This window comes from Nucisporomicrobium flavum (assembly GCF_016464385.1).
Classification (GTDB): domain Bacteria; phylum Actinomycetota; class Actinomycetes; order Mycobacteriales; family Micromonosporaceae; genus Actinoplanes; species Actinoplanes flavus_A.
On record NZ_JADMLH010000006.1, the window covers coordinates 400513 to 457748 of the forward strand.

At 72.6% G+C, this 57236-nt stretch carries 40 protein-coding genes (1 of these 40 running past the window's edge); 29 read left to right on the forward strand and 11 right to left on the reverse strand.

What is annotated here, in order from left to right:
- On the reverse strand, window positions 1–663 hold the 5' portion of the coding sequence (locus IT780_RS17835; RefSeq protein ID WP_199512688.1) for a sugar ABC transporter substrate-binding protein. It extends 399 nt beyond the left edge of the window; only the first 663 of its 1062 coding nucleotides appear in the window; it begins with the start codon at window positions 661–663; the stop codon falls past the left edge of the window.
- Entirely contained in the window at window positions 663–1997 is a 1335-nt protein-coding gene (locus tag IT780_RS17840; RefSeq protein WP_199512689.1) for an enolase C-terminal domain-like protein, read from the reverse strand. Before IT780_RS17840 ends, IT780_RS17835 begins: the two co-directional genes overlap by 1 nt.
- A gap of 160 nt (window positions 1998–2157) precedes the next feature.
- Here IT780_RS17840 and IT780_RS17845 point away from each other — a divergent pair, with 160 nt between their 5' ends.
- The gene (locus IT780_RS17845; protein ID WP_199512690.1) at window positions 2158–2862 is read left to right on the forward strand and encodes a FadR/GntR family transcriptional regulator; all 705 of its coding nucleotides are present in this window, start codon (window positions 2158–2160) and stop codon (window positions 2860–2862) included.
- A gap of 9 nt (window positions 2863–2871) precedes the next feature.
- Here IT780_RS17845 and IT780_RS17850 read toward each other — a convergent pair whose 3' ends face one another.
- On the reverse strand, window positions 2872–5238 hold the full coding sequence (locus IT780_RS17850; RefSeq protein WP_372443714.1) for an RICIN domain-containing protein: 2367 nt from the start codon (window positions 5236–5238) through the stop codon (window positions 2872–2874).
- A 221-nt stretch (window positions 5239–5459) separates the two neighbouring features.
- On the opposite strand from IT780_RS17850, the gene IT780_RS17855 reads away from it, so the two are divergent.
- A complete protein-coding gene (locus tag IT780_RS17855; protein WP_199512692.1) occupies window positions 5460–6944 on the forward strand; it encodes an arabinofuranosidase catalytic domain-containing protein in 1485 nt (494 codons plus the stop codon).
- Between the two features lie 29 nt (window positions 6945–6973).
- On the forward strand, window positions 6974–8263 hold the full coding sequence (locus tag IT780_RS17860; RefSeq protein WP_199512693.1) for a ricin-type beta-trefoil lectin domain protein: 1290 nt from the start codon (window positions 6974–6976) through the stop codon (window positions 8261–8263).
- Window positions 8264–8303: 40 nt separating this feature from the next.
- Here IT780_RS17860 and IT780_RS17865 read toward each other — a convergent pair whose 3' ends face one another.
- Window positions 8304–8693, reverse strand: a complete 390-nt coding sequence (locus IT780_RS17865; RefSeq protein ID WP_199512694.1) for a winged helix-turn-helix transcriptional regulator — start codon at window positions 8691–8693, stop codon at window positions 8304–8306.
- A gap of 63 nt (window positions 8694–8756) precedes the next feature.
- On the opposite strand from IT780_RS17865, the gene IT780_RS17870 reads away from it, so the two are divergent.
- Window positions 8757–9506 (forward strand): SDR family NAD(P)-dependent oxidoreductase, encoded by a 750-nt coding sequence (locus tag IT780_RS17870; protein WP_199512695.1) that lies wholly within the window; start codon window positions 8757–8759, stop codon window positions 9504–9506.
- Window positions 9507–9529: 23 nt separating this feature from the next.
- Here the strand turns inward: IT780_RS17870 and IT780_RS17875 are convergent, their stop codons facing one another.
- Both IT780_RS17875 and IT780_RS17880 read right to left on the reverse strand, forming a co-directional pair.
- The gene (locus tag IT780_RS17875) at window positions 9530–12385 is read right to left on the reverse strand and encodes a glycosyl hydrolase family 95 catalytic domain-containing protein (RefSeq protein ID WP_199512696.1); all 2856 of its coding nucleotides are present in this window, start codon (window positions 12383–12385) and stop codon (window positions 9530–9532) included.
- Between the two features lie 256 nt (window positions 12386–12641).
- Complete coding sequence (locus tag IT780_RS17880; protein WP_199512697.1) at window positions 12642–13610, reverse strand: glycoside hydrolase family 6 protein; 969 nt, start codon at window positions 13608–13610, stop codon at window positions 12642–12644.
- Between the two features lie 257 nt (window positions 13611–13867).
- On the opposite strand from IT780_RS17880, the gene IT780_RS17885 reads away from it, so the two are divergent.
- The 3 genes from IT780_RS17885 to IT780_RS17895 all read left to right on the forward strand — a co-directional run bounded on the left by IT780_RS17885 (window position 13868) and on the right by IT780_RS17895 (window position 19689).
- Entirely contained in the window at window positions 13868–14881 is a 1014-nt protein-coding gene (locus IT780_RS17885; protein WP_199512698.1) for a LacI family DNA-binding transcriptional regulator, read from the forward strand.
- A 124-nt stretch (window positions 14882–15005) separates the two neighbouring features.
- Window positions 15006–17345 (forward strand): beta-L-arabinofuranosidase domain-containing protein, encoded by a 2340-nt coding sequence (locus tag IT780_RS17890; protein WP_199512699.1) that lies wholly within the window; start codon window positions 15006–15008, stop codon window positions 17343–17345.
- 214 nt (window positions 17346–17559) lie between these two features.
- The gene (locus tag IT780_RS17895) at window positions 17560–19689 is read left to right on the forward strand and encodes an MMPL family transporter (protein WP_233412986.1); all 2130 of its coding nucleotides are present in this window, start codon (window positions 17560–17562) and stop codon (window positions 19687–19689) included.
- A 19-nt stretch (window positions 19690–19708) separates the two neighbouring features.
- Here the strand turns inward: IT780_RS17895 and IT780_RS17900 are convergent, their stop codons facing one another.
- Together IT780_RS17900 and IT780_RS17905 are read right to left on the reverse strand one after the other, a co-directional pair.
- Window positions 19709–22930, reverse strand: a complete 3222-nt coding sequence (locus IT780_RS17900; RefSeq protein ID WP_199512700.1) for an AfsR/SARP family transcriptional regulator — start codon at window positions 22928–22930, stop codon at window positions 19709–19711.
- A 41-nt stretch (window positions 22931–22971) separates the two neighbouring features.
- On the reverse strand, window positions 22972–24252 hold the full coding sequence (locus IT780_RS17905) for a serpin family protein (RefSeq protein ID WP_199512701.1): 1281 nt from the start codon (window positions 24250–24252) through the stop codon (window positions 22972–22974).
- Between the two features lie 86 nt (window positions 24253–24338).
- Between IT780_RS17905 and IT780_RS17910 the strand changes: the two genes are divergently transcribed.
- The 4 genes from IT780_RS17910 (at window position 24339) to IT780_RS17925 (ending at window position 29427) form a co-directional block, all read left to right on the forward strand.
- Entirely contained in the window at window positions 24339–25850 is a 1512-nt protein-coding gene (locus tag IT780_RS17910) for a class I SAM-dependent methyltransferase (protein WP_307831240.1), read from the forward strand.
- A gap of 30 nt (window positions 25851–25880) precedes the next feature.
- The gene (locus IT780_RS17915) at window positions 25881–26315 is read left to right on the forward strand and encodes a MaoC family dehydratase (protein ID WP_199512758.1); all 435 of its coding nucleotides are present in this window, start codon (window positions 25881–25883) and stop codon (window positions 26313–26315) included.
- A gap of 99 nt (window positions 26316–26414) precedes the next feature.
- On the forward strand, window positions 26415–28835 hold the full coding sequence (locus IT780_RS17920) for a PEP/pyruvate-binding domain-containing protein (protein WP_199512702.1): 2421 nt from the start codon (window positions 26415–26417) through the stop codon (window positions 28833–28835).
- A 16-nt stretch (window positions 28836–28851) separates the two neighbouring features.
- Window positions 28852–29427 (forward strand): TetR/AcrR family transcriptional regulator, encoded by a 576-nt coding sequence (locus tag IT780_RS17925; RefSeq protein WP_199512703.1) that lies wholly within the window; start codon window positions 28852–28854, stop codon window positions 29425–29427.
- A gap of 62 nt (window positions 29428–29489) precedes the next feature.
- On the opposite strand, the gene IT780_RS17930 is transcribed toward IT780_RS17925, so the two are convergent.
- Window positions 29490–30164 carry a hypothetical protein gene (locus IT780_RS17930; protein ID WP_199512704.1) on the reverse strand — a complete coding sequence of 225 codons (675 nt, stop codon included), beginning with the start codon at window positions 30162–30164 and terminating at the stop codon, window positions 29490–29492.
- Between the two features lie 100 nt (window positions 30165–30264).
- Here IT780_RS17930 and IT780_RS17935 point away from each other — a divergent pair, with 100 nt between their 5' ends.
- The gene (locus IT780_RS17935; protein ID WP_199512705.1) at window positions 30265–30672 is read left to right on the forward strand and encodes a VOC family protein; all 408 of its coding nucleotides are present in this window, start codon (window positions 30265–30267) and stop codon (window positions 30670–30672) included.
- 22 nt (window positions 30673–30694) lie between these two features.
- Here IT780_RS17935 and IT780_RS17940 read toward each other — a convergent pair whose 3' ends face one another.
- Window positions 30695–32182 (reverse strand): gluconokinase, encoded by a 1488-nt coding sequence (locus IT780_RS17940; protein ID WP_199512706.1) that lies wholly within the window; start codon window positions 32180–32182, stop codon window positions 30695–30697.
- A gap of 57 nt (window positions 32183–32239) precedes the next feature.
- Window positions 32240–34549 (reverse strand): endopeptidase La, encoded by a 2310-nt coding sequence (lon, locus tag IT780_RS17945; RefSeq protein WP_307831241.1) that lies wholly within the window; start codon window positions 34547–34549, stop codon window positions 32240–32242.
- A 182-nt stretch (window positions 34550–34731) separates the two neighbouring features.
- On the opposite strand from lon, the gene IT780_RS17950 reads away from it, so the two are divergent.
- From IT780_RS17950 to IT780_RS18030, 17 genes are all read left to right on the forward strand, one after another.
- Window positions 34732–42357, forward strand: coding sequence for a type I polyketide synthase (locus tag IT780_RS17950; protein WP_199512707.1), 7626 nt, complete (start codon window positions 34732–34734; stop codon window positions 42355–42357).
- Entirely contained in the window at window positions 42354–43805 is a 1452-nt protein-coding gene (locus IT780_RS17955; RefSeq protein ID WP_199512708.1) for an FAD-dependent oxidoreductase, read from the forward strand. The genes IT780_RS17950 and IT780_RS17955 overlap by 4 nt, the downstream gene beginning before the upstream one ends.
- Entirely contained in the window at window positions 43793–44761 is a 969-nt protein-coding gene (locus IT780_RS17960) for a chorismate transformation FkbO/Hyg5 family protein (protein WP_199512709.1), read from the forward strand. Before IT780_RS17955 ends, IT780_RS17960 begins: the two co-directional genes overlap by 13 nt.
- Window positions 44762–44933: 172 nt before the next feature.
- Complete coding sequence (locus tag IT780_RS17965) at window positions 44934–45758, forward strand: hypothetical protein (protein ID WP_199512710.1); 825 nt, start codon at window positions 44934–44936, stop codon at window positions 45756–45758.
- A 14-nt stretch (window positions 45759–45772) separates the two neighbouring features.
- Window positions 45773–45991, forward strand: a complete 219-nt coding sequence (locus tag IT780_RS17970) for a hypothetical protein (RefSeq protein WP_199512711.1) — start codon at window positions 45773–45775, stop codon at window positions 45989–45991.
- 24 nt (window positions 45992–46015) lie between these two features.
- Window positions 46016–47143 carry a hypothetical protein gene (locus IT780_RS17975; protein ID WP_199512712.1) on the forward strand — a complete coding sequence of 376 codons (1128 nt, stop codon included), beginning with the start codon at window positions 46016–46018 and terminating at the stop codon, window positions 47141–47143.
- Window positions 47144–47156: 13 nt separating this feature from the next.
- Window positions 47157–47549: a hypothetical protein gene (locus IT780_RS17980; RefSeq protein WP_199512713.1), complete on the forward strand. Its 393-nt coding sequence runs from the start codon at window positions 47157–47159 to the stop codon at window positions 47547–47549.
- A gap of 3 nt (window positions 47550–47552) precedes the next feature.
- Window positions 47553–47732: a hypothetical protein gene (locus IT780_RS17985; protein ID WP_199512714.1), complete on the forward strand. Its 180-nt coding sequence runs from the start codon at window positions 47553–47555 to the stop codon at window positions 47730–47732.
- Window positions 47729–48229 carry a hypothetical protein gene (locus IT780_RS17990; RefSeq protein ID WP_199512715.1) on the forward strand — a complete coding sequence of 167 codons (501 nt, stop codon included), beginning with the start codon at window positions 47729–47731 and terminating at the stop codon, window positions 48227–48229. Before IT780_RS17985 ends, IT780_RS17990 begins: the two co-directional genes overlap by 4 nt.
- Before the next feature lie 18 nt (window positions 48230–48247).
- Window positions 48248–48625 (forward strand): hypothetical protein, encoded by a 378-nt coding sequence (locus IT780_RS17995; RefSeq protein ID WP_199512716.1) that lies wholly within the window; start codon window positions 48248–48250, stop codon window positions 48623–48625.
- Window positions 48622–50307, forward strand: a complete 1686-nt coding sequence (locus IT780_RS18000) for a hypothetical protein (protein ID WP_199512717.1) — start codon at window positions 48622–48624, stop codon at window positions 50305–50307. Before IT780_RS17995 ends, IT780_RS18000 begins: the two co-directional genes overlap by 4 nt.
- Window positions 50307–50651 carry a hypothetical protein gene (locus IT780_RS18005; RefSeq protein WP_199512718.1) on the forward strand — a complete coding sequence of 115 codons (345 nt, stop codon included), beginning with the start codon at window positions 50307–50309 and terminating at the stop codon, window positions 50649–50651. The genes IT780_RS18000 and IT780_RS18005 overlap by 1 nt, the downstream gene beginning before the upstream one ends.
- The gene (locus IT780_RS18010; RefSeq protein WP_199512719.1) at window positions 50648–51091 is read left to right on the forward strand and encodes a hypothetical protein; all 444 of its coding nucleotides are present in this window, start codon (window positions 50648–50650) and stop codon (window positions 51089–51091) included. Before IT780_RS18005 ends, IT780_RS18010 begins: the two co-directional genes overlap by 4 nt.
- 5 nt (window positions 51092–51096) lie before the next feature.
- Window positions 51097–52413 carry a baseplate J/gp47 family protein gene (locus IT780_RS18015; RefSeq protein WP_199512720.1) on the forward strand — a complete coding sequence of 439 codons (1317 nt, stop codon included), beginning with the start codon at window positions 51097–51099 and terminating at the stop codon, window positions 52411–52413.
- On the forward strand, window positions 52410–55490 hold the full coding sequence (locus tag IT780_RS18020; protein ID WP_199512721.1) for a LamG-like jellyroll fold domain-containing protein: 3081 nt from the start codon (window positions 52410–52412) through the stop codon (window positions 55488–55490). The genes IT780_RS18015 and IT780_RS18020 overlap by 4 nt, the downstream gene beginning before the upstream one ends.
- Entirely contained in the window at window positions 55483–56100 is a 618-nt protein-coding gene (locus IT780_RS18025; RefSeq protein WP_199512722.1) for a hypothetical protein, read from the forward strand. The genes IT780_RS18020 and IT780_RS18025 overlap by 8 nt, the downstream gene beginning before the upstream one ends.
- Window positions 56101–56127: 27 nt before the next feature.
- Complete coding sequence (locus tag IT780_RS18030; RefSeq protein ID WP_199512723.1) at window positions 56128–57216, forward strand: hypothetical protein; 1089 nt, start codon at window positions 56128–56130, stop codon at window positions 57214–57216.
- The last annotated feature ends 20 nt before the right edge of the window (window positions 57217–57236 follow it).

Consider the following 57236-nt stretch of genomic DNA (forward strand, 5'->3'; position numbering starts at 1 on the left):
GACACCCCTGATGTCCGGGTGCTCGGTCAGCCGGATCTGCAGCTTCTGCGATGCGGTGGCACCGTCCCAGTTCGTGGCCTCACCGAAGACCGTGATTCCCGGATAGTTCTTCTTCATGCAGTCGTTGAACGCCTCGGTACGGTCCCGGCCGTTGATGGACGCCAGGTCCCCCTCCAGCATGACGACCTTGCCGGCGCCCTTGAGGCTGCTGCCCAGGAACTGACAGGCCTTCTCGCCGTACGCGCGGTTGTCGGCGCGCACGACCATGAAGACCTTGCCCTGATCCGGGCGGGTGTCGATGCTGACCACCGGGATCTTCTTGGCCTCCAACGACTGCAGCGCCGGCGCGATGGCGGCGGTGTCCTGCGGTGCCATGGCGATGCCCTTGACCCCCTGGCTGATGAACGACTGCACGTTGGAGGTCAGCTTTGCGACGTCGTTCTGCGAGTTCGTGGTCTTCAGGTTCAACCCGAGCTCGGTCGCGAACTGGGGCGTGTACTTGATGTAGGAGTTCCAGAAGTCGGTGTCCGACCGGGGATAGTCGACGCCGACGACGGCGGCGGCGCCGTCCCCGGTCGTCGCATCGTCGCCGCCGCAGGCGGTCGACAGCGAGGCGGCGGACAGCAGGACTGCCGCTGTAGCGGCGATGCTTCTCAGGTTCATCACGACTCCCTGTTCCGAACCGGCCGGTCCCTCGTCGCTTGCGCGTTCCACTGAGGTCCCGTGGGGAAGGTGTGTGCCGCCACGGACGCCGGGTGCATCCGCGCCCCGATGCCGGGGGCCTCCGGCGCGACGTAGCGTCCGTTCCGGATGACCACCGGATCCACGAAGTGCTGGTGCAGGTGGTCGACGTACTCGATGACCCGGCCGGCTGTGCTGCCGCTGACCGCCACGTAGTCGAACATCGCGAGGTGCTGGACCATCTCGCACAGGCCGACGCCGCCGGCGTGCGGGCAGACCGGCACTCCGAACTTCGCGGCCAGGAGCAGGATCGCGAGGTTCTCGTTCACGCCGGCCACCCGGGCGGCGTCCAGCTGCAGAACGTCGATCGCCCCGGCCTGCAACAGCTGCTTGAACATGACCTGGTTGGCACAGTGCTCGCCGGTGGCGACCTTGATCGGTGCCACCGCAGCGCGGATCGCGGCATGGCCGAGCACGTCGTCCGGGAACGTCGGTTCCTCGATCCAGTACGGGTCGTACGGTGCCAGCGCCGCCAGGCTGGCGATCGCCTGCTCGACGCCCCAGGCCTGATTGGCGTCGATCGCGATCGGGATGCCGGCGCCCACCGCCTCCCGGGCCAGGGCCATCCGCCGCAGGTCCGCGTCGCTGTCGGCGCCGACCTTCAGCTTGATCAGGCGGAATCCGTCGGCCACCGCCTCCCGGGACAGGCGGACCAGCTTCTCGTCGCTGTAGCCGAGCCAGCCGGGAGTCGTGGTGTACGCGGGGTAGCCATGGGCGAGCAGGTCCTGCTGCCGCTGGTTCCGCCCCGGCTGAGCTCTCTGCAGGATGTCGAGCGCCTCCTCCGGGGTGAGCGCGTCGCGCAGGTACCGGAAGTCCACGAGCTCCACCAGGTGCGCCGGGGACATGTCGGCCAGCAGGCGCCACAGGGGTTTTCCCTCGCGGCGGGCGTACAGGTCCCATGTCGCGTTGACGATGGCACCGGCGGCCATGTGGATCGCGCCCTTGTGCGGGCCGAGCCATCGCAACTGGCTGTCGCCGGTCAGCCGCTCGGAGAACGCGCGCAGGTCGCCCAAGACCTCGGCGACGGGCAGTCCCACCACCAGCGGCGTCAGCGCCCGGATCGCGGCGACCTGGACGTCGTTGCCGCGCCCGACGGTGAAGGCGAGCGCGAACCCCTGCTCGCCGTCGCTGGTGCGGATGGTCACGTACGCCGCCGAGTAGTCCGGCTCCGGATTCATCGCGTCGGATCCGTCGAGCTCACGGGAGGTCGGGAACCGGACGTCGACGGCGTCCACCGCGGTGATCACCTCGGCCATGGCCACATCCCTTCGCATCGGGAGCCATGGGATGTCTTTATAATCGCCGGCCGTCGCCACGTCTAGACACGTCGATGAAATACGCCGATAACATCCTGTTGTTCCGAGCAGTGGGCCTACAAAGATCTCGAGACATGGGATGGCTGGTACCGTGGCGCCCATGTCGCAGACCGACAAGGCGCTGACCCGCCTCCGCGAGATGATCCAGTCCGGGGAGCTGCCGCCGGGGTCCCAGCTGCCGCCCGAGCAGGAGCTCGCCTCGGAGCTCGGCGTGGGCCGGAACATCATGCGTGAGGCCGTCCGCGCACTGGTGGCCGCCCGCGTGCTCGAGGTGCGGCGCGGCAACGGCACCTTCGTCACCAGCCTCGAGCCACGCCTCCTGCTGCAGGGCATCAGCAGCGCGGTGGAGTTGCTGCGCGGCGCGACCATGCTGGAGCTGACCGAGGTGCGCCGGCTGTTCGAGAGCGCGGCCACCGGCCTGGCCGCCAGCCGCATGTCGCCCCGGCAGCTCGCCGAGGTCCGGGGTCATCTCGAGGCCATGCGCGCGGCCGCCAACGACGTGGAGCTGCTCAACCAGCACGACGCCGCGTTCCACCGCGCGGTGGTCGCCGCGACGGGCAACGAGACCCTGTCCACGGTTCTCGACGGCATCTCCAGCCGTACGCTGCGTGCGCGGGTGTGGCGCGGGCTCGTCGACGCCGACGCGGCCGACCGGACGTTGCGCGAACACGAGGCGATCTACGACGCGCTGGCCGCGGGCGACCCCATCCGGGCGCAGGCCGCCGCGTTGATGCACATCACCACCACCGAGAACTGGCTACGCGCCCACCTGCGCGACGACACCGACCTGCCGAGCGGCCCCTGACCCGTCCGCTCACCCGACGGTCCATCGCTGGTTGGCGCCGCCGTGGCACGCCCAGAGGTTGATCTTCGTGCCGTTGGCGGTACCCGCTCCGACGGCGTCGAGGCACAGCCCGGACTGGACGCCCGTGATCGTTCCGTCGGCATTGAGGTTCCACTGCTGGTTCGTCTGGCTGTTGCAGTCCCAGACGATGGCGGCGGTGCCGTTTGCGGTGCCCTGCCCGCTGGCGTCCAGGCACTTGGTGCCGCCGTACACGGCCAGCTGTCTGCCGGACGTGTAGGTCCACGTCTGGTTCGTCGCACCGGTGCAGTCCCACAGCTGGGTCTGGGTGCCGTTGGTGGTGGTCGCGCCCGGCACCTCCAGGCATCGACCGGACTGGGCACCCACGACTCGCGTGCCCTGCGGAGTGCTGCCGCCCTGCGGTCCGGCCGAAGCCATCACGGCCTGGGCGCCCGCCGGCCAGTTCCCGTTGGTGACCGTGACGTTGTTGTTCACGACGTTGCCGCGGTCGCCGTTGGTCACGTTGGTGCTGCTGCTGCTCGCCCAGTTTCCGGCGACGGTGAAATTGCCCATGTTCTCGCCACCCCAGTAGTTAGCGGTGGCCCACGTGCCGACGGCTGAGAAGACATTGCCCGTTGCGGCGTAGTACTTCGAGCCCTCGTCGAAATACAACCCGAACCATCCATTCGTACGCAGGCAGTAGTTCCCGTCGATTCGCGCGCCCGGGTTCCACGACAGCGTGTAGATGCAGCCGCCGTCGGTCATCTGTTGCATCACGTCGTGGATGGAGTTCCCGACGAGCCGGTTGTTGGAGGCCGTGGTAGCCGTGGTGTACCGGGGCTGATAGTTGTACAGGCCACGGTTCGCGTACTGGTTGCTGCCGCCGGGCTCGTTGGAGCCCCAGCCGTACCCGATGGACATGCCGGAGTACGGCAGGTTGTAGACCTCGTTGTGCGACAGGGTCGCGGTGGTGACATAGGTCGTCAGGGTCGCCACGCTGCCCCGGTATTCCAGGCCCAGGTCGTGGATGCGGTTGTTGCTGATCGTGATGTCCCGGTTGACCATCCGGGAGTCGGCGGGATGGTGGGCGTCGGCGCGCACGCCGCCCACCACGATCCCGCCGGCCGAGTTGCGGGCGATCTCCGATCCGGTGACGGTGACGGTTCTCGCGCCGAGGCCGACACCGCTGGCATGGGCGTTCGCGTCGTTGCCGATGCCGATGGCCGTCTGGCCCAGGTTGACGAACCGGGAGTTGCTGAAGGTGATGGCCTCGGCGGCGGAGACCTGGACCGCGGCGGGCATCTGACTCCAGTGCGGCCGGGTGGCCTCGAACTGGGTGCAGCCCTCCTGACAGGCGGACAGCGCCGGCCAGTCCCAGTTCCCGGCGAGGTACGCGCCGGTCTGCTGGTCCGCGAAGCCCTGGTTGCTGCCGGCCCCCAGCCAGCTCGTGCCCGTGAACGTGATCCCGCTGAACGAGATGTGGTGCGCGGGTGCGTCGTACGTGCCACCGACATCCACCAGGGACTGCAGCGTCGGCATCTCCACGCTGACGGTGCTCAGGTTCTGTCCGGGCAGCGGGGCGTAGTACAGCACCCCGGTCCCGGAGTTGAGATACCACTCCCCCGGCGAGTCCAGGAACTCGTAGGCGTTGGTGAGGTACAGCGGACCGGCCCGATGGGGGCTGGTGAAGGTGTCGTACCCGAACGTGTTGTTGCTCCAGCCGGGCTGCTGCATCGTGATGGCGTTCCCGCTGATGTTCTGCACCGACACGTACCGGTCCGTGAACGAGTTGACGCTCTCCATCTGGATCCGGCTCTGATTCGCCAGGTTGTTGAGGTACGTCAACGCACCGTTGCTGAACCTGAGGCCGGCGGTGGTGGCAGTGAAGTCCGACCGGTTCACCTGCGTACGCGCCCGGGTGGCGATGGCCCCGTCGACGTAGAGCTGCCGGGTGTCGATCCCGGCGCCGACGTCGGCCCGCCAGATGTTGCGCCCGGCGTCGGCCAGGGTCCACCCTGTGACCGCCCGGGCGCCACTGATCGCCGGATGCGCCGACGGGGCCGCCTGCCACACCACGGTGTGGCCGTTGGTGCCGGAGTCCTCGGCGGTCAGCCGGAACGGCGCCGACAGGCGGTACGTCCCGTCGGCCAGCTGGACCACGATGTCGTCGGACATCGCGTCGTTCAGCGACCGTACGGCGGCCTGCGCGCCCGCCAGCGAGCACGGCTGGGCGGCGGAACACACCGACCCGGTGCCGGACGGGGAAGCGTAGATGGTCGTGGACGCCGCCAGGGCAGGGGTGGACCAGGCGGTGAGTCCCACCGCGGCGGCCAGCACCGCCGCGGCGACTCCGGCCGGCGTTCGCAGCGCGGACAACATGGGCATCTCCTCGCGACCATCCATGTGACGTATGACGTCCTGCCGGGACGGTAAGGGCGAATGGAGAAGGTGTCAAGAGACGACCATCAATCTGCTAATCATGCTCCGGCGTCTCCGAAATTGGCTGCAGGAAAACCGTAATGGAATCGGCTCCGCGAGAGTCGTATTGACTGCCGCCGATGCCCAGTCGCATGCTGGCCGGGCGAATCGGAGGGCCGACCATGCTCGTATCAAAGAACCGACATGTCCATTACCGGCGACTTCTCGCGGTGGCCGCCGCGGTCGTCGTCGTCCTCGGCGCGGGCACCGCGGCGGCAGCGGCGGTCATCCAGCCCGGGCAGAGCGCCACCATCGTGGGCAGCGAATCCGGACGGTGCCTGACCGTCCCGAACTCCAGCACCAGCAACGGCACGCAGGTGCAGTTGTGGGACTGCGCCGGTACCGCCGGTCAGACCTGGACCTACACGTCGTCGAAGCAGCTCATGGTGTACGGCAACAAGTGCCTCGACGCCTCGGCGCAGGGCACGAGCAACGGCACCGCGGTCATCATCTGGGACTGCAACGGGCAGGCAAACCAGCAGTGGAACGTCAACGCCGGCGGCACCATCGCCGGTGTCCAATCCGGACGGTGCCTGGACGCCAACGGGCGCGGCACGGCCAACGGCACGGCCATCATCCTCTGGGACTGCAACGGACAGGCCAACCAGCAGTGGAACTCACCGGCCGGACCTCCGCCGACCGGAGGCGGCCCGTGCGACATCTACTCGTCCGGGGGTACGCCGTGCGTCGCCGCCCACAGCACGGTGCGCGCGCTCTACCGCTCGTACGCCGGCAACCTCTACCAGGTACGGCGCTCGTCCGACAACGCCACCCGCAACGTCGGTGTCCTGACCACGGGAGGCACCGCCGACGCCGCGGCGCAGGACTCGTTCTGCGCCGGGACCGCCTGCGTCATCACCGTCGTCTACGACCAGTCCGGGCGCGGGAACGACCTCTGGTACCAGGGATCGAGCGTCGTCCCCGGCTCCTCGCAGAGCCGCCCGGCGACCGCGACGTCCGAATCGCTGTCCATCGGCGGCGCCAAGGCCTACTCGCTCTACATCAACCCGGGGAACAGCTATTGGCGCGACGGCCACGCGACCGGCGTACCGACCGGCAGCGCACCCGAGGGCATGTACGCGGTCTTCAGCGGCACCCACGTCAACAACGGCTGCTGCTTCGACTACGGCAACAGCGAGACGACCCGGGCCGCCGATGCCGCCGGCGCCATGGACGCCCTCAACTTCGGTACGCAGTGCTGGTTCGGCGGCTGCTCCGGCACCGGACCCTGGGTCCAGGCGGACCTCGAGTGGGGCCTCTACCCGGGTGGCAGCCAGTCCTGGAACCCGAACCAGCGGGCCTTCACCAGCAAGTTCGTCACGGCGACGCTGAAGAACAACGGGACGTCCCGCTTCGCCATCAAGGGCAGCAACGCCCAGTCCGGCGGCCTCTACACGCTCTGGGACGGCGCCCTGCCGCCCGGCTACAGCCCCATGAAGAAGCAGGGCGCCATCATCCTCGGCAGCGGCGGCGACTGCTGCAAGCCCGGCGGCGGGGCCAACCTCAGCGCCGGCACCTTCTACGAGGGAGCCATGGTCGCCGGCTACCCCTCCGACGCGACCGAGAACGCGGTGCAGGCCAACGTCATCGCCGCCGGTTACCGCTGAGCCGCACCACCACAGGGAAGGGAGAACCCATGCGAACGCTGCTCACGGTCACCGCGACGCTCGTGCTCACCGCCGCCGGGCTCACGGGCATCGGGCCCGCGCCGGCCGCCGCGGCCCCCACGGCCCTCGCGGCGAGCGCCGGATGCGGCAAGCCGCCGACGCTGACCAGCGGGCCCCGGACGATCCAGACCAGCGGCAAGACCCGCAACTACATCCTGCGGATCCCCGACACGTACGACAGCAACCACCAGTACCGCCTGATCTTCGGCTTCCACTGGAACGGCGGTACGGCCAACGACGTCGACTCGGGCGGCACCAGCGGCTACCCCTGGTCGTACTACGGGCTCAGGGCCCTGTCGAACAACAGCACGATCTTCGTCGCGCCCCAGGGCTTCAACAACGGCTGGGCGAACTCCGGCGGCGAGGACGTGACCTTCGTCGACGACATGATCAGGCAGATCGAGGCCGGGTTGTGCGTCGACACGACCCAGCGTTTCGCCGGAGGTTTCAGCTACGGCGGCGGCATGAGCTACGCGCTCGCGTGTGCCCGTCCGACGGTGTTCCGCGCGGTCGCCGTCTACTCCGGCGGGCAGCTCAGCGGATGCAGCGGCGGCACCGAGCCGGTGGCGTACATCGGGTTGCACGGACTGCGGGACCCCGTCCTGAACATCTCGCAGGGCCGGGCTCTCCGCGACAGGTTCGTCAGGAACAACGGTTGCACGCCGCAGAACCCGCCCGAGCCCGCGCAGGGCAGCCTCACGCACATCGTCACCACCTACTCCGGCTGCCGGGCCGGATATCCGGTGGCGTGGGCCGCATTCGACGCGGGCCACACCCCGGGTCCCGTGGACGGGTCCTCCGGCGACTACGAGCCCGGAGAACGGTCCTGGACCCGCGCGGTGGTGTGGAACTTCTTCACGGGCGAGACGCCGCCACCCGCCCCGGCCACGTTCCGGCTGCGCAGCGAGCCCGCGGGCCGCTGCCTCGACGTCAACGGCGCGAGCTCCGCGAACGGCTCAGAGATGATCATCTGGGACTGTCATGGCAACGCCAACCAGCAGTTCACCCAGAACGGGCAGGAACTGCGGGTGCTGGGCAAGTGCCTGGACGTGCCCGCCGGCACCGCGGGTACGCGCGTACGGATCTGGGACTGCAACGCGAGCTCGGGCCAGCACTGGAACCTGAACAGCAACGGCACGATCAGCAACGCGCAGAACGGCCTGTGCCTGGACGTCAACGGCGCCGCCACCGCGAACGGCACCGCCGTCGTCCTCTGGAACTGCCACACCGGCGCCAACCAACGCTGGGCCAGAGCCTGAAGGCGTCATCGTGGGGCCTCCGCCGGAGGGCGGAGGCCTCTCAATCCGCCGTCTGCTGCTGAGCGGCGAGCAGTTCGGCACGGTTGCGGCCGAACCAGCCGAGCAGGTCGGTCAGCGGCCCGGCCAGGCTCATTCCCAGCTCCGTCAGGCTGTAGGTGACCTGCGGCGGGACGGTCGGCTCGACGGTGCGGACGACCAGGCCGCTACCCACCAGAGCCTTGAGGTGCTGCGACAGCATCTTCTGGCTGATCCCGCCGATCCTCCGGTGCAGGGCGGAGAACCGGTGCGGCCCGGTGACCAGCGCGGCGACGATCAGCGTGCCCCAGCGGCTGGTGACCTTGTCCATGATCGGCCGGGTCGGGCACTCGCTGTCGAACGTGTCACCGGCCAGCAACCGCAATGATGTATTGAGCTGGTCTCCTACCGTCATGGCAGCAGCTTACGAAAAGGTACGTACTACCGGGCAGTGAGCGGTGCGCCTACCTTCGCGATCATGAACACATTGCAGAACCGCACCGCCGTCGTCACCGGAGCGGCCAAGGGCATCGGCGCCGGCATCGCGGCCCATCTGGCCACCGCGGGGGCGAATGTCGTCGTCAACTACCGATCCGACGAGGCCGCCGCGGCCCGGGTCGTCGCGTCGATCACCGCGCTCGGCGGGCAGGCGATCGCCGTACGGGCCGACGTGTCGCAGGCCGCCGACGTGGCCGAGCTGTTCCGGGCCGCCCGGCACGCCTTCGGTCCGGTCGACATCCTGGTCAACAACGCCGGGGTCTACTCGTTCGCGCCGCTGACCGCCGTCAGCGCGGGCGACTTCGAGCAGCAGGTCGGCACCAACGTGCTGGGCACCCTGCTGACCATGCAGGCGTTCGCCGGGCAGGACGACCTGGGGCCGGCCTCCATCGTCAACGTGTCCACCGCCGGCACGATGAGCCATCCGCCGTACGCCGGGCTCTACGTCGCGACGAAGAGTGCGGTGAACGCGCTGACCGTGGTCGCCGCGAAGGAGCTCGCCGCGCGCGGCATCCGGGTGAACGCCATCGCGGCCGGTGTGTCCGACACCGACGGCACCCGGGCGATGGGCTTCATCGGCTCGGCCCAGGCGCAGCAGGCGGTCGCGGAGATCCCCCTGGGCCGGCTCGGCGCTCCGGACGACTACGGCCCGGTGGTGACCTTCCTGTCCTCCGACGCGGCTCGCTGGATAACCGGCGACATCGTGCTCGTTTCCGGCGGCCAGCGTTAGACCACGCAGCAACGGATGAACGCCTAGACGCGTTGCAGGCGGAATCGCTGGTTGGCGGCGGTGTCGGACGGTGTCCACTGGGAGATGCGGGCACCGTCGGCGGTGGAGGCCTGCCACACGTCCATGGCCAGGCCGCTCTGCCGGTTGATGAGGCTGACCACCTCCCCGCCGTGGTCGACCAGCCGCCACTGCTGGGCGGCGACGCCGGTGTCGCGTTGCTGGGTGATGTCCGCGCCGGTGCCGGTGCCGGCGACCTGCAGGACGAGTCCACTGTGCCGGGCCCGGATGCGGTAATAGCCGCCGTCGGAGGGCAACAGCTCGAACTGCTGGTTGAGTCCGCCACCGACCGGCCACTGGATCAGCGTGGCACCGGCGGCGGTGGACGCGCCGTTGATGTCGGCGGCCTTGCCGCTGTGCTGCGCCACGAGCCGGTACACGCCGGTCTCCCCGGGGTCCGAGGTCGCGGCGGAGATGCGGTAGGTGTGTCCGCCCTGCCCGGCGAACTCGACGAGATCGGCCTCGAGCCGTACGGGCTGGACCGGGCTGCCGCTCGTGTCGTCGCGCAGCTCGACGTCGCCGATGAGGGCCCGGCCGCGGACCCGTACCGTGCCGGCACGGTCGGGCGTGATGACGAATTCCGTGCCGGTGCTGCTCCAGGTCGCGCCGACGGTGTATCCGCCCCTGCCGCGCAGACCGGCGACGCTACCGGCGGACCAGGCCGGCGGCAGGGCGGGCAGTACGTGCAGTTCGCCGTTGTGGCTCTGCAGCAGCATCTCCGCGATGCCCGAGGTGGCGCCGAAGTTGCCGTCGATCTGGAAGGGCGGGTGCAGGTCGAACATGTTGGGCGCGAGGCGGTCGGTGCGGACGAGATCGCGGAGCAGCTTGTGGGCGCGCGCGCCGTCCTCCAGCCGCGCCCAGAAGTTGATTTTCCACGCGAGCGACCAGCCGGTGCCGTCGTCCCCGCGCAGCTCCAGCGTCCGGCGTGCCGCGTCGTACAGCTGTGGCGTGCCTCGCCTGGTGATCTGGTTGCTGGGGTGCAGGCCGTACAGGTGGGAGACGTGCCGGTGGTTCGGCTCGGTCTCGACCCAGTCCGCCAGCCACTCCTGGATGTTGCCGCGCGAGCCGACCCGCATCGGCGCCAGCCGGTCCCGTGCCGCCAGCACCTGACTGCGGAAGGTGGCCTCCACGCCGAGGACCTCGCTCGCCCGTGCGCAGCCGTTGAACAGGTCGCGCAGGATCTGGTTGTCCATGGTGGGCCCCGCGCACACGGAGGCGTTCGCGTGGTGGGGCAGCTCCGGCGAGTTGGACGGGTTGGTGACCAGGTACCCGAGCGACGGGTGGGCGACCAGCGTGTCGAGGAAGAACTGCGCGGCACCCTTCATGGCCGGGAAGTTCGCGCGGAGGAACTCGACGTCGCCGGTGAACTGGTAGTGGTTCCAGATCAGGGTGGCGAGCCAGGCCCCGCCGGTCTGCCACATGCCCCACAGGGCGCCGTCGACGACGGACGCGCCCCGCCACGCGTCGGTGTTGTGATGCGTGACCCAGCCGCCGGCGCCGTACTGCAGCTGCGCCGTGCGCGCACCGGTCACGGTCAAGTCCTTGATCAGGCCGACGACCGGCAGGAAGCACTCGGCGAGGTTCGTCGTGCCGGCCGGCCAGTAGTTCATCGGCAGGTTGGCGTTGATCGTGTACTTCGAGTCCCACGAGGGCGCCATCTCCTCGTTCCAGATGCCCTGCAGGTTCGCCGGCTGGGTGCCCGGCCGCGACGAGGAGATCAGCAGGTAGCGGCCGTACTGGAACAGCAGCGCCGAGAACTGGGGGTCGTTCGCGCTCGCGTGCTGGGCGATCCGCACGTCGGTGGTCTGGTCGGCCGCCGCGGTGCGCCCGAGGTCGAGCGTCACCCGGTTGAACAGCGCCTGGTAGTCGGCCACGTGCCGGGCGCGCAGCTGGTCGAACGCGACGCCCCGGGCGGCGTTGAGGTGGCGTCGCGCGATGCCCTGGTAATCGCCGTTCACGGTGCGGAAGTCGACGTAGCTCGAGCCGATCGACACCAGCACGGTGACGCTTGTCGCGCCGGTCACCCGCAGCGTGCCGCCGGAGCTGCTGACCGTACCCCCGGTGGCGACGGCGCCGGCCAGGGCGAGGAAGCGTACGGAGCCGGCGATGCCCTCCATGCTGCCGGAGACGCCGTCGAGGGCGATCGTCGCCGAGTCCGGGCTGGACACGGTGGTCCGTTGCGGGCTGTCGAACGTGGCGCTGAAGCTGATCGCGTTGTCCCGGTCGGCCGTCAGCCGGGCGACGATCACCTGATCGGGTGCGCTCGCGAACACCTCCCGCTGATAGCGCACACCGTTCAGCACGAACGTGGTGGTGGCGGTGGCGGTGGTGAGATCGAGCGTCCGGTCGTACTGTGCGGCCGTACCGGTGTTCCCGAACGCGAGCCGGAGGTTCCCGACGGGCTGGTACGCCAGCTCCCCCGCGGGATTGCCGAGCATCGCCTGGTTGATCAGGTCCTGCGCCTGGGTCCACTGGTCGGCGAACACGCGGCGCCGGATCTCCGGCAGGGCCGCCGCGCCACGGGCGTTGGCGGAGTCGTACGGCCCACCCGCCCAGACGGTGTCCTCATTGAGCTGGAACCGTTCCGTGTCCACCGCGCCGAAGACCATGGCACCGAGGCGCCCGTTGCCGACCGGCAGGGCGCGCAGCCACTCCGACCCGGCCGGCTCGTCGTACCGGAGCATCAGGTCGTTGACGGCCCGCGACGGCGACGATCCCGCCGGGCCTGCCTGCGCGCCAGCGGTCCACCCCGTGGGCAGCAGGGCGGCTCCGGCTCCGGCGGCACCGGCCGCGAGGAGCTTCCTTCGCGTCACTTCTGTCATCGTGTCTTCTCCAAGCTGGCGGCCGGCGCGGGCGGGAGCCACGTCGCGCGCGGGAAGCCGGTCGAGCTGCCCGGATGCGCGGCGGCCGCCCGTGGCGGGCGGCGACGGAGATCACGGTCCGGAGGCGAACCGGCTCGCTCGGCTCAGCCGGTCATGAGACGTCACACGTTATCGGCATCCATCGATGTCAGTCAATAACTGCCCGGCCGGTGACCCGCGACTCCGCCCCGAGGAGCCGCGGGCGCACCCGGGCCGGCTAGTACCCGTAGATCATCTTGTAGGCGACCTCGGGCAGGAACTGACCGGCGCTCGATCCGGACCCGACCCCGCAGTTGCCGTCGGACTCGCCCGGGGTCTTGAGCCAGAGCAGCATCTCCGCGCCGCCGCCCAGCTGGGTCGGCGTGCCGATCCGGCGGCCGGCCGGGTTGCACCACTGGCCGTTCGAGCCGTTGCCGTTGCGGCTGGTGTCGATCACGAAGGGCTTGCTGTACCCGAAGCGCCGCAGCTCGGAGGCGACCCGGTTGCCGTAGTTCGCGTTCTCGCCGGTGGTGAAGTAGTTCGAGACGTTGAGCGCGAAGCCGTGCGCGTTGGCCGCGCCGGCCGAGTTGAGGCGCTGCGCCATCGTCGCGGCGTCGACCCAGCCGGAGTTGCCGGCGTCGAGGTACGCCCAGGCGTTGGGCGCCTTGGACCGGAACTGGCCGACCGCACGGGAGAGCATGCCCACCCGGTCGTTGATCTGCGCCTGGCTCATGCAGTTGAAGTCGCCCAGCGAGTCCGGTTCGAGGACCACCACGGCGGGCCGGTTGCCGATGGCGGCGGCGAAGGACGCGATCCACGCGTCGTACGCCCCGACACTGCCGGCACCTCCGCCGGAGTGGCCGCCGCAGGCATCCCGGCCGGGAAGGTTGTACGCGACGAGGAGCGGCAACTTGTCCACCGCGTCGGCGGCTCCGACGTATCGGCCGACCGCGCCTCCGATGTCGCCGCTCCAGTTGCCGAACCAACTGGCCATGGGCTTCTGCGCGATCTGGGTTCGGATGGCGGCCGCCCTCCCGTCGCCGGGGTTGGCGGCGACCCAGGCCGCGGGGCTGGAGTTCGGGTTCACGTAGAAGCCGCTGGTCTGGCTGACCGGATCGGCGTGGGCGGCGGGGGCGGCGAGCAGGACGGCGGGCACCACGAGCGCCAGCGCGGCGGCGAGCACGCGGGGACGGGACGGTCGTTTCATCGGCGGGTCTCCTCGGGGATGCATCGGCGAACGACGATGGCTGGGAGCGCTTCCAGCGACAGTCATCCATGGACACCGACCGGAAGTCAATACCCCCGCAACTTCCGGCCTTGATGGCCTGCCCAGTTCGCGTCGATGGCTGCCAAGTTTCTGGGACCGCTTCCAGAAACAGGGCGGAGTGCATCGACGGCCATCATCACCGGTCGCTACCATCCGACGGGCGACAGCCCGACGTCACGGAAGGATCCGGCATCCCGATGGCAGCAGTGGCACCTCGGCGGCAACCCACCCTGGACGAGGTGGCCGAGCGCGCCGGCGTCTCCCGTTCGGCCGCGTCGCGCGTCATCAACAACGCACCGCACGTCAGCCGCGCCACCCGCGATGCCGTCGAGAAGGCCGTCAAAGAGCTGGGTTATCTGCCCAACCGTACGGCCCGCGCCCTGGCCACCCGGCAGACGGGGATCGTGGCCCTCGCCGTACCGGACGATGATCCGCAGTTGTTCGCCGACCCGTTCTTCGCCCAGGTCATCGTGGGCGTGTCCGCGGCGCTCGAGGACACCGACCTGCACCTGCTGCTGTGCCTGGCCAGCTCGGGCCGGGGCCGGGCCCGGCTGACGAAGCTCCTGCAGACCAGGGGCGTCGACGGCATCCTGCTGGTGGCCCTGCGCGGGGACGACCCGCTCACCGACATCGTGCGGCGCGCGGGCGTGCCGGCCGTCTACGGCGGACGGCCGTTGCACTTCGAACCGGAGTGGTACGTCGACTCCGACAACGTCGGCGGGGCCCGGCTCGCCACCGAGCACCTCATCGGACTCGGCCGTACCCGGATCGTCTCCATCACGGGCCAGATGTGCACCGAGGCCGGCGCGGCCCGGCACCGCGGCTACCGCGAGGCGATGGTCATCGCCGGCCTGTCCCCGCACGGTACGGCCGAAGGCGACTTCACCGAGGCCGGGGGCGCCGCGGCGATGAAGACCCTGCTCGACGAGCACCCCGATCTCGACGCCGTGTTCGCCGCCAACGACAACATGGCGGCCGGCGCCCTGCGCGTGCTGGGCGGGAGCGGCCGCTCCGTGCCGGGTGACGTGGCCGTCGTGGGCTTCGACGACCTGGGCATAGCCGAACGCACCGAGCCGCCCCTGACGACCGTCCACCAGTCGATCCAGGGCCTGGGCAAGGAGATGACCCGGCTGCTGATCGGGGTGATCGCCGGGCAGGAACGGTCGTCCATCATCCTGCCGACCCGGCTGGTGCTGCGCGAGTCCGCCTGACGCGGCACCACTGTTGTTACCGTTCACCACTTGAAATATTCACTGCTGAAACGCGCTCTTGACGCAATGGTTGTGAAGGTTAACATCGACGTAACCCAATGCCTTCTGCCCCCTGGAGCGCGTCATGTCTTCGTCCGCCCTCAGCCGGCGCCGTCTGCTGCAGGCCACCGGGGCCGCTGTCGTGGCCTCCGCCACCGGCGCCGGCCTGATCGACCAGCGTCCCGCCGCCGCAGCGGTCGTGCCACCCGCCCGTCCTGACATCGGCGCCGCCGCGTCCGCGTTCGACTTCGGCCAGGTACGGCTGACCGCCGGCCGGCTCATGGAGAACCAGACCCGGACCCTGAACTACCTGCGGTTCGTCGACGTGGACCGGCTGCTGTACGTCTTCCGGGCCAACCACCGCCTGTCGACCAACGGCGCCGCCTCCAACGGCGGCTGGGATGCTCCGAACTTCCCGTTCCGGTCGCACATGCAGGGCCACTTCCTGACCGCCTGGGCGCAGGCGTACGCGGCGCTCGGCGACACCACCTGCCGGGACAAGCTGAACTACATGGTCGCCGAGCTGGCCAAGTGCCAGGCCAACAACGGGGCGGCCGGGTTCGCCTCGGGGTACCTGTCCGGGTTCCCGGAGTCCGACTTCGCCGCGCTCGAGGCCGGGACGCTGTCCAACGGCAACGTGCCGTACTACGTCATCCACAAGACGCTCGCCGGCCTGCTCGACGCGTGGCGGTACGCCGGCAACACGCAGGCGCGTACCGTGCTGCTCGCCCTCGCCGGCTGGGTCGACTCCCGCACGGCCCGGCTGAGCGAGAGCCAGATGCAGAGGGTGCTGGGCACCGAGTTCGGCGGCATGAACGAGGTGCTCGCCGACCTCTACCAGCAGACCGGTGACGCACGCTGGATGACCGTCGCCCAGCGCTTCGACCACGCGGCCGTGTTCAACCCGCTGGCCGCGAACTCCGACCAGCTCAACGGGCTGCACGCCAACACGCAGGTGCCCAAGTGGATCGGCGCCGCCCGCGAGTACAAGGCCTCCGGCACCACCCGATACCGCGACATCGCCGCCAACGCCTGGGCCATCACGACCCGGGCCCACACGTACGTCATCGGCGGGAACAGCCAGGCCGAGCATTTCCGGGCGCCGAACGCCATCGCCGGGTACCTGACCAACGACACCTGCGAGCACTGCAACTCGTACAACATGCTCAAGCTCACCCGCGAGCTGTGGCTGCTCGACCCGAACCAGGCCGGCTACTTCGACTTCTACGAGCGGGCGCTGCTCAACCATGTGGTCGGCGCGCAGAACCCGGCCGACAGCCACGGCGGCGTCACGTACTTCACGCCGTTGCGCCCGGGTGGCCGCCGCGGCGTCGGCCCGGCGTGGGGCGGCGGCACGTACTCCACCGACTACAGCTCGTTCTGGTGCTGCCAGGGCACCGGCATCGAGTCCAACACGAAGCTGATGGACTCGATCTACTTCTACGCCGGCACCACCCTGACCGTGAACCTGTTCGTGCCCTCGACGCTGACCTGGGCGGATCGCGGCATCACGGTCACGCAGTCCACGACGTACCCGGTCGGCGACTCCACCACGCTGACCCTGTCCGGCACGATGAGCGGCACCTGGAGCATCCGGGTCCGGATCCCCTCCTGGACCCAGAACCCGGTCATCGCCGTCAACGGCACCGCGCAGGCCGTCACCGCGACGCCCGGCTCGTACGCGACGGTCACCCGCGCCTGGGCGGCCGGGGACACGCTGACGGTCACCCTCCCGATGCGCGTGATCATGCAGGCCGCCAACGACAACGCGAACGTCCAGGCGATCACGTACGGGCCGACGGTGCTCTGCGGCAACTACGGCAACACGGCGCTGTCGGCGCTGCCGTCGCTGTCCGTGCCGACGATCACCCGTACCAGCAGCTCCAGCCTGTCCTTCACCGCGACGGCCAACGGCTCGGCGGTCGGCATCGGACCGTTCTACGACGCGCACGGCTACAACTACACCGTCTACTGGAACGCCAGCGGCGGCAGCACCGGCACGGAGACCGCGTACAAGCTGGTCAACGTCGGCACCGGCCTGGTCCTCGGCGTGAAGGACATGTCGACGGCGGACGGCGGGCTCGCCGTGGTCTGGGGCGACAGCGGAACGGCCGACCACAACTGGGTCAGGGTCGCCGACGGCAGCGCCGTCCGGTTCCGCAACGTCAACAGCGGCAAGGTTCTGGGCGTCGAGAACATGTCGACCGCCGACAACGCCCGCGTCCTGCAGTGGTCGGACAGCGGCACCGCCGACCACCGGTGGACGCTCGTCGACCTCGGCAACGACACCTACAAGATCCGCAACGTCAACAGCGGGAAGCTCCTGGCGATCCTCAACGGCTCGAGCACCTGGGGAACCCAGGTCGTCCAGGACTCCGACAACGGCAGCGCCGACAACGTGTGGCGGCTGGTGCGGCTCGGCTGACCATCCTCCGACGCGACCCGCCGCCGGCCTCGGCCGGCGGCGGTTTCGCGCGTGCAACGCCGGGCTCGGAGGTCCTCCAGCCGGTGTCAGGCCGGTGTCACGGACATATCAGACGCCGCCGGAAGGATGAGGCGCAGTACGCCCCATGTCGCGCCGGTCCACGCCCACCACCGGGAGCGCCGGACGGCCGCGATGGACCAACCGGAGGAGAGTCATGCCGAGGTCATTGGCCGCATTCGTGGCCGGCCGTCATACGAAGTACGTCGTTCTCGTCCTCTGGATCGGCATCCTCGCCGTCGCGGCGCCGTTGTCGACCCAGCTGTTCGACGCCCAGCAGAACGACACGGAGTCGTGGCTGCCGGGCAATGCCGAGTCGACGGAGCTGCTCAACCGGATGGCCGCCGCGTCCGTCGACGACCGGACCGTGGCCACCATCATCGTGTACGAACGCAGCTCCGGGCTCACCCCGGCCGACCTGGCGAAGATCGGGGCGGACGCCGGACGCTTCGGTCAGGTGACGACCCTGCCCGGCGAGGTGGCCGGCCCCTTCCCGTCCGACGACAAGATGGCAGCGCAGACGATCGTCCCCCTCGACCTCGGTGACGACGACAACGACTCCACCGCGGCGGACGTCATCGACAAGCTGCGAGACGTGGCCGAGGCCGACAGCGCCGGCATGACCGTGCACATCACCGGACCCGGCGGCAACGCCGCGGACCTCACCGAGGCGTTCTCCGGGATCGACAGCACGCTGCTGCTCGCCACCATCGGCATCGTCGTCGTGCTGCTCCTGCTCATCTACCGCAGCCCCACGCTGTGGCTGTTCCCCGTTCTCGCCGCCGGGGCGGCGCTGACCAGCGCCCAAGCGGTGATCTATCTGCTCGCCGAGCACGCCGGCCTGACGGTCAACTTCCAGAGCTCCGGCATCCTGACCGTGCTCGTCTTCGGCGCGGGCACCGACTACGCGCTGCTGCTGGTCGCCCGCTACCGCGAGGAGTTGCACCGGCACGAGGACCGGCACGCGGCCATGACCGAGGCGCTGCACCGTTCCGGCCCGGCCATCATCGCGAGCGCCGCCACTGTCGCGGCGGGGATGCTGTTCATGCTCTTCGCCGAGACGAACTCCACCAAGGGCCTCGGGCCGGTCGCCGCGGTCGGCGTCATCGTGGCGCTGTTCGTCATGGTGACGCTGCTCCCGGCCCTGCTGGTCACCGTGGGCCGGTGGGTCTTCTGGCCGGTCCGCCCCACCTACGACCCCTCGTCGGGCGTCACCCCGCACCGGATCTGGGACCGGATCGGAGCCGCCATCGCCCGTCGGCCCCGGGTGACGGCGCTGCTCACCACCCTGGTGCTGGCCCTCGTCGCGCTGCCGCTGCTCGGCCTCGACGCCGGCGGACTGTCCAACGCCCAGTCGTACCGGACCGAGCCCGACTCGATCGTCGGCGAGGAGGTGCTGGCGAAGCACTTCCCGGCCGGATCCGGCGTGCCGCTGATCGTCTCGGCCCGGCCCGGCCAGGCCGAGCAGGTGCGCACCGCGGTCGCCGGCACGCCCGGGATCGAGGCGAAGAGCGTCACCCCGCCCGAGGCTCAGGGTGAGTACTCGTACCTCCAGGCGACCCTGACCGACGCGGCCGACAGCGAGGCCGCTTTCCGGACCGTGGAACGCGTCCGCGACGCGGTGCACGCCGTACCCGGCGCGCAGGCCCTGGTGGGCGGGACGACCGCGGTGAGCCTCGACCTCCAGCGGGCCGCCGAGCACGACCGCACGCTGATCATCCCGCTGGTGCTGGGGGTGGTCTTCGTCATCCTGATGCTGCTGCTGCGGGCGATCGTCGCGCCACTGCTCCTGATGGCGACCGTGGTGCTGTCCTTCGCGTCCGCGCTCGGCATCAGCACGGTCGTCTTCCGGGCGGTGCTGGGACACAGCCACGCGGACACGTCGTTCCCGCTGTTCGTCTTCGTGTTCCTGGTGGCCCTCGGCATCGACTACAACATCTTCCTGATGACCCGGGTGCGGGAGGAGGCGGAACGCCACGGCACCCGGCGCGGCACGCTGCTCGCGCTCAGCGCCACGGGCGGCGTGATCACCTCGGCCGGCCTCGTGCTGGCCGGTACGTTCGCGGTCCTGCTCACGCTGCCGGTCACCACCTTCTTCCAGATGGGCTTCGCGGTCGCCCTCGGCGTCCTGCTGGACACCCTCGTGGTCCGGTCCGTGCTGGTCGTCGCCCTCAACCTGGACGTCGGGCGGCACCTGTGGTGGCCGAGCCGGCCGGGCGGGCGTACCGACGACGAACCGGCGGGGCTCGAGGCCGTCCCGCGGGAGGCGAGCCCGGCCGAGGCCTGAGCGGGTCGGTCCCGCCCACCTACAGCACCGGCGACAGCAGTGCCTCGATGGCGGCCCCGTCCACCGGGGCACCGTCGGGTGCTCGCCCCTCCCGCCGGTCCCGGACCCCGGCGTCGAGGCGGGTCTCGTCCGGATCCCCGGCGATGCGCTGACCGCGCATCGACGCCGCGGCGGTCAGCAGGGCGGCGGAGCTGTCCACGTCGGCGCGGGCCAGGGCGATGTCGGCGGCCAGCACGGCGACCCGGGAGGTGGCATGCGCGTCCCGTCCCCGCCGGACCAGGTCGTACGCGTCCCGGCAGAGGTCGGTGGCCTCCCCCAGCCGCCCCTCCGCGACCGCGAGGTACCCCTGGCTGATCAGGACCGCGGGGATCAGCCCGATGCCGCGCCCGTGTTCGCGCAGTTCACCGAGGGCGCGGCCGAGCAGGTCACGGGAGTCCGCGTACCGCCCCTCCCAGCGGGCAAGGTCGCCGAGCACGTGGTGGGCCGCGCCGACGGTCTCCCCCAGGCCGAGCCGGTGGGCCTCGGCCAGGGCGGTGCCGACCTCCCGGCGCGCCGCCGGGCCGTCATCCGACCGGGCGTACGCCGCGCCGAGCCGCACCCGCAGCATGGCGACATCCTCGGCGGTGCCCAGCTCACCGGCGGCCTGCAGCGCCTCGCGCAGGGCGGTGACCGCGCCGGCGTGCTCGCCGCTCGCCCCGTCCAGCTCGGCCAGCGCGGACAGGGTCTGCGCCCGGCCCAGCCGTTCACCGATCCGGCGGAATTCCGCCAACGACGCCACGAGCTCGGAGCGCGCCTCGTCCGGGCGGCCCAGGTTCATCAGCGTACGGCCGGCCAGCATCCGGCTCTGTGCCCGGACCCACGGGTCGGCGTGTCCGGCGTGGTGCCGCAACTCCGCCAGCATGACCCCGCTGTCCCCGGTCAGCAGGGAGGTCATCGAGCCCAGCAGCACCAGCAGCGGATGCCCGGCACCGGGCTGGTCACCGATCCGGCCGGCCAGCTCGAGCGCCTCGTGAAGGCAGGCGAGGCCCTGTGGATCGGCCAGGATCGCGCCGTACATCAGGGCACCGACCGCGCACAGCAACGCTCGGTGCACCGGGACCGCCGACGCGTCCAGCGCCAGCGCCCGCCGGGTCCACTCCAGACCTTCCGCGTGACGGCCGCCGAGCAGCCAGTACCACTCCAGCATGGCCACCAGGCGGACGGGCACGTCGGGCGGCGCCTCGTCGATCGACCATCGCAGGGCTGCGTTCACGTCATCCACACAGGACGACAGGTACGCCAGCGCGTGCAGCTGACCGTCCCGGCGCAGCTGCGGCTCGAGCTCCTCCGCGATCGCCGCCAGCACCTGCGCGTGCCGCAACCGCAGGCTCGCGGTCTCCCCCGCCTCGGCCAGCCGTTCGAGCCCGTAGAGCCGGATCGTGTTCAACATCCGGAACCGTGGCGGCTCCCGCTCGGCGTCGACCTGCACCATCGACTTGTCCACGAGCCCGGCGAGCAGGCGTTCGACGTCGCCCGGCCCGATGTCGTCCGGCAGCTCGAGGCCCGCGCAGACACGGCGGACGAGGTCGCCGTCGACCGGACCGGCGAAGACCGACATCCGGCGGGCCAGTACCCGTTCGGGGCGGTCCAGGAGATCCCAGCTCCAGTCCACCACCGTACGCAGGGTGCGCTGCCGCTCGGCCACAGTGTCCGGTCCGGCGAACAGGGCGTCGAACCTGTCCTGCAGTCGCGCCTCCAGCTGGGCGACCGACAGCGAGCGAAGCCGGACGGCGGCCAGCTCCAGCGCCAGCGGCAGGCCGTCGAGCGCCCGGCAGACAGCGCCGACCTGTTCGGCCGTACGCTCGTCGACGGTGAACGCCGGCCGCACCGCGCGGCCGCGCTCGACGAACAGCCGCACCGCCGGGCTCTTCGTGGTGACCGGTCCACCGGGTGCCGGGGTCGCGAGGCCGGCGAGCGGGAACAGCACCTCGCCGCGCACGCCCAGCGGCTGCCGGCTGGTGGCCAGCACGCGCAGGCCCGGAGAGCTCGCCAGCAGGGTCTCCGCCTCCCGGGCGACCGCGGGCAGCAGGTGCTCGCAGTTGTCGAGGATGAGCAGCAGCGGACGCCGGGACACCACGCTGATCAGCCGGTCGGCGATGCTGGGCCGGGCCGCCGGACCGGCGGGGGCGAACAGCAGCCCGCCGTCGCCGGCGCCGCACGCGGCCAGGATCGCGCGGGACACGTCGCCGGCGTCGCCCACCGCGCCCAGGTCGACCAGCACGCCCCCGTCGGCCTCGGCCCCCACGATGGTCCGCCCGGCCTCCACCGCCAGCCGGGTCTTGCCCACCCCGCCCGCCCCCACCACGGTGACGAGCCGGTTGCCGGTGACCATCCGCACCAGCGCGGGCAGGTCGTCGTCCCGCCCCACCATCGGGGTCAGCGGGATCGGCAGCCGCCCGCGCGACGACGGGCCGCACGGCGACGGGCCGCACGGCGACGGGACCGTGGGGGCGGGCGGATCCGGCGCGGTGAAGCCGTCGCGCAGCAGCGCGAGGTGTGTGCGTTGCAGGGCCGGCGACGGGTCCGCGCCGAGCTGCTCGGCGAGCTCGGTGCGGGCGTCCTCGTAGGCGGCGAGGGCGTCGGCGTGCCGACCGGCGGCGCGCAGGGCCTGCATGAGATGCATCCGGAGCGTCTCACGCAGCGGGTACTGGGCGATCAGTCCCTGCAGTTCGGGGACCACCTCGGCGCCGCGGCCGTCGGCGATGTCGGCCGCGATCCGCTCCTCCGTGGCCGATCGGCGCAGTTCGTCGAGCCGGGCGGCGTGGGCGCGCAGGACCGGGGCATCGGCGAGGCCGGGCAGGGCCGCGCCCCGCCAGAGAGCCAGCGCGTCCCGCAGCGCGGCGGCGCGGCGCTCCGGGCCGGGGATCGCCCGCGCGGCGTCCACCTGCGCCGCGAACCGGTTGGCGTCGACCTGGTCGGGCCGGATGAGGGCCCGGTATCCGGTGGGCCGGGACTTCACGACCAGCTCCGGCACCGCCCGCCGCAGCCGGGACACCAGCGCCTGCAGGGCGTTGCCGGGTGCGGCGGGTGCCCGCTCGCCCCAGACCGCGTCGGCAAGATCGGCGCGGGTCACCTCCCGACCGGCGTCGAGGGCCAGTACGGCGACAAGCGTCTGCAGCCGGACCCCGTTCAGCCGGACCACCCGCTCGTCCACCTGCACCCGGAGGGCGCCGAGGACACCGATCACGACTTCGCCGGGCACCGCACCAGTATGTCGCAGGGGCGACGCCCGGCGAGCAGCGCTCAGGCGGGTCCGGTGACCGAGGGGTCCTGGACCCGGCCGATGAACAGCGGCACGCCACTGGACCGGTCGTGGATGACGTAGAGGAACGGCCGGTCCACGAAGAAGTCGGGCCCGCTCGGCACCGACGGCGGCCGGATGATCACGGCCGAGGCCGCGGCCGCCTCGGCGCCCTTCTCGTCCACCCCGATGAACGTCTCATGCACCACGTCGTCGATCTTCAGGGCCGGCTCGGTGCTCATCCCGGTGAAGTCGGCGGCGTCGCTGAACGCCGTCGGCATGCCGAGCGCGCTCAGCGTGCCGCCCAGCTGGGCCGGCAGCCGGAACGTCCACTTCGGAAGCCGCAGCCGCACGTCCTGGAACCGGAAGCCGCGCAGCAGGGCGCCCAGCCACGCCTCGTCGAGCCGTGCCTCGACCGCGGCCAGGCCGGGCGCCGTCGGCAGCACCACGGCCATGGCGAGCGCGCCGTCGGCGAACGGCACGTCGACCGCTCGCCAGCCGTCCCCCTCGAGGTAGCCCATCCGGTCGAACGGCCCCCGCATCAACGGCACGTCGACGACCCGGCCGTCGTCGCGCGTGAACGGCGCCGCCGCGGTCCCGGTGGCGCTGAACGGGTACGTCCACGGCGCCTTCAGGTAGATGGTGTTCGTCAGGACCAGGGTCGTTTCGGCGCCTACCGAGCCCGGCTGCAGCAGCTCGGGGATCTTCGCGTTGGTCCGTTCCGACGCCCAGGTGTTGATCTCCTGACGGGCGGCCTCCGTATCGCCGCGGAAGTCGACCGGATGCGGCGCGGCACCGTAATAGCCGGCCAGGGTGTCGGCGAACGACGGCTGCAGCCCCAGACCGAGCCGCGTCCACAGCGCGTTGGCGATGGTCAACCGGGAGGTCTTGACGCCGTCGCCGTTCTGATACCGGCCCGCCAGCAGCTGATCGACGGTGTTGAGCCCGTTGTCCAGCGCGCCCGGGCGGGGCTGCGGCGCGTGCAGCACCGCGTCCATCTCGTCGGCCGTGGCCGATCCGGCGCCGGCCCGGGTCATCGCGAGCGCCAGCGCCACCGAGTACGGCGCGCACACCACGTTGCCGTCGCCCGAGGCCGCGGCCAGTGCGCGGTAGAGGTCGACGGTGAAGCCGCGGACGGCTGTCACGGTGGCCTCGGCCGAGGCCGGGTCCGGCGGCACGCGTACGGGATCCGCGGACGCGGCGGCCGGGCGCGCGTGGACGGGAACGGCGAGGGCGGCCGCGCCGAGCGGCACAGCCCGAAGGAGGGATCGACGCGAGACCATGCAGCGACGGTAAGGCGGCACTCCGCCGGAACACCAGATCCCGGGACCAACAAATCGAAGTTTACCGATAAATTACGATCACCACGGTGGCTCCCTACGTTCTCTTTCCCGGCCGTCACCACCTGCTGACCCGGTTCCAGGCGGACTACCTGCTCCGGCTCGCCGAGGGCGGCTCGACGGTCGTCTGGGCGGTCACCTCGGCCAACCACGACAACACGAAACGCAACCCGGTCCCGTACCACCGCCGCGAGGCCGCCATCGAGCGCTTCAGCGTGCTCACCGGCCTGCGCTCGCTGGTCGTCCCGATCTTCGACACCGCGCCCACCGACGCCTTCGCCGAGGTCACCCTCAAGACCATCGCGGTCGCCACCGGCCTCGACCTGACGCCCGCGGACACGGTGGTGGCGTGCTCCACCCCGCAGGTCGCCAAACTGTACGAGCGCCTCGGCTTCCCCATCGCCTGGGTGGAAGCGGACACCTCGCTCCCCACCGCGCCCGAGCGGCCCTGGGACGTACTGCTGCGGCTGAGCCGGGGCGACGAGACGTGGCGCGAGCTCGCACACCCCGCGACCATCGACGTCCTCGAGCGGTACCGGCTCGTCGACGCGGTCCGTACCGTCATCAACGACCCGATCATCGGCGACGAGGGCGGCCTCACCGCGACCCGGGACTACCGTACGTACGTCGAGGCCTTCGCCGTCGCCGCCGAGCGCAAGTGGGCGGCCGTCCGGCAGTACGTGCAGCCCGGCCGCATCGTCGACATCGGCTGCGGCGCCGGCTCGCTGCTGGAGCTCGCCGACCACGAGCCCGGCCTGCACGAGAGCGACCTGATCGGCGTCGAGCTCGCCCGGCACCTCTACCAGGAATGCCTGCACAAGAAGGACCAGGGCATCTTCCGCAACGCCAACGTCTACTTCTACCAGCGCAACGTGCTCGGCGGCGCCATCTTCGACGACCGCTCGGTCGACACCACGCTCACGTTCGCCCTGACCCACGAGATCTGGTCGTACGGCGAACGCCGCGACTCGGTGCTGCAGTTCGCCCGCCGCATCTTCGACCACACCGCCCCGGGCGGCGTCTGGATCAACAGCGACGTCTGCGGCCCCGACGACCCGCAGCGCCCGGTCCTGCTGCGCCTGACCCGCGACGACGGCGCCAACCCCGACAAGCCCCGCACCGACCTGGCCGGCCTGCCACCGGCCGAGGTCAACGCGTACGTGGCCGGCCTGTCGACCCGCGCCCGCCTCGACCAGTTCGCCGTCGACTTCGCGTTCCCGTTCGCGTACGAGCCCGTCGACGACGACACCGTACGGGTCGACCAGGCCTCGGCGATGGACTACCTGACCCGCAAGGACTACGTCGACAACTGGCTCTCGGAGACGCAGGAGCAGTTCTGCGGCCTGAGCTTCGCCGACTGGACGGACCTGCTCACCGAGGTCGGCTTCGACCTCGACCCGGCGTCGGCCCCGATCCGCAACGACTGGGTCATCGACAACCGGATCGCCCCGGTCGCCTCGCTCAGCGACCTCGAGGGCCGGCCGCTCCCCTGGCCCGCCACCCACATCCTCGCCGTGGCCCGCCGGCCCCGCAACGGCTGACCCGTGGACGCCGCCGTGACCTGACCCGGCCTGAGGACATCCGACGAAACGGAGGAACGACGTGGTGCCGCCGACGTCACCGAGGAGAGCATCGTCTCCTTCGCGCGGGAATTCGACCCGCAGCCGTTCCACGTCGACAAGGAAGCCGCGGCCGACGGCCCGTTCGGCGGCATCATCGCGAGCGGATGGCACACCTGCGCCCTCATGATGCGGATGTACGCCGACCACTATCTGTCCCGGGTGGCGAGTCTCGGCGGCCCCGGCGTCGACGAGCTGCGCTGGCCGGCGCCGGTACGCCCGGGTGACCGGCTGACCGTCCGGGCCACCGTCGAGAAGGCCCGGCCGTCACGGTCCAAGCCCGGCCGCGGACTCGTGCATACCCGCGTCGAGGTGTTCAACCAGGGCGGCGACGTCGTCCTGAGTGCCGTCGTCGTCAACTTCCTGCGGATGCGCTCCGCCGGCTGAGCAGCGGCCCGGGCACATGACTCCCCGTTTACATTGCAGTTGCATCGTAACCACAGTACGCTTCTTTGCAATGCAGTTGTATTGCATCTGGAGGAGCCGATGTCGCTCATCGTCGCGCTGTCCGAGGTCTCCACCGACGCCGGCCTCGTGGGCGGGAAGGCGGCGGGCCTCGGCGAGCTGATCCGCCACGGAGAACGGGTGCCGCAAGGCTTCTGCGTCACCACTCGGGCGCACCGCTCCGGCACGCCGCCCCGGGCCGAGATCCTCGCGGCGTACGAGCGGCTCGGCGGCGGCCCGGTGGCGGTGCGGTCCAGCGCGACGGCCGAGGACCTGCCGGACGCCAGCTTCGCCGGGCAGCAGGACACCGTACTGGACGTGACCGGACCGGACGCGCTGCTCACCGCGATCGAGACGTGCTGGGCGTCGCTGCACAGCGCCCGTGCCGTCGCGTACCGGAAGGGCCTCGGCCGGGCCGACCCGGCGCCCGCGATGGCCGTCATCGTGCAGCGCATGGTCGACGCGCGGGCCGCCGGCGTGCTGTTCACCGCCAACCCGCTGACCGGGCGCCGGACCGAGATGCTGGTGGACGCCGCCCTCGGACCCGGCACCGCCGTGGTGAACGGAGCGGGTACGGCCGACCACTACGTCCTCGGCGGGTCACCGCCGGCCGCCCGTGGTTACCTGACGACGGAAGACCTGAACGAGCTGCGGGCGATCGGCGCGCGCGTCCAGGCGCAGTTCGGCGTACCGCAGGACGTGGAATGGGCGATCGACCGCGCCGGTACGACCTGGCTGCTGCAGTCGCGCCCGATCACCACGCTGTTCCCGGCGCCGCCGGACACCGGCGAGCCCCGCGTCTACCTGGAGTTCGGCCACGTTCAGGGGATGCTGCAGCCGGCCACCCCGCTCGGCATGTCGACCCTCCGTACGTTGATCGCCGGGATGCTCGCGCCGCTCGGCATCCGGGCGGACATCGTCGACATCGGCGGCCGCCTCTACGGCGACCTGACCGATCTGGCCCGCAACCCGGCCGCCCGCGGCCGGCTGGTGAAGATCCTCGCGGTCGACTTCGGCCCCCGGGCGCAGGCGGCGATGGAGCAGGTCCTGCTCGACCCCCGGTTCGCGCCACGGCGCCCCACCGAGCGCCGGTCCGGCGGGGCCACGCCCTCGCTGCGCACGGCGGGCCAGGCGGTGGCCGGCATCAGCCGTGCACTCGCCCGCCCCGAGGCGGCCCGGGCGCGGGTGCTGCGCGCCGTCGACCGGCTCCAGCAGGCCTCGGCTCCCCCACCGGATCTGCGCAGCCCCGCCGACCGGCTCCGCTTCGTCCGGGCCGACGCGCCGGCCACCGCCGCCGGGGACCTCACCTGGCCGATCGTGGCCGGCATGCTCGCCGCGGCGCTCCCGGCCCGGCTGCTGGCGGGTGTAGCCACCGCCGACGAGATCCATACCGTGCTCGCCGGGATGCCGCACAACGTCACCATAGAGATGGACCTGGCGCTGTGGCACCTGGCCCGGGGCGCCGCCACCCACCGCGACCTGCTGCTCGACACCCCGCCGGACGAGCTGGCCGCCCGGTACCTGCGCGGCGACCTGCCGGAGTTCGGGCTCGCGGAGTTCCTGGCCACCTACGGACATCGCGGCGCGGCCGAGGTCGACCTCGGCGTCCCCCGTTGGGCCGAGGACCCCGCCCCGGTGTTCGCCGCCATCGCCAACTACCTGCGCCTCGACGACCCGGAGCAGGCACCCGACCGGCGGTTCGCACGGGCCGGCGCGGCGGCCGAGGCCGCCCTGCCCGGCCTGATCGCACGTGCCCGGCGCCGGCGACCAGTACGCGGGCGGCTCGCCGGGTTCCTGCTGCGCCGCGCCCGGGCGCTGGCTGGCCTGCGCGAGAGCGGCAAGTTCGCCGGCCTGTACCGGCTGCAGGCGATGCGCGAGCAGCTGCTGATCATCGGCGCCGACCTGGCCGCGGGCTGCCTGCTCGCCGCGCCCGGGGACATCGTGTTCCTCACCCTCGACGAGGTACACACCGCGGTGCACGAGGGCGCGGACCACCGCGATGTCGTCACGGCCCGCCGCCGCGTCCACGAGCGCGAACTTCGCCGCAAGAGGGTGCCGGTGGCGTTGCTGTCGGACGGTACGGACATCGAAGCCGCCCTGCCCGGCGCGACCGACGCGGACGGTGTCTTCGTCGGCGTCGGGGCGGCGGCGGGCCGGGTGACCGGGCCCGCCCGGATCGTCGACGACCCGGCCACCGCCCGGATCGAACCGGGCGAGATCCTCGTCGCCGCGACCACCGACCCGGGCTGGACGCCGCTGTTCCTGACCGCCGCCGCCCTGGTCACCGAGACGGGGGCGATCATGGCGCACGGCCCCACCGTGGCCCGCGAGTACGGCATCCCGGCCGTCATCTGCGTGCCCGGCGCCACCCGGCGGATCCGCGCCGGCCAAGTGATCACCGTCGACGGCGCGGCGGGCACCGTCCGCATCGACGGACCCTGTCATGACGCGGCCATCATCTGACGAAAGCACGGGTGCCATGCCCAAGAAGGTTGACCATCAGGAACGGCGCACCCTGATCGCCGACGCCCTCATGCGGGTCGCGGCGGAACGCGGGCTGGAGGCCGTCAGCCTGCGCCACGTCGCGGCCGAGGCGGGCGTCTCCGCGGGCATGGTGCAGCACTACTTCGCCACCAAGGACGAGATGATGACGTTCGCCATGGCCGTGGTCCGCGACCGCAGCCAGGTCCGCGTCACGGAGGCCATCGCCCGGCTCTGCACCACCCCGCCGCCGCGGCTGCTGACGCGTACGCTCATCGCCGCCCTGCTGCCCCTCGACGAGCAGAGCCGCGGCGACGCCCGCGTGGCACTGGCCTTCCTCGCCTACGCCGCGGCACGCCCGGACGCCGTCGCCCGCGACGACAGCACCGACCTGCTGTCCTTCGTCGCCGGCCTGCTGCCCACCCCGGACGCCCGGACGGCGGCACGCGGCCTGCTCGCGCTGATGGAAGGCCTCGGCTTGTACCTGATCAGCGGCAAGTACTCGGCCGAGCAGGCGCTGGCCGTGCTGGACGCCCACCTCGACCGGCTGTTCGCGGCCGGAGAGAATGCCTGACGCGGCGAGACCGTACGGCCGCGCCGAGGACGGTCCGGTCTCGTTGGCCGGCTGATCGGGCGTCACCGGATGACGGCGGTCGCCTTGCCCGTCCGCGTACGGCTGTTGGCCTTGCCTCGCGACTTCTTGCCACCGTCCAGAGTGGCCGGGAGCTCGTCGCCGACGGGCAGATCCGTCTGCGCGAACAGCAGCTTCTTCGTGGTGGGCAGCTTGCCGGCGGCGGAGGCCACCTTCTTCGCCTTGGACCGGCCCATGGCGGCGGCCGCCAGCTTCTTCGTCGTCGCGACGGCGGCCGGCTTCTTCGCCGAGCGGGTCTTCCCGGCGGACTCCGCCTTCTTCGACCGGCCTGACTTCTTCGCCCCGGCGGTCTCCAGCTTGACCAGCTTCTTCACCAGCTCAGGCTTCTTCAGCTCCGCAGTGCCCTTCACCCCACGGGCCCGCAGCTCCCGACGCAGCTCACCCACCTTCATCCGCGCGATCGCACTCTCACTCACCTCCGGAGTGTTCGGAGTGTCATTGCGACTGCCCGACTTCTTCGCCCCGGCGGTCTCCAGCTTGACCAGCTTCTTCACCAGCTCAGGCTTCTTCAGCTCCGCAGTGCCCTTCACCCCACGGCCCTGCAACTCCCGACGCAGCTCACCCACCTTCATCCGCGCGATCGCACTCTCGCTCACCTCCGGAGTGTTCGGAGTGTCATTGCCCTTGGTCGGCTTCTTGGTGTTCTTGCTGGTAGCCACGCCGATCGACCTCGCAATCCATCGTTGTTCGCCTACCTCACTGCCCTTACCCAGCGATCCGCCGATCACGCGGGCGCGCCGGGCGATGCATCATCGACGGATGCGGTTGCGGATGGAACTGTTCGTCGACGACCTCGATGCCAGCATCGCGTTCTACACCCGTACGCTCGGGTTCGAGGTCATCCGCCGCGGCGACGACTACGTCAGCCTGCGCCGGGGGTCGGTCGTGCTCGGTCTCGGGCCGGTGGCGAAGTTGCCCGCTCGGGGGTCCGGCCCCGGTTTCACCCGCGAGCGGCTGGCCGCGGACCGGGGAGCGGGCGTGGAGATCGTGCTGGAGGTCGACCAGCTGAACCAGGTGACGGCGCTGCACGAGCACTGCGCCGATCAGGGCGTGGTGGTCGAGGCCCTGCAGCTGCGGCCGTGGGGTCTGCACGACTTCCGCGTCGCCGACCCCGACGGCTACTACGTACGCATCACGCACGGCGACGCCGCCGCATCTGCCGGCTGACCCTGGTCCACACCGCCAAGGCCTACGACATTCCGGCAACGAGCCGCTCGTACGCCTCGGCGAACAGCCTGCGCCGTTCCGCGTAGTAGTCGGCGTGCTCAGCGCGCGGCTCGTAGGTGGCCCCGGTCGCTCGCGGCGCGCGGGACACGTCCGGCGCCAGCACGTCGAGGGCGAGCAGGGCCGTGCCGCGCTGCGTGGCGCGGCGCCGGGTCACGTGCGTGACGGGCTGCCCGAGCACGTCGGCGAGGATCTGGAGCCATTCGGGCTGGTCGTTGCTGACCCGGCCGGCCGCCGCCACCTCGACGACCTGCGGGGCGGCCGGGTGCAGCTCGTCGGCGACGCGCGCGTACGTCATCGCCACGCCCTCGACGATCCCGCGGAAGAGGGCATCGGCGTCCGTGGCCGCCGACACCCCGCCGAACACGGCACGCGCCCCGCCGACCCAGCCCGGCGCCCGCTCACCGGTGAGGTACGGCAGCACGAGCGGAGTGGCCCCGCTGGGCGGGGCGCTGAGAACGGGTGCCGGCGACGGGCTGAGGCGCAACGTGCTCTGCGCCCAGCTGACGGCGCGGCCGACGTCGTTGATCGCCCCGCCGAGCAGCGTGCGGTCCTTGCTGACCCGGTAGTTCCACAGCCCGGAAGGAAGCGGGTCGGCGGCGCCCTCGAGCAGAACCCGCAGCGCACCGCTGGTGGCCGTGGCCGCGGTGAGCACGGTCGCGTCGAGCGCCCCGGCCCCGATGTTGCTGGCGAAGCCGTCGGTGATGACGGGGAACCACACGGCCCGGGCGAGGGCGGGCCACCGCGCCGGGGCCTGCGGCGACACCGGCCGCGCAGGGTCCCGCGGTGCGGAGAACTGCTCGGGGCCGGCCCCCGCTGCTTCCAGCAGCTCCGCGTCGAGCTCGCCGGTACGCCGGTCGAGCAACCCGGTCCACGCCACCGTGGACGTCCCGGCGAGGGGTTGCCCGATGAGCCGCGCCCAGATGAACTCGCCCAGCGACCACCAGGCCGCGGCCTCGGCGACGACGCGCGGCTGCGTGGCGGCCAGCCAGCGCAGGCGCGGGGCGTGGTAGCTCGTGTGCAGACGGGTGCCCGTACGCTGCTGCACCGCGTGCTCGTCGAGCTTCTCCCGCAACGCGGCGACCGCGTCGGCGCTGCGGGAGTCGGCGTAGGTCAGGCACGGCGTGAGCGCACGCCCTGCCGCGTCGACCCCGATCAGCGAGGCCGCGAAGGTGTCCATCGCGACCCCGCCGATGCGGGTCCCCAGCCGCCGGTCACCGGCCACCGCGTCGAGGACCTCTCCGACCTCCGCGGTGACCTGCTCGGGATCGATGACCGAGGTGCCGTCGGGCGCGACCGTGAAGGCGTGCTCCACCTTGTGCTGCAGGCCGTGGACCCGCCGCCCCGACGCGTCGTGCACGCCGCCGCGCGTAGCGGTGGATCCGATGTCCAGCGCGACGACCAGCGGGTCCAGCGCGGCATCAAGGGTGACGTCGGTGTCGCTCGGGGTCATGGCAGTCCTTCGTCGGCGGCGCGGCTCTCCGGCGACCATTACCCCGAGCGCACCCCTCTACGCCGCGGCGACCGCGCCCGTGGACACCGGCTCCAGAGCAGAGCCGAGGATCTCGCGTACGTCGGAGACGATGTGCACGGTCAGCGCGGCCAGCACGTCGGCGGGGACGTCGTCGAGGTCGGGCTCGTTGCGCTGCGGCAGGTACACCTCGGTGAGGCCGGCGCGCTGGGCGGCGAGCAGCTTCTGCTTCACGCCACCGATCGGCAGGACCCGGCCCGTCAGCGACACCTCGCCGGTCATGCCGACCTCGGCCCGGACGTTGCGGCCGAGCAGCAGCGAGACCAGCGCCGTCGTCATGGTGACGCCGGCCGACGGCCCGTCCTTGGGCACCGCCCCGGCGGGCACGTGCAGGTGGATCGGGTGGTCGAGCTGCTCCGGCGAGATGCCGAGCTCCTCGGCGTGGGCCCGCACGTACGACAGCGCGATCTGCGCCGACTCCTTCATCACGTCGCCGAGCTGGCCGGTGACCGACAGCCCGCCCTTGTCGCCGGGCAGCAGGGACGCCTCGATGTAGAGGACGTCACCGCCCATCCCCGTGACGGCCAGGCCGGTGGCCACGCCGGGGACCGCCGTACGCTCGGACGACTCCGGGGTGAACCGCGGCCGTCCGATCAGGTCCTTGAGGTCGCCGGCCCCGACGGTGGTGGGCAGGTCCTTGAGGGCGGCCTTGCGGAACGCCTTGGCCAGCAACCGCTCGAACGACCGTACGCCGGCCTCCCGGGTGTAGTTCGCGGCGATCTCGCGCAGCGCGTCCTCGCCGATCGTCACCTCGCCGGGAGCCAACGCGGCCCGCTCGAGCTGCCGGGGCACGAGGAAGTCGCGGGCGATGGCCACCTTGTCGCTCTCGGTGTAGCCGTCGATCGAGATGAGCTCCATCCGGTCGAACAGCGCCTGCGGGATGGTGTCGAGGACGTTGGCCGTCGCGATGAACAGCACGTCGGACAGGTCCAGGTCCAGCTCGAGGTAGTGGTCGCGGAAGGTGTGGTTCTGCGCCGGGTCCAGCACCTCGAGCAGCGCCGCCGCGGGGTCGCCGCGGTAGTCGCTGCCGACCTTGTCGACCTCGTCGAGGAGGACGACGGGGTTCATCGAGCCGGATTCCCGGATGGCCCGCACGATGCGCCCCGGCAGCGCCCCGACGTAGGTGCGGCGGTGGCCGCGGATCTCGGCCTCGTCGCGGACGCCGCCGAGGGCGACCCGGACGAACTTCCGGCCGAGCGTACGGGCGACCGACTCACCCAGCGAGGTCTTGCCGACGCCGGGCGGCCCGGCGAGCAGGATCACGGCGCCGGAGCCGCGCCCGCCGACGACCGACAGGCCCCGCGACTCCCGGCGGGCACGCACGCCGAGGTACTCGACGATGCGCTCCTTGACCTCGTCCAGCCCGTGGTGGTCCGCGTCCAGCACGGCCCGGGCCGCGTCGAGGTCGGTGTTGTCGCTGGTACGCACGTTCCACGGAAGATCGAGGACCGTGTCGAGCCACGTACGGATCCAGCCCGCCTCGGGGTTCTGATCGCCGGCCCGCTCGAGCTTACCGACCTCCCGCAGCGCCGCCTCGCGCACCGCCTCGGGCAGATCGGCCGCCTCCACGCGCGTGCGGTAGTCGTCGTTGCCGTCGGCCTCGCCCTCGCCGAGTTCCTTGCGGATGGCCTTGAGCTGCTCGCGCAGCAGGTACTCGCGGTTGCGCTTCTCGACCGACTCCCGGACGTCACTCTCGATCTTGTCGTTGACCTCGGACTCGGCCAGGAAGTCGCCGGTCCAGGAGACCAGCAGCCGCAGCCGGGCCTCCACGTCGGGCGTCTCCAGAAGCTCCCGCTTGCGGTCGTTGGACAGGTACGGCGCCCAGCCGGCGGTGTCCGCCAGGTCGCCCGGGTCGTCGATGGCGCTGACCGAGTCGATGACCTGCCAGGCTTCGCGCCGCTGCAGCACCGAGACGACCAGCTGCTTGTATTCGGCGGCCAGCTCACGGGCCCGCTCGGTCGGCGGGCTCGGCTCGACGGGTTCGGCCTCGACCCACAGCGCCGCGCCGGGGCCGGTCACCCCGCCGCCGATCCGGGCCCGCACCCCGGTACGCAGGACAGCGGCGGGCGAGCCGCCACGGGACTTGCCGACCTGCTTGACGCTCGCCACGACGCCGTGGGACGCGTACCGGTCCTCGAGCCTCGGGGCGATGAGCAGCTCGGAACCGGCCGAGGTCCGGGCCGCGTCGACGGCGGCCTGCGCCGCCTCGTCCAGCTCCACCGGTACGACCATGCCCGGCAGCAGGACGATGTCATCCAGGAACAACACGGGAAGTCGCTTGCTGGTCACCCGACACCTCCAAGTTGAGTACGTGCCGCTCAACCTCGGCGATGCTCCCGATCTTCCGGCGTTCACTGTCGGCGAACACGGCCCGGTCGTCACGGCCCTGCGGGGCCGTCCCGGATGCCCCCTCGGGCACAAAGAGCACGGCGACGAGACCGCGCCGGACCCGCGGTGCCACGATCGGCGCCATGCTGCGACGGCCTCCCACGGACTACGCCACGATCGCCGCCGAGGCCGAGGTGCGCCCGATCCCGGAGCTGCTGCGGGACAACGCCCGCGGCCCCGGCGACCGGCCGGCGTTCGCCGACGACCGGCGCTCGGTCACCTGGGCACAGGTCGAGGCGGACTCGGCCCGGCTGGCCGTTGCGCTGGGGGTGCGGCGCGGCGAGCGCGTCGCCTTCGTGGTCGACCACGGTGTGGACCTGGCCGAGGCCGTGCTGGCCACGGTGCGCGCCGGTGCCGTCGGCGTTCCGCTGACCCCGAACGGCACCGACGGCGAACTCGCCGCCCTGCTCGCCGACTGCGACCCGGCCGCCGTGGTGGCCGACGAACGGCACCACGCCCGGATCGCCCGCCTCTGCGCACGGCCGGTGCGGCTTCTCACCCCGGACGTCGCCGGCGCGCCCACGGCTGCCGTACCCCCCGACGATCTGGGCCTGGACGAGCCGGCCTTCATCCTCTACACCTCCGGGACCACCGGTGCGCCCAAGGGCGCGGTCTCCACCCAGCGAGCCGCGCTGTGGTCAGCGTTCACCTGTTACCTGCCGCTGCTGGGCCTGCACGCCGGCGACCGCCTGCTCTGGCCGCTGCCCATGGCGCACAGCTTCGCCCACTCGCTGTGCGTGCTCGGGGTGACGGCGGCGGGCGCCAGTGCCCGGATCGTCGACGCGCCCACCCCGGCCACCGTCGCCCGGCTGGTCACCGAGGAACGTCCCACCGTTCTCGCCGGGGTGCCCGTCACGTACCGGCACCTGCTGGACAGCCGCCCACGGCCGCCGGGTTCCCTGCGGGTCTGCCTGACGGCCGGGGCGGTCAGCGACGCCCCGCTGCGGACCGGCGTGGAGACGCTGCTGGGCGTACCGCTGCTGGACTGCTACGGCAGCACCGAGACCTGCGGCATGATCGCCGTCGAGCCGGTCGCCGGGCCGCGCTCCACCGGCACGAGCGGGCCGCCCGTGCCGGGAGTGCAGGTCCGGTTGACGGATCCGGTCACCGGCGCCCCGGCGCAGGGCGAGGGCGAGATCCGGGTACGCGGCCCGAACCTCGTGCTCGGCTACCACAACGACCCGGCGTCGACCGCGCGGGCGCTGCCGGACGGCTGGTACCGCACCGGCGACCTGGGCCGGATCGACTCCGACGGCCACCTCACCGTGGTCGGCCGGGCCGGCGACCTGATCGTGCGCGGCGGCGCCAATGTGGACCCGGCCGAGGTGGAACGGGTGCTGCTGAGCCTGCCGGAGGTGCGCGACGCCGCGGTGGTGGCCCGTCCGCATCCGCTTCTGGGCGACGTACCGGTCGCGTTCGTGGTTCCGGCCGGCGCCGAACCCGACCCGGTGCCGCTGCTGCGGGCGTGCGCGGCGGCGCTGTCGGCGTACAAGGTGCCGGAGGAGATCGTCTTCATCCCGGCGATCCCGCGGACCGGTTCGGGCAAGCCCCGGCGCCGGCTGCTGCGTGATGGACTCGCCGCCGCGCCGTCCCCGGCAGGGGCCGGCCTGGACGCGATGGCCCCCGGCGAACGCCGGGCCACGCTGGCCGAGCTGGTACGGGCGGAGGTGGCGGCCGTCCACGGACCGGTGACCGACATGGACGCCGCCTTCGCCGACCTCGGGCTCAGCTCCCTGCACGCGGTCACCGTGTGGCACCGGATCAGCGTGCGGACCGGGCTGCGGCTGCCGACCACGCTGCTGTGGGACCACCCCAACCCGGCCGCGCTGGTGGCCCACCTGGACAGCCGGCTCGGCCGCGCACCGGCCGCGGTCACCGCCTCCTCCCCCGCCCGCGCCGGGACCGAGCCGATCGCGATCGTCGCCGCCGGGTGCCGCTACCCCGGCGGCGTACGGTCACCGGAAGACCTCTGGCGCCTCGTCGACGACGGCGTGGACGCCACGGGCGAGTTCCCGGCCGACCGCGGCTGGGACGTCGACGCCGTCTACGATCCGGACCCCGACCGGCCGGGAACGACGTACACGCGACGCGGCGGGTTCCTCTACGACGCGGCCGACTTCGACCCGGGATTCTTCGGCATGTCCCCGCGCGAGGCGCTGGCCACGGATCCGCAGCACCGGCTGCTGCTGGAGGTCGCCTGGGAGACCTTCGAGCGGGCCGGCATCCCCGCGCCGAGCCTGCGGGACAGCGACACCGGCGTGTTCGTCGGCGTCATGCACGGCGACTACGCCAGCCGCCTCACGGACAGCCACGACCTCGAGGCCCACCTGGGGATCGGGTCCGCCGGCAGCGTGGCGTCCGGTCGGATCGCGTACCTGTTCGGCCTGCGCGGCCCCACCTTGACCGTGGACACCGCGTGCTCGTCGTCGCTGGTGGCGATGGACCTGGCCGCCAAATCGCTGCGGGCCGGGGAGTGCAGCCTGGCGCTGGCAGGCGGGGTCACCCTGATGTCCACGCTGCGGCCGTTTCTCGCGTTCAGCCGTCAGCGCGGGCTCTCCCCGGACGGGCGCTGCCGGTCGTTCTCGGCCGGCGCGGACGGCACCGCCTGGGGTGAGGGCACCGGCTTGGTGCTGCTCGAGCGGCTGTCCGACGCCCGCCGCCTCGGACATCCGGTGCTCGCCGTCCTGCGCGGTTCCGCGGTCAACTCCGACGGGGCATCGAACGGGCTGACCGCCCCGAACGGCACGGCGCAGCAGGACCTGATCCGGCGTGCGCTGGCCGAGGCCGGGCTGTCGCCGTCCGATGTGGACGTCGTCGAGGGGCACGGCACGGGAACTCGGCTGGGCGACCCGATCGAGGCGACCGCGGTGCTCGCCACGTACGGCCAGGACCGTGCGGAACCCGTACGGCTCGGCTCCGTCAAGTCGAACCTGGGCCACACCCAGGCCGCGGCGGGCATCGCCGGGGTGGTCAAGATGATCGAGGCGATGCGGCACGGGCGGATGCCCCGTTCGCTGTACGCCGCCGAGCCTTCTCCGCACGTCGACTGGTCCACCGGCGCCGTCCGGCTGCTGGACACCGCCGAACCCTGGCCTCGCGGTGACCGCCCCCGTCGAGCGGCGGTGTCGTCGTTCGGCATCGGCGGGACGAACGCCCACGTCATCCTCGAGGAGCCCCCGCCGCCGGAGTCGCCGCAGCCGGCCTCGCCGGAACCGGAGGCCTGGGAGAGGGCCCCGTGGGTGCTCGGCGGCGCGGACGACGCGGGGCTGCGGGCGTCCGCGGCCCGGCTCGCCGGCCTGCCGCCGGACGTGCGCTCGCAGGACGTCGCGTATTCGCTCGCGACCGGGCGGGCGCCACTGAGCCGCCGGGCGATGGTGCGCGGCGGGGACCGCGACGCCCTGCGCAGCCTGGCGGAGGGCGTACCCCATCCGGCCGCGCACCAGGCGGTGGCGCACCGCGCACCGCGGCCGGCGTTCCTCTTCACCGGCCAGGGTGCGCAGCGGTCCGGCATGGGCCACGAGCTGGCCGCGGCGTTCCCCGCCTTCGCCGCCGAGTACGACGCGGTGTGCGCCGCGTTCAGGCCGCACCTGGACCGGCCGCTGCGCGAGGTGATCGACGGGGATCCGGAGCTGCTGCGGCGCACCGACTACGCCCAGCCGGCCCTGTTCGCGTTCGAGGCGGCGCTGAGCGCGCTGTACCGGGCCTGCGGCGTCCAGCCCGGCCACGTCGCCGGGCACTCCGTCGGCGAGATAGCCGCCGCGTACGCCGCCGGGGTGTTCGACCTGACCGACGCGGCGCGGCTGATCGCGGCGCGGGGACGGCTGATGGCGGCGCTGCCGGCCGGCGGCGCGATGGTCGCGGTACGGGCCACCGCCGCCGAGGCGGAGAAGCTGATCGCCGACGCCCGCGGCCCGGTGGCGCTCGCCGCCGTCAACGGGCCGCGGTCCGTGGTGCTCTCGGGCGCCGAGGACGCCGTCGCCGAGGTGGCCGCACGCCTGGGCGGCGGGGCGCGACGGCTGCGGGTGAGCCACGCGTTCCACTCGCCGCTGCTGGACCCGATGCTGGACGACTTCCGCGCGGTCGCCGAGAGCCTGACCTACCACCGGCCGGCGGTGACCGTGGTGTCCGCGCTGACCGGGCGGCCGGAGCCCGACGCGATCGCCACCGCCGCGCACTGGGTACGGCACGCCCGGGACACCGTCCGCTGGGCCGACGCGGTCACCTGGCTGGAGGGGGCCGGCGCCACCGCCTACGTCGAGGTGGGTCCGGACCGCGTCCTGGGGGTGCTCGCCGAGGAGGCGGACACCCGCGCCGGCGTGGTGCCGGGCGTCCGGGGCGGCGCCGAGGTGCAGCAGGTTCTGGAGGCCCTGGCGACCCTGCATGTGCACGGCGTGGCGGTGGACTGGCCGGTCGCGTACGCGGGCAGCGGCGCCCGCCGTTGCGACCTTCCGACCTACCCGTTCCAGCGCGCCCGCTACTGGCTGGACGCCGGCGCCCCCGCCGCGGCGGCCGCCCATCCCCTGCTCGGCGACCCGCAACCGGCGGCCGACGGCCCGCAGGTGCGGCATTCCGGCCTGCTCTCCGCCGGCCGTCAGCAGTGGCTTTCCGACCACGTGATCGGCGACGACGTCGTGGTGCCCGCCGCGGTGCTCGTCGAGCTGGCGTGGCACGCCGCGGGTTCCGGCAAGCGTCTCGCCGAGGTCACCGTGGACGTCCCGCTGGTGCTTTCCGGCGCGGCCGACGTCCAGGTGGTGGTGGAGGCGCCGGACCCGGCCGGGGACCGCGCGATGGCGATCTGGTCGCGCCCGGCCGGCGTCCGGGCCGGATGGACCCGGCACGCCACCGCGGTCGCCACCCCCGCCGCGGAGGCGGCCCCAGCCGTCCCCGGCACGTGGCCGCCGCGCGGCGCACGGCCGGTGGACGTCGACTACGACGGCCTCGCCGCCGCCGGCTTCCGGTACGGGCCCGCGTTCCGGGCCGTGACCGCGGTGTGGCGCGAGGGCGACACCGTCTACGCCGATCTGGCGCTGCCCGCCGGAACGGCCGTCTCGGCCGGCCGGTACGGCCTGCATCCCGCTCTGCTCGACGCCGCCCTGCACGCCGGCCTGCTCGCCGACCCGCCGGACCGGCCGCGGGTGCCGGTCACGCTGTCCGGCGTCACGCTGCACTCGCCGGGCGCCGCGGCGGCTCGGGTGATCCTCACCCGCCGCGCGGCGGACGAGTCGCGCATCATCGTCATCGACGCGGCGGGCCGGCCCGTCGCCACGGTGGAGTCGATGATCACCCGTGCGGTGGCCGGTGGCCGGGCGGCCGGCCGCCACCTGCACCGGCTCGACTGGGTGCCGGCCGCCCCGGCCACCGCCGCCGGTCCCGTCGAGGTGTTCCGGCCGTCCGCCCCGGACGGCGACGCACCCGTCCGGGCTCGTACCCTGCTCGCCGCCACCTTGGCCCGGCTGGTCGAGCACGCGGAAGCCGACCGGCCCGGCCGCCTCGTGGTGGTCACCCGGCGTGCCACCGGCGCCGACCCCGACCCGGCCGCGGCGGCGGTCTGGGGTCTGGTCGCCGCCGCACAGGCCGAGCACCCCGGCCGGTACGCCCTCACCGACCTGTGCGGAGCGCCGGAATCCGAGGCTGCTCTGGCCCACGCCGTCACGCTCACCGAACCGCGAACGGCGATCCGTGGTGGCACCGTGCTGTCCCCGCGGCTGGTGCTCTCCGGTCCCGCCGACGGGGACCCGCCCGCGCTGGACCCGGACGGCACGGTGCTGATCACGGGCGGCAGCGGCGCCCTCGCCGCCGTCCTGGCCCGCCATCTCGTGCAGGCGTACGGGGTGCGGCACCTCGTCCTGGCGAGCCGGGGCGGCACCGTGCCGGCCGGCGCCGGCGACCTCGCCGCCGACGTCACCGCCGTGGCCTGCGACCTCCGCGACCGCGCCGCCGTCGACGCGCTCGTCACCCGCTGCGGGCCCGGCCTCACCGCCGTGTTCCACCTCGCGGGGGCGCTCGACGACGGCATCGTCACCGACCTGACGCCCGAGCGCCTCGCCGCCGTGCTCGCCCCGAAGGCGGACGCCGCCTGGCATCTGCACGAGGCCACGAAGGACGCGGAGCTGGCCGCGTTCGTGGTGTACTCCTCCGCAGCCGGTGTCCTCGGCCGCGCCGGGCAGGGCAGCTACGCCGCCGCCAACACGTTCCTCGACGCGCTCGCCGCGCACCGCACCGCCCGGGGGCTCCCCGCTCAATCGCTGGCCTGGGGGCTGTGGGACCCGGAGGACGGCGGCATGGCCGGGCGGGCCGGCGACGGGGCGCGGCGGCGGCTCACCGACGGCGGCGTCCGGGCGCTCACCGCGGCCGAGGGCACTGCCCTGCTGGACCGGGCGTTGCGTACGGCCGAACCCGTGCTCGTGCCCATCGCGATCGACCGGCAGCGGCTCGCGAGTTCCGGACCGGTGCCCCCGATCCTCTCCGGCCTGGCGCCCCCGCGGCCGCCGCGCCCGGACCGCTCCGACGGCGAGGTCGCCGGCTGGCGCGACACCCTGCTCGCGCTGCCCGCGGCGGAGCGTGAGCCGGCCCTCGCCGAGCTGATCCGGGCCGAGGTCGCCGCGGTGCTCGGGTTCCCCGACGCGGCCGCCGTCCCCGCCGACCGCGACTTCACCGACCTCGGCTTCGATTCCCTGGCCGCGGTCCAGCTGCGCAACCGGCTCAGCGCGTTCAGCAGCGCCCGCCTGGCGGGCACCGTCGTGCCCGACCACCCCACGCTCGCCGCGCTGACCGCGCACGTGTACGCCCGGATGGACCTGCCCGGTGCCGATGAACCGCCGCCGGCGCCTCCGGACCCCGCGACGCCCGATTCCCCGGCCGCGGAGGGGCTGACCGCCGTGTACGGCCGGGTTCTGCGTACCGAGGGCCCGGGAGCCGCGATGACGCTGCGGTACCTGGTCGCCGCCGGGCTGCCGACGTTTCCCGCCGAGCGCCGGGCGGAGCACGCCGTCGCGCCGATCCGGATGGCGGCCGGCGATCCGGGCGCACCCGTGCTGTGCTACTTGCCCGGCTACATCGGGCTGGTCAACCCGACGCCGGTCGCGGTCGCCCGGGCCCTCGGCGGCGCGTACGACGTGCACGTGCTGACCCATCCGGGTTTCGGTTCGCGCCGGGAGGTCCCGGACAGCGTGGACACGCTCGTACGGTTGCACGCCGACACGATCCGGCAGGTGGCCGGGACGCGCCTGGTGGTGCTGGTGGGCTACTGCGCCGGCGGGGCAGTGGCGCACGCGGTCGGGGCACGACTCGCGGCGGACGGCGTGCCACCGGCCGGCGTGGCCCTCGTCGAGACCCACCACGGCACGGGCGGGCGGTCCGAGCCACGAGGCCTCGCGCTCGTCGGGCGCGACCGGCACCTGCCCGAGGCCGCGTTCGGGAAGCACCTCTCCGACGCCGTGATGCTTGCCGGCGGGGCCTACGTACGGCTGCTCGACGGATGGCAGCCGGACCCGTCACCCGTGCCGACGCTGCTGCTGCGCGCGGGGCCCACGCGCGAGATGCTCGCCACCGACCCGGACGGCGACTGGCTGGTCCGCTGGCCGCTGCCGCACGAGGCGGTCGACATCCCCGGCGACCACGACACCGTGCTGACCGGCCACGCCGCCACCACGGCGGCAGCCCTGCGGTCCTGGCTGGACGCCCGTACCCGGCGAGAGGAGTCGCGATGAGCGAGACGTACGACGTGGTGGTGGTCGGCGGCGGTCCGGCCGGATCGACCGCGGCCACCCTGGTCGCCATGCGCGGCCATCAGGTTCTGCTGCTGGAGAAGCAGACGTTCCCGCGCTATCAGATCGGCGAGTCCCTGCTGCCGTCCACTGTGCACGGACTGTGCCGGATCCTCGGTGTCACGGACGAGGTCGCGGCGGCCGGCTTCACGCTCAAACGCGGCGGCACGTTCCGGTGGGGCCGCAACCCGGAGCCATGGCAGTTCTCGTTCGCCATGTCCCCGCGGCTGCCCGATCCGACCTCCACGGCGTACCAGGTCGAACGGTCCAGGTTCGACGAGATCCTGCTGCGCAACGCCGCCCGCCGCGGCGCCGAGGTCCGCGAGGGCTGCGCCGTGCGCGGCGTCATCGAGGCGGACGGGCGGGTCAGCGGCGTCGAGTACGACGGCCCGGACGGCTCCCGCCGCACGGCGTACGCCCGCTACGTGGTCGACGCCTCCGGCAACACCAGCCGCCTGCACGGCCGCGTCGGCGGCGCGCGCGTCTACTCGGACTTCTTCCGCAACCTCGCCGTGTTCGGCTACTTCGCGGGCGGGGCCCGGCTGCCCGAGCCGCACGCGGGCAACATCTTCTGCGCCGCCTTCGACGCGGGCTGGATCTGGTACATCCCGCTGCGCGACGACCTGACGAGCGTCGGCGCGGTCATCGGACCCGAGCACCGCGCCGAGGTGCAACGCGACCCGCGGGCGGCCTGGCGGGCGATGATCGACGCCTGCCCGGAGGTTCGCACGAAGCTGGCCGGCGTGCCGTCCGCCACCGAGCCACCGTACGACCAGGTGCGGGTGCGCAAGGACTACTCCTACTGGAAGCAGTCGTTCACCGTCCCCGGCATGGTGCTGGTCGGCGACGCGGCGTGCTTCGTCGACCCGGTGCTCTCCTCCGGGGTGCACCTCGCCACGTACGGCGCCCTGCTCGCCGCCCGTTCGCTCAACGCGGTGCTCGACGGCGCGGTGCCCGAGGAGCGCAGCCTCGCCGAGTTCGAGGCCCGCTACCGCCGGGAGTACGGCACGTTCTACGAGTTCCTCGTGTCCTTCTACGACATGCAGCGTGACGAGAAGTCGTACTTCTGGCAGGCGAAGAAGGTCTCCGCGGTGGACGTCACCGAGACGGCGGCGTTCGCCGAACTCGTCGGCGGGCTGCTGCCCGGCGAGGCCGGCATCGGGGTACGCCTGGCCGGTTCGGCGGCCGACCTCGGCGCCGCGGTGGACCGGCTCGCCGGCGCCGACGACCGGCTCAACCCCCTCTACGCCTCCCGGACCGTCGGCGAGACCTTCCGGCAGGGCCGCAACCTGCAGGAGGAGGCGCTGTACGGTGAGCCCCTGGACGACACCGCACCGCCGGTGCCGGACGGTCTCGCGCTCGCCAAGGACGGTCTCGGTTGGACGCTCTGACCAGCCGGTACGCCGACCCCGCAGACGTGGCACACCCGCTCGGCGTGATCCGCTGGGGCACCGACGCGGCCGGGCCGCACGTCCGGGACGGCGCGCCGGCCATCGACCTGCACGTCGCGGGCGAGGAGGGCGAGGCGGTCACCGAGGTATGGACCACGGGCCGTCCGGTCATCGCCGGGATCCGCAACGATGTGGCCTTCGGTCACGACGGCCGGTACGCGTTCTGCGCGGTGTCGGTACCGCCGGCCGCGCGGTGCACCCCGGGGGTACGCGACGGTTATCTGCGCGCGTTCGAGGTGCTCGCCGGCCTGGGATACCCGTACATCGTCCGGATGTGGAACGTGATCGGCGCGATCAACGAACCGAACGCCGACGGTCTGGAGACGTACCGGGACTTCTGCCGCGGGCGGGCCGAGGCCTTCGCCCGCTCACCGCTGCCCGAGGGCCCGCTCCCGGCCGGCACCGGCGTCGGCGCCCACTCCCCCGGCGTCGCGTTCCACCTCCTGGCCCGCCGCGAGCCGGGACATCTCGCGGTGGAGAACCGCCGTCAGGTGCCCGCCTACCGCTATCCACCCCGCTACGGTCCCCAGCCGCCGGCGTTCGCCCGGGCCACTCACCTGCCGGGCGGGTCGCTGCTGATCTCCGGCACGGCCAGCATCCTGGGCCACGAGACGGTCCACCGCGGCGACATCGCCGGGCAGTGCCGCACCACCCTGGCGAACCTGGCGGCGCTCACCGACCCGCGGACGTTGCGCGCGGTCAAGGTGTACGTCCGCCACGCCGGCCACCGCGAGCCGGTACGCAGGCTGCTGGGCGGCACGTTGGCGGGCGACGCCGCGTACCTCACCACCGACCTGTGCCGGCGCGACCTGCTCGTGGAGGTCGAGGGAGTCGCCCAAGTGCCCGCGCCTGACCGAATTTGCACTGCCGTCGGATCGCGTTCGACAGCCTCATGACCATCGATGCCCTAGGTGCTTCGGCGGTTCTGGCTCCACAGCGGTTCCAGCCGGTGTCGATCACTGTCCGGTACAGGTCATATACGCAGTAGTACGTATGCGGCCGCCACCGGCCCGCCCCGATCCTGAAGCCCGGACGCCGCGCCGCGGTGGGAGGGGAAGGGGCCAGGCCATGGTGGGTTTCGCCGATCGGGCGCTGCTGGAGCTGGCCGACCCGGCCCGGCTGCAGGCGCTGATCGCCCCGCCCGGCGCGGTCCCGGCCGCCGACCTGACGATGCTGCTCGGCTCGGTCTACGACCTGGACCACGTCCGCGTCGACGGGATCACCGGGGTCACCGTCAGCGGCCTCGAGGCCCAGGTTCCGCTGTACCCGGTGCGGAGCCACCGCGGGTCGTGGACCCGCAACCATCCCGAGTATCTGACCACCGATCTCGCCGTGGACACGCGCGACGGTGCCGAACCGGTCTGGGTCGACCTGCTGGCCCGGGTCGTCGTGCACACCGTCACCGAGGTCGACCCGGGCGGGATCGAGTCGGCCGTCAGCCGCGGCCTCGACGACTTCGCCACGCTGGACGAGTTCCGGGCGCAGTTCCGCTTCATCGACCTCGACGCGTTCCTCGCCCGGCACCGGCTCAGCACGGTCGAGGATCTGCGGGAGGCGTACGAGTACCTCAGGACCGAGGTGCGGTTCCGCGCGGCCGGCCCGTTCGACCCGGCCGACCCGGCGAACGCGCACGACATCGAGGCCGACCTGGCCCTGCTGATCCGCCCGGACCTCGAGCTGACCGCGGCCATGCGCGCCGCCGTCAGCGTACGGACGATCGCCGCGCAGACCCGCACCGGCCCGAAGGACCCGCTGCTCGGCCGGGCCGTGTCGCCGCTGGCCGTGGCGGTGGTCGTGGACGGCTCGGCGCTGGGTGGCGTGGTCACCGCCGCCGCCGTCCGGAGTCTGTTCGCCCGCGGCCGGGTGCTGAGCCTGGTCGCCGATCCGCCGTGAGCACTGGAGGTCCCATGCCCGATTCCGACGAGCCCGCACCGGCGCGACGCAAGCGCGCCACGGGCCGGTCCCGCCCGGCCGGCACCACCACCGCAGCCGAAGAGGCGCCCACCGCGGCCGGCGAGGCAGCGGCCGGCGAGGAAGCGACCGGAGCCGACGAGGCCGTGGCCGAACGGGAGCGGCGCGCCGAGCTGGAGCGGCTGCGGCACAAGCTCCATCGCAAGTTCCATTGAGGACAGTAGGAGAGGATCGCGCCGATGCCCGTCCGGTACATACGCGTCAATCCGGTTGCCGACCTGTTCGCGCCCGCCATCCGGGCGTTCGGCAACATCGCCGTGGTCGGCGCGGTCACCCCGCCGGCCGCCAACCCGCCGCCCGACCTGCTGGCGGTGGGCACCCCCGTGGTGTTCACCGACCCCAGTGAGGCCCGCCGGCGCGCGCCTGGTGATCTGGGCCGCGCCATCGCCCTGTGCTTCTCGCAGAGCCCCGGACCCACCGTGGTGACCGGGGTCCGGGTCGATACGGCCACGCCGAACTGGGATGCGGCGCTCACCGCGCTCGAGACGGCCGACGTGCAGATAGTCTGCCTGGCCAACACGCCTCTCACCGCGGCCACGGCCGCCGCGACCGGCGCCATCCGCAAGCTGGCCGACCACGTCGTCAGCGTCTCCACCACCGGTACGGACGGGGCGGAACGCATCGGCGTGGCGATGCTCGCGGCCGGAGCCACCGATCCGACCATCGTCGCCGGCGCTCTGGCCAGCGACCGCATGGTGTATGTGGCCCACAAGTCCACCGAGGACGTCGCCGCCGCGGTGGCGGGGACGATCGCCGGCTACGAGCCGCACATCTCGCTGCTTTTGAAGCAGGTGAACGTCAGCTCGGCCGCCTTCACCCCGGCGGAGATCCAGGCCATCAACGGGTCGGAGACCTTCAGCAGCGGCCCGGCGGGGGCGGGGGTGAACTGGCTCGTCGACCCGCCGCTCTTCCCCGGGCAGGGCATCTATCTGGGTGAGGGCTACACCGGCAACCCCGGCGGCAAGAAGTACGTCGACATCACCCGTACGGTCGACAACCTGTCCTTCCTGCTCAAAGCGACGCTGATCCGCTCGATCGGCAATCTGCGGATCAGCCGGTCCGGGCTGCGGGCGCTGATCGCCCAGATGGAGGCGGTCCTGGATCCCCAGGTGCGCCAGGAGGTCATCGAGGGATACGACATCACCGTCCCGATCCTCGCCCTGCTGGACAAGCCGCCGGCCACGCTGACCGCGTCGGAGCTGCAACAGATCAACGACGCCCAGAACCAGCGGGTGGTCGAGGTGCTGGCGGCGGTCGACTACGCCGGGGCCGTGCACCGCATCGCGATCACGTTGAAGTTCGAGTAAGGAGCATGCGGCGATGGCTGACTGGAACACCCGCCTCGAAGTGAAGCTCGGCGACAAGACGATCACGCCGATCTCCAACCTGCAGACCACGTTCAACGTGCCGCACACGGTCATCCACAGCCTGGAGGCCGACGGTACGGGCTACGTCCGGCAACCGTTCACGTTCACCTTCACGATGACCGTGCCCGCGGTCGCCGAGGCGGTGGCCGACCTGACCGAGCTGGCCGTCAACGGCACCGAGTTCTCGGTGAGCGTGGCCGAGAAGACCGGCACCGACTGGTCCTTCAAGTCCATCAAGTTCGCCCGCTGCGTGGTCACCTCCGGTTCACCGAGCAACATCACCGTCGACGGGGTGCCGCAGGCGAACTTCTCGTGCATGGCGCTCACCGTGACCGTGGAGGACTGAGCCGTGGCGGGGGACGACGGGCAGCCGCCACCGCCACAGGGGGCGGCCGAACCGGGCCAGGTGGTCCACTACTACTTCCCGGTCGAGGTCGAGATCGTCGGTGACGTGGACGACGCGGTGGTGAACCGGGTGGTCGAGCGCGTCTTCGCCGAACTGGACCGAGAGATGTCGAGCCGGCCGTGACCGGGCGCCCGGTGCTGATCGGTGCGGTCCCGCTCGTCCACGTGCAGAGCATGACGATGAGCCAGGGGTACCGGATCGAGCGGATCATGGGCAGCCGCTGGTCACAGGCGACCCAGCCGACGGTGAAGACGATCGCCGTGGAGGCCGTCCTGATCGGGCCGAAGCGGTTGCTGATCAAGAAGGCGCTGGAGGCCATGGCGCTGACCAGCCGGGCGCTGGTGGCCGCCGCGGCGCCGGCGCTCGCGGTGGCCGGCATCCCGGTCGTCTCGGGCATGACCGTCAGCCTCGACATGCAGATCACCGACCTGCGGATCACCCACAGCACCGCCAAGCGGGACGCGCTCGACGTGTCGATCAGCCTGCAGCACGTACCGCGGTCGAACTTGTCCGCGCTGATCGGGGAGGCGGCCGACATCGCGCTGGCGGTGGCGACCGCGACCGCCGGCTCGGCACCACCGCCGAACCCGGTTCCCCGTACGCCCGGCCCGCCGATCTAGACCAGGAGGTCACGTCCGATGAGCACCTTCCTGCGGCTGCCGGTGAACCCGGACGAGGGCTTCCCGCAGTCGTTCCGGCTCGTGTTCGGCAACCGCAGCTACGTGTTCGGTCTCAGCGTGCACATCGCCGAGGAGGTCCTGCCCGATGCGAACTCGCCGGAAGGGCTGGCCGCGGCCGTCACGCTGCCGGCGCCGGGCGCGTACCTGGTCCTGTCCGTGGTCCGCGACGACGTCACCGGAGGCACCGTGCTGCTGCGCCGCAAGGTGATCCCGGGCCTGGTCTACCGCGCCGGGGAGCTGGCGCTGGTCGTGCGCCGAGCACGGATCGCGATCGGCAATCTGCACGGTGCCGGTGCGTACCGGTCCGAGGTGGTCGCGGGGGTGGCGCTGCGATGAGTCTCGTCCTCTGGCACAAGATCCGGATCGCCCCGGCCGAGGGCGGCGGCGGCCTGCTCGGCGCGGTCGCCTCGTTCGCCGGGATCGGCCTGCCGCTGACCGTCACCAACGACGTGTACGCCGGTGGGCTCGCCCTCGACGCCGAGGTGTCGATCAGCATGGGCGAGGGCGCCGCCGCGGACACCTTCTCCATCACGCTCACCGACCTGCCGGCGTCGCAGATCGCCCAGCTGCGCGCCGGTTACCCGTCCGGCGGCCTGACCGCGACGATCAGCCTCGGGTACTTCGACGAACCGATCACCCGCTTCGGGGCCGGCCCGGTGATGACCGGCCGGGTGATCGCGGTGACCACCGGGATCGGCGGCGGCGGGGTCTCCCGCACGGTGATCGAGGGCCAGGAGGAAGCCGGCTACAAGCTGCTCAAGAAGGCGGCCCGCCTCGACCGGCCGAAGAACCTCCCCCGCCTCACCCTGGTCCGCGACCTGGTCCAGGCGGCCGAGGTGACCCTGGCCCGGCAGTCCACCATCCCCGGATCGGTCGGCGACATCAGCGTCTGCACCGCCACCACGCTGACCGCCCTGCGGGAACTGGCCGACGCGGCCGACGTCCCGCTGGTGGTGGGCGACGGCGAGGTGCGGCTGGGCGCGGCGGTGGGCGCCACCCCGGCGCCGGTCCGGGTCGACCCGGACCTGAACCTGGTCTCCCGGGTGGACGCGCAGAAGGAGGACGTGACCCCGGGGGTCAAGCGCGGCGCCGGCGCCGGGCCGCCGGTGCGGACCGGCCTGGAGGTGACCGTTCTCGGGCATCCCGGCCTGCGACCGGGTCAGACGGTCACGGTGTCCGGCCTGGACGACGTGCCGCCGGGTCCGCTGCGGATCAGCCGGGTGACGCACGTGTACGGCGCGGCGAACGGCTACACCTGCACGCTGGTCCTGACCGCGGTGGCGGCCGGCGTGCGGGTGCGGGCGCCGGGCGGGGTCCAGGGGGTGGTGGACCGCTGGCAGGACGTGATCACGCGCAACCGCGAGGACCACCCGGCCGTGGACGTCGGCGTGGTGACCGCGTACCGGCCCGGTAAGGACGGCCGCCACCTGGCCGACCTGCACTACGGCCAGAACCCGCCGGCCGGCGAGGTGGCGCCGAGCGTCACCAGCGAGGTCTCCTCGGACGTCGAGCTGCACAACAAGCCGGTCGCCTCACCGTTCGCCTTCCACAAGGTCGGACTGGTGACGCCGGTGTACCCGAAGATGCGGGCGCTGCTGGCGCACAACCGCGGCCTGGTCAACGACGCGGTCGCCACCGGCTGGATCTGGTCGGAGAAGCCGCGGCTGGAACCGCCGCCCAACGAGCCGGGCGACTACTGGCTGGCGTTGCCGACCGGGCTGGACGGCGACGGGCTGCCCACCGGCAAGGGCGTCAACGACCTGACCGACGCCGGTGGGCACCGGGCGATCCAGGCTCGCGCGCTGCACATCACGGTGGGTCAGAAGAGCCTGCCCGACGTCGGTACCCGGCCCACGCCGCCGGCCGACGACACCGTGGTGATCGAGCACCACTCCGGCACCAGGATCACGATCAACGCGGACGGGGAGGTCACGATCGCGACCGACCAGAAGTCCCTGACCCTGACCAACGGGCAGGTGTCGATGAAGCTCGACGGCGCGAAGGTGGCGATCTCCTGATGCCCGCCGTGCTGACCACCGCCTCGACGATCAAGTGCGCGCACAGCGGCACGGTGGTCGCCCAGGCCTCGACGTCGGCGCTGACCGCGGCCGGCAGCCCGGTGCTGGTGCAGGCCGACCTGCTCGCGGCCACCGTGACCGGCTGCACCAACACGAACGCGAACGCCGGCGAGACACCCTGCCTCAAGGTCACCGCGGTGACCGCCGGGACGAGCACCACGCTCAGCGTCGGCAATCAGCCGGTGCTGCTCGACACCGCCAAGGGCCTGACCAACGCCACCCCGCCACGACCCGTGCTGTGGCAGGCCGACGCCGCGGGCCAGACCGTGCTGGAGGCCTCATGACCGTCGTACCGCAGGCCGGATTCGGGGCCAGCTTCCTGCTCTCCGACGGCGATCTGGTGTTCACCGCCGCCGGCGTGGAACTCGTGCAGGGCCTGCCCACCCTCACCCAGGCGCTCACGCTGCGGCTGCTGACGCCGTACGGCACCGACCGGGTGAACGCCACCTACGGCCTGGACGCCCGGGAGGCGTTCAGCGGCAACCACGACCGCACCATGCTCAAGGAGCTGATCCGGCTGGAGGTGCTGCGGACGCTGTCCGGTGACCCCCGGGTCCGCGAGGTGACCGGCGTGCTGTTCGACGACGATCCCGACTTCCCCGCCGGTGCCGGTGCCGCCGGGGCAGCGCCACCGGACCACCACGCCCGGCTGTGGCGGGTGCTGGTGACCGTGGAGACCACCGACGACACCGCGGCCGTCGTGCTCGCCGACCTGGAGCGCTGAGGACGATGAGCGACTTCGGAGTGACCCGGGACGGCTTCGTCCTCAAGGGGTTCGACGCCGTCCTGGGCGATGCGATGGACCGGGCCCGGCAGATGTGGGCCACCCTCGGGCTGGACCCGGACCTAACCTCGACCAGCCCGCTGCGGAAACTGCTCGAGGCCACCGCGCACGAGGACGCCGAGCTGTGGAAGCGGCTGGAGGACTTCTACTACAGCGCCTTCGTGTCCACCGCGACCGGCGACGCCCTCGATCTGCTCGGCGACGACGTCGGCCTCGGCCGCCGCGACACGTTCGCCACCGGCACCGTCACCCTCACGCTGACCGGCGGGCTGCCCGGGCGTACGTACCTCGTCGGCGAGGGCACGATCCTGCTCGCACCCGGGCAGGGCCAGGCGTACGCCACCGGGGCCGTGGTCGTCCTGACCGCGGCCGCGCCGGTCGCCACGGTGGCCGTGCAGGCCTTCCGCCGCGGCGCCGCGGGCAACGTGCCGGCCGGGGCGATCACGGCCGTCGACCCGGCGTACCGGGCGGTGTATCTGGCCGATTTCGGGCCCGCCGACCTCACTGTCGTCAACCAGCAGGACCTGACCGGGGGCGACGGGCGCGAGGACGACGACAGCTACCGGGGGCGGCAGCTCGGCATCTCCCGGTCGCTGTGGACCGCCGAGGCGGTACGGCAGACCGCGCTGGACGTCGACGGCGTGATCGACGTGCTGCTGGCCGACTCGCTCGGCGGCGTCGATGTGTCGCAGAGCTTCTTCGGCGAGTTCCTCTTCTCCGAGCGGCTGTTCAACGCGGAGCGGCGGATCGGCGAGCCGTACCGGTTCGACGTCGTGGTGGCGCACGACTTCCGCTGGCCGTGGACCACCACCGGGGCGGTACCCGGCGTGTTCGAGCGGGTGTCGGCCGCGATCGACCTGGTCCGGCCGGCCGGGGTGCACCCCAACGTGGTGGAGGCCGACCACATCGACGTCGGCGTCCGCGCCCGGATCGTCACCGAGCCGGGGCAGGACCGGGCGGCGCTGTCCACCGCCATCCGGGAGGCGCTGGCCGCCGGGCTCGGCGATCTGCGGCTGGGCGGCGACGTGCTCTACAGCCGGGTGGTCCGCACCATCGTCGAGGTGGCCGGCGTGGTCGACGTCCAGCGGCTGCACCTGCGCCGGCATCCGCCCGCGTTCGGGCGGATCACGCTGGGCGACGTGCCGTACCTCAGCACCGCGGTGGACGCCGCGGTGGGCCAGAACCTGATCATGGGCCCGACCGAGCTGCCGGTCTTCCGCACCGACGCCGAGCTGCACGACCTCGAGCTGGTGACGCCGTGACCCTGCCGTTGAGCGCCGACCTGGAATCGGTCGCCCGGGGCGCGACCGGGCGGATGTCGAGGCGGCTGACGCAGCCGTTCGCGGCCGGTGGCGACGTGCAGGCGCTGCCCCTGGCCCCGGTCGCCGGTACGCCCGCCGCCGCCGATGTCACCGCGTACGACTTCACCGGCCATCAGGCCCGGTTCGGTGCCGTACCCATGCCGTCGTATCTCCTGCGTACCCTCGCCGACCTGGACCGGGAGACCCGGGTGACGGTGCGGGTCACCGACCCCGCGCTGCCGGGCGGCGGCGCCGACGTGCCGGTCGTGCTGCGGGCCGGGACGCTGACCGGCGAGTCCGTGCCGGTGCCGATGCCCGCCGCGGCCACCGGCGCGGCCCGGCTCACCCGCATCACGGTGGCCCGCCGCAGCGGCTCCGCGTTCGTCGCGGCGCCCGGCCCGGCCGCGGAGCAGTGGGCGCTCAGCGCGCTGCTCGGCAACCTGGCCCGGCTGCTGTGGGTGCTCGGCGCCGAACGCGACGCGCTGCGCCGGCAGATCGCCCGGACCGCGGCTCAGCGCCGGCTCGACCACGCGGTCGGGCCCACCCTGGACCTGATCGGCGCGGACCTGGCCGTACCGCGGTTCCCGCCGCTGCCGTACCCGGTCGACGACGACACCATCGCGCTCTACCACCTGGACGACGCGCCCGGGGCGGCAGTCGGAGCCGAGGACGCCGTCGGGCGGTTCCCGGGCCGGGCCGCCCATCCCGGCGTGCTGTCCGGCAGCGCGGCACCGGGCCTGCCGGGCCGCTACGGCCCGGCCCTGGCCTTCACCGGAGCCGGCGCGGCCACCGTCGCCGCCGATCCCGCCTTCGACCTGCCCGCCACGGCGTCGTTCACCGCCGAGTGCTTCGTCAAACCGGAGGTGTCCACTCCGGACTCACGCGTGCTGTCCCGCCGGGGCGCCACCGGGCCGGGCTGGACGATCGAGGTCGGCAGCTTCGGCCGGGGGCTGGCCCGGGCCGTCCGGGCGACCGTCGCGGACGGCACCCGGGAGCTGGTGCTGCACGCCGACCTGACCCTGGCGAGCGACCGGTTCACCCATGTGGCCCTGGTCGTGGACCGGGCCGAGGCCTCGGTGGCGCTGTGGGTCGACGGCATCCCGCGTGACCTGGCTGACGGCACCGCACTGGGTGCGCTCACCGCCGCCGTACCGCTGGTCATCGGTCCCGGGACCGGAGGGCTGCGCGCGGTGCTCGACGAGGTCCGCATCAGCCGGGTCGCCCGGGCGGACTTCGCGCCGGCGCTGGGCGAGAGCGACGGGCACTACCGCCGGCGGCTGCGGATCTTCCGGCGCTGGGTGCTGCCCACCCCGGCCGGGCTGGCCGAGGTGCTCAACGAGGCGGTCGGCACGATCGGCGGCGTCACCGACCCGATCGTCGTGGACGACACCGACACCCCGGTGACGCGCGGGCACACCTTGGTCCGGGTGGTGCCGGCGACGCTCGGGCCGGGCGAGAGCATCGACGCCACCGGGCGCCGCGGGACGACGGAGGCCGACCTGTACGGCGATCCCGACGATCGGCGGATCGACCCGGCGCTGCTGCTGCGCCACGACGATCCCCGCGTCGACTACGGCCCTGTCACCTCGGGCGACCCGCATCTGATGCAACCGCCTCTCGCCGCCGCCCTGGACCGGCTGCTCGGCCTGGTCGCGGCGGTGCCCGGGCGGCTGCGGGTGACGCAGGCCTGGACACCGGACGCGGACGACGCCCGGGCCGCCGGACGCGGGCTGACCGTCACCCACCCGGGTCTGGAGGCGGGCAGACTGGCCGCGCTCGCGCACGAGGCCGGCTTCACCTGGGTCCGTACCCTGCCCCGCGGTGCCGGGGCGTACGCCTCCTGCCCGCCCGGCAGCGCCGTGGCCCTCGTCGCAGCGCCGCCGCCCGCGGAGGGTGCGGAACCGGCGGTGGACATGGGCGCGACGCTGACCCTGACCGCGTCCCCGGTCCCGCCGCCGGACGCCGAGCTGAGCTGGTCGGTGGCGACCGGGCTCGGGCCGGGCCGGGTACGGCTCACGGCGAGCGGCGCCTCGGCCACCGTCGAGGGTGCCGCGCCGGGTCTGACCGTGATCAGCCTGGACCTGCTGCACCGGGGGTTCACCAGCACCGCCTCGGTCGCGGTGCACGTGCGACCTGCCACGCTGGCGGCCGGCGCGACGATCGCCGCCGACGGCACGCTGGGCGCGGGGCCGGAGGTGGCCGGTACGCCCGGCGAGCCGGTCGACCCGGGACTGCTCGACACGGTCACCGATGCCCGTGCCACGTACGCCTCGGCCTCGGCGCGGCGGATGCAGCGCGGGGTGTCCCGCCGGCTCGTGGCGCTGCTCGACGCCCTGACCGGCGTGCCCGGGACGCTCACCGTGGTGTCCGCGCTGGTGCCGGTGGCCGCCGGGGCGCCGCTCACCCTCGCCGCGCAGGGCCGGGCGCTGACCCTGCGGCATTCGGGTCTGGCCGTCGGAGCGCTGGCGGCGCGGGCCCACGCGGCCGGGTTCGCGTGGGTCTCGGTGTCCGGTACGACCGTCGAGATCCGGCACACCGCCGAGGACCTGATCGAGGTCCGCGGCCCGCACACCGTGGCCGAGGGCGCGTCGATCGTCCTGGAGGTGGTTCCCGACCCGTCGGCGGTGTCGGCGACGACGCGGCTGAGCTGGTCCAGCGGCTCCCTCGAGCCGACACCCGGCGAGGCCGGGGTGACCACCACCGCGCTGCCCCAGGTACGGCTGATCGGGCAGCGGGCGGGGCGGGTGTGGGTGCAGGCGGCGTTCCGGGAGGCCGGCGCCGACGGCCCGTACGCGATGCAGATCCGGCTGCGGTCCACCGTCCCGGCCGGTTCGACGATCAGCCGTGACCAGTACGACCTGATCATGAACGTGGTGCACGCCCTGCATCCGCTCGGCGTCGAGGTGCTGACCCGGGCCATCCGCCCGGCCGTCGTCGAGCTGACCGGCAGCCCGTCGGTGGATCCGGACTACACGTACCCGAAGTTCCGGCTGCACCGTTCCGTCTCCCGACTCCGAAAGGACGCCGAGCATGGCTGACGTCGTCTTCAACCCGACCTTCCAGCACACCGACTACGTCGACAACCGTGACCGGGTCCAGGCCGGCGGCCCGAACGGGTTCAACGCCCGGTTCCGTGCGCTGGCCGCGGATCTGACCGCGCTGCACGACGTGGTCACCGACGTGAACACGGCGCTGGCGGCGCTGGGGCAGGGACCGGGACCGGTGCAGCAGACGCTCACCCTGTCCCCGGCCCTGGCGCCGGTCGCCGGATCCGGTGCCTGGGTACAGGACACGTCCGGGTTCGCGTCCCGCTCCGGGGGCCTGACGAGTCTCGCCGGGGTGCAGTCGGTGTCGCTGCCGCACGGTGCGCGGATGGCGTCCTTCCACACCCTGGGCCAGAACAGCGGCACCGGGACGTTGCGGGTGGCGCTGATGCGGTCCCGGCTGCTGTCCACCGTCTCCCCGGCCGAGCGGCTCGCGCGGGTCACCGGCGACACCAACCCGTTCGACCTCAACGCGCCCGTGGATCCCAACAACGCGCTGGTCGACACCGTCCAGTTCCGGTACTTCGTCCTAGCCACCCTCGACGGCGCCGGACCCGGCGACACCGTCACCCTCTCCGGGTTCCAGGTCGTCTACACCGCCTGAGCCGGATTTCCTGACAGGAGGCCAGCAATGCCACCGATTCCCGGCGACCTCTACCTCAGCGTCGACTTCGGTTCGTCGCCCACCAAGGACGACGGCACGCGCCCGTACACCGGCGCGAACCCGCAGTGGAACAACTTCAGCATCGCGCTGAGCGGCGGGCCCAACGACACGCAGACCCGGGTCGGCGCGCAGACGTCGGTCAAGGTCCGGGTGTCCAACAAGGGCCAGGCGCCGGTCACCGATGTGCACGTCGACGCGTACGTGATGAATCCGTTCATCGGCATCGCCCACCCCAACCAGGCCATCCAGCGGCTGCGCGGATCGGTCGGCTCGGTCGCGCCGGGCTCGGGCAGTGCCGGGGCGGGCGACGCCCACGTGGTCACCTGCCTGGTCAACGGGTCGACCCCGTGGATCCCGACCAACGCCGAGCTCAACGCCACCATCAACGGTGACGGGCACATGTGCCTGATCGCCAACGTCTACTCCGACGCCGACAACGCCGACGACGGGCGCCAGCTGCTCGAGGCGGACGACTTCGCCGTGATCACCGACCAGCACCAGGGGCAGCGCAACATCACCGTACTGCCGATGAGCCTGCGGGCCGAACAGATCATGGAGTTCCTGGTGATGCCCGCCCCGCGTGGCATCGAGGAGACGTTCGTGGCCTTCGAACCCGTGGACCTGCGGGCCGGGCTGGGCGCCGGGGACCGCGCGCTGCTGGTGTCCCACGAGTTCGTCACCGCGGGTGAGAAGGGCGAAGGTGACGTCGGCGAGTTGGCTGTCCTGGTCAAGGGCAAGCCGTTCCCGCTCTTCGTCTCGGAACGCCCGCTCACGACGAAGCTGTCGGTCGACGACATCGGTGAGCCGCCGTACGACGACCGCGACGACGACCACCCGGACTTCCGGGGCGGGCACTGGCCGCGCTTCCCGCACCGGCGCCACCACCGGCCGCGGCGGCACCGGATGCCGGCCTTCGAGGACGCCAAGCGTGGCCGGCTCCTGGTGCAGACCGACGAGGAGCGGCCGGGTGCCCTGCAGGCGGTCGACATCGTCCAGCGGGACGGCAAGGGCCGGGCACTGGGCGCGCTGCGCATGTTCACCGTCGCCACCGGCTGAGAGCGGGCGTGGGCCGGGGC

What these genes read in the sequence shown, in the direction of transcription:
- IT780_RS17840 (WP_199512689.1), bottom strand. Translation starts at nt 1,997, where the DNA reads ATGGCCGAGGTGATCACCGCGGTGGACGCCGTCGACGTCCGGTTCCCG.
- IT780_RS17845 (WP_199512690.1), top strand. Translation starts at nt 2,158, where the DNA reads ATGTCGCAGACCGACAAGGCGCTGACCCGCCTCCGCGAGATGATCCAG.
- IT780_RS17850 (WP_372443714.1), bottom strand. Translation starts at nt 5,238, where the DNA reads ATGTTGTCCGCGCTGCGAACGCCGGCCGGAGTCGCCGCGGCGGTGCTG.
- IT780_RS17855 (WP_199512692.1), top strand. Translation starts at nt 5,460, where the DNA reads ATGCTCGTATCAAAGAACCGACATGTCCATTACCGGCGACTTCTCGCG.
- IT780_RS17860 (WP_199512693.1), top strand. Translation starts at nt 6,974, where the DNA reads ATGCGAACGCTGCTCACGGTCACCGCGACGCTCGTGCTCACCGCCGCC.
- IT780_RS17865 (WP_199512694.1), bottom strand. Translation starts at nt 8,693, where the DNA reads ATGACGGTAGGAGACCAGCTCAATACATCATTGCGGTTGCTGGCCGGT.
- IT780_RS17870 (WP_199512695.1), top strand. Translation starts at nt 8,757, where the DNA reads ATGAACACATTGCAGAACCGCACCGCCGTCGTCACCGGAGCGGCCAAG.
- IT780_RS17875 (WP_199512696.1), bottom strand. Translation starts at nt 12,385, where the DNA reads ATGACAGAAGTGACGCGAAGGAAGCTCCTCGCGGCCGGTGCCGCCGGA.
- IT780_RS17880 (WP_199512697.1), bottom strand. Translation starts at nt 13,610, where the DNA reads ATGAAACGACCGTCCCGTCCCCGCGTGCTCGCCGCCGCGCTGGCGCTC.
- IT780_RS17885 (WP_199512698.1), top strand. Translation starts at nt 13,868, where the DNA reads ATGGCAGCAGTGGCACCTCGGCGGCAACCCACCCTGGACGAGGTGGCC.
- IT780_RS17890 (WP_199512699.1), top strand. Translation starts at nt 15,006, where the DNA reads ATGTCTTCGTCCGCCCTCAGCCGGCGCCGTCTGCTGCAGGCCACCGGG.
- IT780_RS17895 (WP_233412986.1), top strand. Translation starts at nt 17,560, where the DNA reads ATGCCGAGGTCATTGGCCGCATTCGTGGCCGGCCGTCATACGAAGTAC.
- IT780_RS17905 (WP_199512701.1), bottom strand. Translation starts at nt 24,252, where the DNA reads ATGGTCTCGCGTCGATCCCTCCTTCGGGCTGTGCCGCTCGGCGCGGCC.
- IT780_RS17920 (WP_199512702.1), top strand. Translation starts at nt 26,415, where the DNA reads ATGTCGCTCATCGTCGCGCTGTCCGAGGTCTCCACCGACGCCGGCCTC.
- IT780_RS17925 (WP_199512703.1), top strand. Translation starts at nt 28,852, where the DNA reads ATGCCCAAGAAGGTTGACCATCAGGAACGGCGCACCCTGATCGCCGAC.
- IT780_RS17935 (WP_199512705.1), top strand. Translation starts at nt 30,265, where the DNA reads ATGCGGTTGCGGATGGAACTGTTCGTCGACGACCTCGATGCCAGCATC.
- IT780_RS17940 (WP_199512706.1), bottom strand. Translation starts at nt 32,182, where the DNA reads ATGACCCCGAGCGACACCGACGTCACCCTTGATGCCGCGCTGGACCCG.
- IT780_RS17950 (WP_199512707.1), top strand. Translation starts at nt 34,732, where the DNA reads ATGCTGCGACGGCCTCCCACGGACTACGCCACGATCGCCGCCGAGGCC.
- IT780_RS17955 (WP_199512708.1), top strand. Translation starts at nt 42,354, where the DNA reads ATGAGCGAGACGTACGACGTGGTGGTGGTCGGCGGCGGTCCGGCCGGA.
- IT780_RS17965 (WP_199512710.1), top strand. Translation starts at nt 44,934, where the DNA reads ATGGTGGGTTTCGCCGATCGGGCGCTGCTGGAGCTGGCCGACCCGGCC.
- IT780_RS17970 (WP_199512711.1), top strand. Translation starts at nt 45,773, where the DNA reads ATGCCCGATTCCGACGAGCCCGCACCGGCGCGACGCAAGCGCGCCACG.
- IT780_RS17975 (WP_199512712.1), top strand. Translation starts at nt 46,016, where the DNA reads ATGCCCGTCCGGTACATACGCGTCAATCCGGTTGCCGACCTGTTCGCG.
- IT780_RS17980 (WP_199512713.1), top strand. Translation starts at nt 47,157, where the DNA reads ATGGCTGACTGGAACACCCGCCTCGAAGTGAAGCTCGGCGACAAGACG.
- IT780_RS17995 (WP_199512716.1), top strand. Translation starts at nt 48,248, where the DNA reads ATGAGCACCTTCCTGCGGCTGCCGGTGAACCCGGACGAGGGCTTCCCG.
- IT780_RS18000 (WP_199512717.1), top strand. Translation starts at nt 48,622, where the DNA reads ATGAGTCTCGTCCTCTGGCACAAGATCCGGATCGCCCCGGCCGAGGGC.
- IT780_RS18005 (WP_199512718.1), top strand. Translation starts at nt 50,307, where the DNA reads ATGCCCGCCGTGCTGACCACCGCCTCGACGATCAAGTGCGCGCACAGC.
- IT780_RS18010 (WP_199512719.1), top strand. Translation starts at nt 50,648, where the DNA reads ATGACCGTCGTACCGCAGGCCGGATTCGGGGCCAGCTTCCTGCTCTCC.
- IT780_RS18015 (WP_199512720.1), top strand. Translation starts at nt 51,097, where the DNA reads ATGAGCGACTTCGGAGTGACCCGGGACGGCTTCGTCCTCAAGGGGTTC.
- IT780_RS18025 (WP_199512722.1), top strand. Translation starts at nt 55,483, where the DNA reads ATGGCTGACGTCGTCTTCAACCCGACCTTCCAGCACACCGACTACGTC.
- IT780_RS18030 (WP_199512723.1), top strand. Translation starts at nt 56,128, where the DNA reads ATGCCACCGATTCCCGGCGACCTCTACCTCAGCGTCGACTTCGGTTCG.